Below are 57528 nucleotides of genomic sequence, written 5' to 3'. Positions count from 1 at the left end.
AAATCCACCTTCTGGTATTTCTTTGTTTTTACGCAGAAACAAAATACCAACTGACACAGCCATAAAGGCGAGGAGCGTTCCCATATTTACTAAAGCAGCTAATTCATCGAGCGGGATAAAACCAGCCACCAGTGATACGCAAACGGCGAAGATCCATGTTGCGCGAACCGGGATTTTTTTCTTGCCTGATAGTTTAGCTGCTGCCTTTGGAAGTAGTCCATCGCGGCTGATTGCATAAACTAAGCGAGTAGCTCCATAACTCATCACTAGTAGCACAGTGATCATTCCGGTAACTGCTCCTAATGAAATCAGTCCTGCTGCCCAGTCTTGGTGGATATAATGAATTGCAAATGCCACCGGATCGGTCACATCCAACTCTTTATACGACACGATTCCTGTCAATACAGCGGACACTGCGACATACAAGATCGTACAGATCGCCAAAGCGCCAATGATCCCGATCGGCATATTGCGCTGCGGGTTTTTGACTTCTTCTGCTGCAGAGGAAACAGCATCAAAACCGAGATAAGCAAAAATAACGATAGAGGCTCCGTTGAATACCCCGCTAAGTCCATAAGGTAGGAACGGATTCCAATTTTCAGGTCTCACATAAAAAATTCCTACGGCTAAAAACAGAAGAATCACCACGATCTTCACAACAACCATTATCGTATTGACACGTGTGGATTCCCGAATCCCCGCTGTAAGCAATGCTGCGATCACAAGTACTACGATAATTGCTGGAAGATTGACGATGGTTCCATTCTTGATACTGAATGCTGCTGTCATCGCGTGAGGGATCTGCAGATGGAACCCGCGAAGTAGTGAATTTAAATAGGCAGACCAGCCGCTTGCCACCGAGGCAACTGCTAGCCCATACTCCAAAACCAGTGCCCAACCAAGCATCCACCCGATCAATTCGCCAAAAACCATATATCCATAACTATATGCACTCCCAGCGATCGGGATGCGCGAGGAAAATTCCGAATAACAAAGTGCTGAAAAAGCACATACGATCGCGGCTAATACGAAAGAAAAAATGATTCCTGGCCCCGCACTTTTAGCAGCTACCGTTCCAGGAAGAATAAAGATCCCGGTTCCAACGACTGCCCCAACGCCTAGAAACATTAGATCTATGCTTCCTAAGCTCGGCGTGAGTTTATTCCGATTGCTTTCTTCTATATTCAATTCTTTTCTTCTAAATAAACTATTCCGCTTCATCATATACACGCCTCTTTTGTCGATTATTATGTCTCAATTAGTATAATAATACACTTTTGCAATTTAAAGGTCAACAACGTTAAAGCGCTTGTGAATTTCCTAAATATTTGCACCTGTATGGGGATTGGTTTAGAATTAGATAGATTAGTAATTTATATAAGAAGAAAGAGGAAAAAAATGTGATAGTTATCTATTTGTTGTTTATCGTTGCCAAAGTATTTATTTCCTATTTCCAGATCTTTAGTAAGCCTGATTTTTTGGCGATGGGAATTGATTTAGTATTTATCTTTTTTGTTTTGTTCTTGATCCATACCTTTGTTTCCAAACGTGCGCAAGTATACTGGTATGCAGGCGTTTCTTTATTTGTAGGTATCCTCATGTTAGTCTGTGTTTTATACGCTCGCTTCTATCATGAGATCCCCACGTATCACAGCTTTTCGCTGATCGGTGAAGTAGGCGTCGTAAAATCCAGCGCTACGAGCTTGCTGAAGCCGCTTGATTTCTTTTACTTTATTGATATACTGCTGTTGCCGTTTTTGCTTTTCCAAGCAATCGTTAAAAAACGGACCTTCCGCGGCTTTAAATTCCAAGGAAAAAAAGTGGGACTCACAGTCATTGCTTTCTTTGTGATCGTCAGCTCGTTTACCTTCTTCACAGTCAAACAAGATATTATCAGTGACTCGATCCGAGCAAAGAAAATGGGACTCTTTACCTTCAACATTGCTACTGCACTTGCAGGAACGGCGAATGTAAAGGCAGCCTATATCACAGCTCAGAATGTTCGCGATATCAAAGGCGAGAAACTACCGAAACATCCGAAAGATTTCGGCGTTGCTAAGGGAAAGAATCTCATCATCATCCAGTTGGAATCCTTCCAGCGAAACTTGAATGGCGTCAAAATAAATGGTCAATCGGTGACACCGACGTTGGATAAACTTCAAAACGAAACACTCTATTCCAATCAGTTTTTCCAAACTGTGTCCAAATCTAATACCGCCGATGCAGAATGGTCTGTCTATACATCGACCTTCCCAAGCAGCTATTATACCAATACCCAAACATATGCCGATCGAGTGATCCCCTCGATGCCGAGACTTCTAGGCAAAAACGGCTATTCAACGGCGACATTCCATACCAATGACGCAAGTTTCTATAATCGCGAAAATTTCTATCCAGCAGTTGGCTTTGACAAATTTTATGACCGGAAATTCTTCGGTGATGAAGATAAGATCGGTTTCTCAGCAAGTGATGAAGTTCTTTATAAGAAAACATTCCCGGTTTTAGAAAAACATTATAAAAACAAACAGAAATTTTATTCACAGCTGATCAGCGTCAGCAGCCACATGCCTTTCAAACTGCCCGAAGACAAGCAGACATTGCAGCTGCCTTCTGACCTTCAAGACACAGAACTCGGTGACTATTTCCAAGCAGAACATTATGCGGATAAACAGTTAGGAGCTTTCATTGCTAAATTGAAAAAAAGCGGTATTTGGGATGATTCCGTTGTCGTTATGTACGGCGATCATCATATCCTGGATACGAAAGATCTTTCTTCGGAAGAACAAAAATATGTACCAAAATCTAAAAACTGGAAAACACAGCCAGCAGATGATTATCGCGTTTCTTTCTTCCTACATTATCCGGGTATGAAAGCTACCGGTGAGATCAAAAATGTCGGCGGCGAGATTGATATTATGCCGACTGTCATGAATCTGCTCGGCGTTCCTACCAAAAATCAAATCATGTTCGGAAAAGATATCTTGAACAGCAAGACCAATTTTATTCCTGAACGCTATTCGATGCCGGAAGGAAGCTACTTTACAAATGATTATACCTATTTGCCAGATGAAAGTTTTGAAACAGGTAAAGCTGCTTACTATGATGGTCAGAGTAAAACACTCGGCAAAGATGTCCGCGCCAATTTTGAAGCCAGCCGTAAACTGCTACGCTATTCGGACAGCTACATCAACCAATTACCGCTTCGAGACGACAAATAAAAAGAAGGCTCTCCGATTTGGAGAGCCTTTTAATTTATTTTACATAAGCATTACGGTAAGAAACGGTTCTACCGAATGGGAAGATTTGAACACCTTTTACACGACTGTTCAACAAGTATGCGGTCGCGCCTTGGTAAACCGGAGCAAACACAGCATCTTTTTGAACCAATTGTTTTTCTAGTGCTAACATTTTTTGCCATCTTGCTTCTGGATCGGCTGCTAATTTAGTATCTAGTTCCGCGACACCTTTATCGTATTCCTTATTGGAATATTTAGGGAAGTTGATACCGCCATTTGTGATATAACCATCCAAGAAGTTGATTGGGTCCCCATAATCCGGTGTCCATGTACCAAAGAAGACATCATAATCACCAGCAGAGTTCAATTGAAGCCGATTTTTTAGCGGCACATTTTTCACTTTGACTGTCAGTCCTGGAAGATTTTTCTCCCATTCGCCTTGTAAGAATTCAACGGTTTGTTTGGAGGATTCCGTATCGGATGCCAATAATTCGATCGTCAGTTTGTTCTTTCCTAATTCTTTCTTCGCTTGTTTCCACTCAGCCTTTGCTTTTTTTACATCATAAGTAACTAAATCACCGTTTTCTTTACGGAAATCTTCGTTATTTTTAGGATCTTTGGCAAAGCCTTCTGGGATATACCCGTTTAGTGGTTTAGAACCGTCACTTAGGATCGTATCGGTATAGCCTTCTTTATCAAATCCCATTGATAATGCTTTACGCAAGTGAACATTACCGGTATTCGTACGTTTGAAATTGAAACCTAGATAGCCGATCAATGACTTCGGTGTTTCGTGATAATCTTTGTCTTTACGGTATTTCTTCGCATAATTTTCTGCTAAGCCTGTATAATCAGCCGCTTTTGTTTGGTAAAGGTTCACACCAGCACCGATATCTTTGATGACTTGAACAGATACTTTATTCAATTTTATGTCATCTTTTGCGTAATACGTTTTATTTTTGTCGAATTCCCATGAATTTCCTGTGCCGTTCCATTTTTTAATCACAAATGGTCCGTTAGCAAGTACCGTATCACTGGAAGTTCCGTATTTTCCCTTTTGCGCTTTCACAAATTTTTCGTTTTGCGGTAAAAATGGTGTTCCTGTTAATAATTTAGCTAAATATGGCGTTGGATGTTCGAGTGTCAACTGCAGGGTACTGTCATCGATCGCCTTGACACCTAAATCTTTCACCGGTTTTTTACCATTTCTTACATCTTCGCCATTTTTGAAGACGTCCGTTTCGTTAGAGCTTGGTGATGCTGTTTTTGGGTCAGCAACTTTGCGGAAAGCAAAAACGAAATCATTTGCCGTCACTTTATCACCATTTGCCCATTTTGCATCTTTTATCTTGTATGTGTATACTTTCTTATCTTTACTGATCTCTGGTGCTTTTTCTGCCAGACCAAGAACGGCATTATTGTTGTCGTCTACCAGATATAAGCCTTCCACGATCTGTCCAATCGCATCAGAACTGAAAACATCGCTGTAGAGCGCACTGTCTAATGTCGCTATCTGCCCTTGTGCGGTTACTTTTATTGCTTTGTTATCTGAGTTTGCACCCTTTGTATCATTTCCTTTTCCACAAGCTGCTAATACCATCCCAATAACCATGATTGCCATGATCAATCCTATTTTCTTTTTCAATAGAATCCCTCCCTAACTTATATTTATATAGCCAACTTCACAAATTTGAAACCCGTTTTTTCATTACAAATTCAGAAGTAGCATTTTTAATAAAAAAGTGAAATAATTGCTTCATTTTTTGATCTGTAAACTGCATCATTTCCGGATGCCATTGCACACCAATCACATTCGGGCGATCTGCAAGCTCAACTGCTTCGATCGTTCCATCTTCTGCATAAGCACTCGCCACTAATCCTGTTCCTAACCGGTCGATCGATTGGTGGTGGAAAGAATTGACATCGGCACGTTTGGATAGCAGTTTCGCTGTTTGCGTCCCTTCGATCGTATAAATAGGATGCGTAGCTTCATGGACAGGCATATTCTGCATGTGCGTAAATGTGTTTAACTCTGCGATATTTTGGACCAATGACCCTCCAAGCGCCACATTTAAAAGCTGCATGCCACGACAAATAGCGAAAATCGCTTTATTTTGTTTTAATGCTTCTTTGACCAAGGCAAGTTCAAACTGATCTCGTTCCAATAAACTAGCAGTACTTTCCTCTACCTCCGACTGCCCATAAAAAAGAGGAGAAACATCTTGTCCACCCGATAAGATCAATCCGTCGATTTTGTCAACAAAGTAAGGAACTAATCCTACCTCTGTAATCGGGATTACAAACGGAATACCATGATTCTCCGTTACTGCTTCTATATATGCATTGCCCACATATGCTTTTGTAGTAGAGATCGTCCCCGGTACAGCGTCCGTCAATAGATTCCCAGATATTCCAATAACAGGTGTCATGCGTATCCCCTCCTTATCCTTACAAAAAAGCTCGGAATTAAGTGTTTTTATTATACTGCTATCACTGGAAAAAGTAAAGGCAAAAAAACCAGCCCCTAAAGAGACTGGTTTCAAGTTATTTGTTAAATGAAATTAAGGTAGTTTATTTCCAGCTGCACGATAGATCTCATACCACTCTTGGCGAGATAATGTAATATCGCTTGCTTTCGCACTTGCCACGATCCGTTCGGTATTCATTGTACCGATAATTGCTTGCATTTTGGCTGGGTGACGCAGTATAAATGCAATCGCGATCGCTGTATTCGTTACTGCTTTTTCAGCCGCGATTCGGTTGATTACTTCATTTAATTCAGGGAATTTATCATTATCCAAGAATACACCTTCAAAAAAGCCATATTGGAACGGCGACCATGCTTGAATCGTCATGTTATGGATACGGCTGTATTCCAAGATACCGCCGTCTCGTACCAAACCTGGATCGATCTGCATGTTGACATTCAAGCCAGCATCGATCATCCCAGTGTGCATCACACCAAATTGCAATTGATTCGCTACTAACGGTTGTTCTACTGCCGTTTTCAGTAATTCGATCTGTAGTGGATTTTGGTTACTGACACCAAAGTGACGAACCTTACCGCTCTTTTCCAATTCCGAAAAAGCAGCCGCTACTTCTTCCGGCTCTACTAGAGTATCCGGACGATGTAGTAATAAGAAATCAATGTAGTCCGTTTTCAAACGTTTCAAACTACCTTCAACGGAAGCAATAATATGTTCTTTAGAAAAATCAAACGTTCCTTCCTGTTTCCGGATTCCGCATTTTGTTTGGATGATCATTTTTTCGCGAATGGTAGGGTTCATCTCGATCGCATTCGCAAAGATTTCTTCCGATTTGCCATCGCCATAAATATCCGCATGGTCAAAAAAGTTAATTCCATTATCCAGCGCTGTATGTACTACCTTCGCAGCTTCTTTTTCTTCCAAAGCAGCCATGCGCATACAACCTAGCGCAACATCAGATGCCTGAACACCACTCTTGCCAATTTCTATTTGTTTCAATTTCAAGACCACCTTTTTCTCAAGATAGCTATATTTTATCATTAATTGTAAGCGTTACCTAATTTTTCACCTCGAAAAAGGACTAGCAATTTTCTTCTTTTTATTATAAAATGTTTTATGTTGGTTGTTTTGATCATGGAGAAATACCCAAGTCCGGCTGAAGGGGACAGACTCGAAATCTGTTAGGCGGTGTATGCCGCGCCGGGGTTCGAATCCCCGTTTCTCCGTTTTATTTAGTAAATGAAATTCAACATATGTGAAGAGCCTTGGTGAGCAAGGCTTTTTTTATATAAAAAAGCACCCTTTTATGGGTGCTCGATTTTATTTTTCTTATCTATTTCATTTTTCAAAACATGTCTAGTTAGTGTATTAAACAAATCATTATAATAATCCTTTGTCATATGATATGGATGATTACCAAAAGGGTGATTAGGATCTGAAAAATACATTTTTTTAGTCATATCTATTATATCGATATCAGGATACTTCCTTTTTATCTCATCATAAATTTCAAAGTATTTAGAGTTATTGGCAGTAACTTGATTTTGTATATCTGCACTGAAACGCATAGGGAATTTTTCATCGCCAATATAACCATAGGCTTCTACAAAACCGTTTATGATCAATTTCGTATTGGGAAGCTGTACTTTAACAATGTTATAAAACTTGTCAAACCCCTTATAAAAAAACTCTAAAAATCTAGCATTTTCATGAATATTATATGTTTTACTGAAATTTTTAGACTCGTAGAACTTAGTCTTTCTAAAACCATTAGGATTATTAGTTAAAAAGTGCTCCTCTGAAGCCTTTCTTAATTTAACAAACCCATAATTCACATCAGCATAAATATCCATAATTATATAATCAGGTTCTCTTCTAATGATTTCTTTAAGCGGCTTTTTGTTTAAGTCTCTTAAGAGCGTTTTCCAGCGATGATCTCTTAACTTTCCACTTGTATCTAAGTCTTCTTCCGCTAGTTTTATAGGCTTCGCTACCAAACTAGCGAAAGAAGTTTGCCAAGCTGTAGACACTACTTCAAAAACTTCCTTATGATATGGTATGAAATTTTCATTAAACATGTCTCTCGTTACACAACTACCTATTACAGCAATTTTATGTGGCATGCTCCCTTTTCCTCCTACTTAATCTTCTTATGTATTAATTTTAAGATAATTCATTATATAAGCTAATTAATTCCCCACTGACCAATTAATAACTAGCGAAAGCATGTATAATTAGCTTTACAAAAAGCTTCTTTTATTGGGTCCGTATAAGATTTCCCCGACTCCTACCTTTATATTAAATTATATCAAATAGAATATATCTTTGTATATTTATTTTATCAAAAAATATAATTTTAAATATTTATGACAGAAATATTTTATTTGTCTGCAATTATTGATAAAAGCATATTTTTGTCTTTCTTTTCAATAAGATATAATTCTAGCAACTTTAAATAAAAATCTTTCATAGAATGTCGCTAACCATGAAAGATTGAAATACTATAAAATTTTAAAAACTTCTTACCCCCTTCAATCCCTACCTCTGATCAACTTAACTATCGAAATAATAATAAAAACAATCACACCTAGAACCAATATATTCCCAATCAATCCCGCTATAAGAAACATTTGCATCTCCCATTTCTTTATTTAAACTTTTTTCTTCTTTTCAGCACTTTCACAATCAGCGTTGCAATCCCTGTAATTAAAATCACCCCTATAAGTAAGACTAATACTACCCAGATAACATCAAATTTATTAAAAATATCACCAAGAATAAACTCCATTCTCTTACCTCCTAGAAATCGAATCTAATAATTTTAACATATAAAAATACGTTTTTTGCAGTAAATATCCTAAAACACTCTTATTTTGTCTTAAACGAAGACTTTCCTTCAAATTTGGGATGTTGTATAGTGGAATCAATTCTAATAAAAGGGGGATTCTTGATGGAAGAACAGCCATTGATCGCAGCGGAAGGTTTATATCATTTAAACGGCAAGAAAACCGGGAATTGGGGGGGCTTTTGTTTTTATGAAACCAAATTGATTATTTATAAAAGCAGTCAGCTGAAAAAGACTCGCGGTGCTTTTGGTGCGATTGGAGCACTTGTTGCACAAATCGTGGACGAGCATAAGCAGAAAAATAATTCCCCTGATTTCGTTATTCCCTATTTAGAGCTTGACGAATTTTTGATTGATAAATCGCTGCTCTTCGGTAATGGAATCAAAGTAGTGCTAGCGGACAACAGCTCGATCAAAATGGACATTCCTCCTAAGTATTATTATGAAAAAATCGCCGCGATCATTAAGACAGAAAATCCAAATGTCGTTTAGTAAAAAACACTATTTCCAGTCTGACCGAAATCGAAATGTAGCCCTTAACGACGAGGGGAATCGTTTTTCGAGCAAGCAAAAACAGCTCGTCTTTTTAGACGGGCTGTTTTTACTTTGCTTTGATCAGCCATATAAAAAAACTAATAACAGCCACGGTACATAATAAAGCAATACTTGCTGCGGTCACACCAAAACTCAATTTGTTTCCCTCATTTCTTTCCTTCTTCCCAATAAAACGCTCCTTGTTTTTGCAGCGCAAACACTGCATCCAGCATTACATAGGGAATCATCTCGCCAGCCTCTACCATTGCCGTTGCTTCTTGATGATCCACCCACTTTACAGCTGCTACTTCGCTTTCCTGTAGCGTTAATGTTTCGATATCCACAGAGCGTGTTACGATGTAGTAATCATCAAATCCTTCTTTAAAATGCATTGTAAACACCGGTCGCTCATTTTTCAAATTCAAATCCAGACCCAACTCTTCTCTTGTTTCCCGCTCCGCAGCCACAAGACTTGTTTCTCCTTCACATGCAGATCCTCCCACGGAAAAATCCCACATGCCCGGCCAGCCTTCCTTAAATCGCTGCCGCTGTTGGATCAATAATTGATTTTCGGAATTAAAAATACAAATATGAACAACTAAGTGGTATTCTCCTTCACTTAATGGTTCGCCGCGGAAATGCTGTTTTCCCGTCAAATTTCGGTTTTCATCATATAGATCCCATATTTCACGCATCGCCTTCCCCCATTCTTTTTCTAACACTATTATACCCTAAAGCGATTTCATGTTATACTCCTAATATAAAATAGAAAAAGGAGCTAAGATCATGGCTACAGCGATTCAGGAATATTGGGAGCGCTATCAAGAAAAAGCACAGGTGCGATTGAAAATGCCTTCTGCTTGGAAATTCGGAGACGGCACGAAAGAGATGGGCGATACGCTCGCCAATTTAGTGATAAAGGGGATAAAAACAGCAACTACTGCCTCAGCAATTGTTCATGAAATAGAGGAAGAGCCTTTCCCGCAAGTTGGAGAATATGCGATTATTTTAAATGGAGATGATGAGCCCGCAGCAATCATCCAATATACACAAATTGATTTAGTCCGCATGAATGAAGTTTCACCTGCCTACGCGGCTGCTGAGGGAGAAGGAGATCTGAGTTATGATTATTGGTATCAAGCCCACGTAAATTTCTTTACATGGGAGTTGGGATTATATGATATGACTTTTACTCCTGACTTATTATTAGTTTGCCAGTCATTTCGGGTAGTGGATATCAATCAAGATTAAAAAAGCTCTCCCGGATAGGAGAGCTTTTTCTTAATTTCCTTTGACAAAGTCAGCAGATTTATTCCCTGCCTGACGCCCAAAGATAATAATTTCTGCTACCGAATTTCCCCCGATTCGGTTTTGGCCATGCAATCCGCCAACTACTTCTCCAGCTGCGAAAAGTCCAGTGATCGGTTTTCCGGCTTTGTTCAATACTTCTGTGTTGGTGTTGATTTTCACACCGCCCATTGTATAGTGGATTCCCGGTCCGATCTTGATCGCATAGTATGGTTTTTTGGATAAATCATTATCCATTGCAGTCGTACGGTCAAATGCTTGATCTTTTTTATTTTTTACGGCTTCGTTCCATGTTTGCATAGTCTTTTCTAATTCTTTTGCAGGGACGTTGATTTTTGCTGCCAACCCCTCGATGGTATCACTTTTTTCAACAAATCCCATTTCTTCATATTGAGCGATCGCTTTGACACGGTCTTTCACGCCGCTGTCGAAAATCAAATAAGCGGTACGTTTCGGTAATTTATTGATAGATGCTGTTACATTGTCGCGTGTATCCATTTCATTGCCGAATCGGGCACCTTTTTGATTGACTAAAATAGCACCTTCTCCGCGAACGGCTTCACCGATCAGATATGACTTTTCTTGCTGAACAGTTGGGTGGACTTGGATCTGGTCCATGTCAACGGTTGTTCCGCCCAGTTTTTCGATCATTTTGATGCCGTCGCCAGTGCTGCCTTCTTGGTTAGTTGTTACATAATCTTTAAGTTCTGGTCTTTCTTTGGCGATCAGTTTCATATTTGCACCGTAGCCGCCTGTTGTTACTACGACTGCGTTAGATTTTACTGTTTTCTCTTGTTTGCCATCAAACAAGACTTTTACACCTGTAACTTTTCCGTCTTTTTCTGTTATTTCTTTAACGTCTGCATTAACAAAGACTGGAATCTCTTTTTCTTGGACATTTTTAAGTAATCCGTCCACTAAATATTTTCCTACTGCCGAGCCATCTTTTGGCCGGTGTGTACGTTTTTCGTTCATTCCACCTGTGATCGTGATGTTGTTGAGGGTAATGTCCATGGAATCAAGCCAATCGATCGCACTTGCGGAATGATCCACAAAATAGCGTAGCATCGCTTTATTATTTGTTCCATGTCCGCCTGCTAGAGTTTCCTTATAAAAAGCATCGTTGCTGTCTTTGATACCTTCTTCTTTTTGGAATTTTGTTTCCGAAGCGTTCATTCCAGATGATGCTTTCATCGTATTCCCGCCTGCAATCGGCATTTTTTCAAAGATAACGGGGTTCATGCCTTTTTCTTTTGCTTCTAGCGCTGCAGACATTCCTGCTCCGCCGGCACCGACGATAATGATGTCATAGTTGTCTTTCAGTTTATCAAGCTTCGTATAACTTGTTTTAGAAGCTCCTGACGTAACTGCCACTTTCTCTTTTTTACCGCTCTCTTTTCCGTTTTGCTTGTTTCCACATCCAGCAACAACAAGCACCAATGCTGCTACTGAGATCAGTAAAGCAAAGAAACCTTTTTTCATAGTAAAACCTCCATTTTTTAATTCCCTATCTAAATTCCCTTGTTTAGATAGTTTGTGTTTTCACAAACTATTCTATCATTTTTCGCATTCCTGTACTAGGGCAAATCCTAAATCAATCGAAAAAGCTGCTTCTCTTTAACAGAGAAAACAGCTCAGTTGCGATCTAAAAATGCAAATAATTCATCGATATTCGCGCGGTCTGTCAAGTGTTCGTTGCAAGCTACGCTATCGGTACAGATGTAATGTCCCATTGCTTTGTACCCGTACGTCTTAGCATTGACTTTGCCTTTGATCGTAAACAATCCTACTTCCGTTTCTTGCCGACATAGGTGACAGATACTTTTCTTATGATTGGTGATAAAGGTTCCCGCTAAACCTGCTAATTTACCGTCGCGTTCCGTGATCATAAATTTCCGGTTGTTGGCATTATCGAACCAGCTGATATAAGTTGCTCTGGTTGGAAATGAAGCTTTTGGAAAATGAAGTTTTTTTATCTTCTTAAAAAGTTGCTTCGCTTTCTGCTCTTCTATGTTCGGAAACGGGCGGACAAATGCTTTTAACTTGTCATCGAATTGAAGGAATTCTTCTTCTTTTTTCAAATCCAAAATATCCTGCAGTAATTCTGCTTGTTCCTTTTCGGATACTAATGCGGTTGCTTTTTCCAAGATATAATAGGCAAACTCTTTTTGGAGTTTTTTATCGTTGGTCGTTCGATTAGCAGATAGGACCTGCTTAGCTTGCTTTTTGATCGTATTATAAGTATGATTTTCGATCTGCATGGATCTCCCCCCTCTTTTTGAGTATAGCAGTGTAGTAAGATCGCCAAAAGCTGAAAAATGATTATAGTCATACTCAGCATAGAAAAACGGTGCGTGTTCTGCACCGTTTTTATTTTCTATATAAAATATTTTTGATCGTACTTTCAGCGAGGTAATAATCGCTTGCCAGTTCTGCAATGCTTGTACCGTCTGCATGAGCGGCGCGGATCGACTGATTTCGCGAAGCTAGCTCTTTTTTGGTTCCGGAACTCTCGCCCCATGCTTTTTTCTCGATCGCTGGGATGTATAATAAACTTCCGCTAACGTATTTTTGCAGTTCTGCTATTAATTCATGCGGCAATAATTGATCCGCTGATTGGTATTTCATATCGGCTGTACTCCTTTTCTCGATTTTGCTAAGAAAAGTGAAGCCTATTGGGCGATAAACGATTATTTAGATACTGTATGAAGTATCGCCCTTTGAAAAAGGCTCCACACAGCTCACTCGGTTAATAGCTTTCTGCAAGCTAATCACCTCCTTTGGTTTTTTTCATCTATTGCTTGTAGCCGTTTCAATGAAGCTGTCAACCAGCCATCTTTGGCGAACTTTTCAAGTGAACCTTCTACAAAGCGCTCGGAACGGATCACATAAGTAAGCAAGCCAATGACTTCCTCTGCGGTCAATGTTTGAAAAAGGTTTGGCTCTATTAGATTTTCTAAGGAAAGCTCAATCGGTGAGCGAGCTATCGTCTCTTGATAATTGTGATCCATAAAGGGCTCAAATGTATGACAAAAATCATGTATTTGCTGCTCATAAATAACATAGGGCAGCTGCCGAGCACCATCGATTTCTTTCCCAAGTGTCCATTTCCCTATTTTTTCCGGATCCATTGTCTTTAAATAAGCAGTTAGGCTTTCATAACGCATGGCTTTCCCTTCTTTACTTCCATTTTATCTTCCTTTATTATATAGGGAAGATGATATAAAAGAAAGTTAGGGGGTCTTGACCATATTAGCATACACACTCGCATTTATTAGACGAAAAAACGACATTTTGCTTTTAAACCGGGAAAAGGATCCTTGGATGGGGCGTTGGAATGGGGTCGGCGGGAAGATCGAACCTGGCGAAACGATCACAGAATCCGTCAAGCGTGAGATCCTTGAAGAGACTGGAATCGAAGCGAAGGGATATGCGCTGCGCTTTGCGGGTCAGATGGTATGGGAAGATGATGGAAAAGCAGTAGGCGGTATGTATTTATTTGTGGCAGAACTCGCTGAAACGATTGCGATCCCAGATGCTGCTGCCACACGGGAAGGGGTTCTTGCTTTCAAAGCATTGGATTGGATCTTGGATGCTGCCAATACCGGTGTCGTGGATAATGTGCCTTACACGCTACGCCATATTTTACCGACTGATACACCAATCGAGATAAAATCTGTTTATAAGAAAAATGAATTGACATCGATCACTCACCAGCCGTTAGAAACAACCGATATTTTATTATAAAAGAAGCCCTGCTTATGTGCAGGGCTTCTTTTTTATTATTTTGCTTCTTCCAATTCTTCCTCTTCTACTTTGTCGCGTTCGATCAAGACGACATCTTCCCCTTGATCGCGTAAGTAGTCGACATGTGCTTCGCCCCATAGGCATAATTTATTTAAAATAAACGATAATGTATCTCCATATTCTGTCAAAGAATATTCCACTTTCGGCGGAACTTCGCGGTATACTTTCCGCTTGATAACACTTGATTTTTCTAATTCTCGTAATTGACTAGTCAGCATTTTTTGAGAAATTCCGGGGATCAGCCGTTTCAATTCGCCAGTTCGCTTCGATCCGGTACGCAAGTGACATAAAATAACCGGTTTCCATTTCCCACCGATCACTTCTAAAGTTGCTTCTACACCAATATTATAAACTTTTTTCATCTTCATATCTCCTTTTGTTACACAATTGTTACCAAAAGGTGCTTACATGATTTTAAAGTACCTACTTGTTTCTTTATACCCTATATATGATACTATACATTGTCAATAAAATCAAAGGAGAAATGAAAATGAATACGGAAACGAAAATCAATCCATCCCTAACTTTGCTTGCTCTCGCAATCAGTGCTTTCGGAATCGGTTCTACCGAGTTTATCAGTGTTGGTCTGTTGCCAATGATCGTGAATGATATGGGGGTATCCCTCAGCAATGCTAGTTTAACTGTTTCCCTGTATGCAGTCGGGGTGATGATCGGAGCACCGGTCTTAACAGTCCTTACCTCCAAATTAAGCCGCAAAAATGTACTTTTAATCGTCATGCTGCTTTTTATTGTTGGGAACCTAATTGCGGCAGCCGCTCCAGCATTTACGTTGCTACTGACTGGAAGAATCATTTCCGCATTAGCACATGGTGTTTTCATGTCGATCGCTTCTGTGATCGCAGCTGATGTGGTCGCTCCAAACAAACGAGCAAGCGCGATCGCAATTATGTTTACAGGTTTAACCGTAGCGACAGTAACAGGTGTACCGCTAGGAACTTTTATCGGTCAAATCACTAATTGGCGCATGTCATTTGTATTTATTGCGGCAATCGGGATCATTGCACTTATCAGTAATTTATTCTTAGTCCCAGGTAATCTATCTAAAGGCGCAGCGATCTCGCTTCGTGATGTTGGTAAAGTACTGGCTAACTTCCGGCTCTTGCTTGTTTTGATCATTACTGCTTTGGGATATGGCGGAACATTTGTTGTCTACACATATGTATCGCCGATTCTAAGCGAGTTTATGCATTATTCGGCAAGTACGATCGTCATTTTACTTGTCTTATATGGGATCGCCGTAGCCATTGGAAATACTTTAGGCGGAAATTTAGCTAACAACAACCCGCTTCGTGCCTTGCTCTACATGTTTGCCGCACTGGCATTAAGTATTTTAGGCATCTATATTTTCCTACATTCCCAAGTAATGGGGCTGATCATGGTATTGATCATGGGGTTATTTGCCTTCATGAATGTCCCGGGTCTCCAATTGTATGCCGTCCAATTAGCAGAAAAATATGTCCCAAGTACAACAGCAATGGCTTCAGCGTTGAATATCTCGGCATTCAACATCGGGATCGCGATCGGCTCTTATCTTGGTGGACAAGTGACCTCCCACCTCGGACTTGAGTATACACCGATTTTCGGCTTTTTCATGGTATTATCGGCTGTAGTGATCACTGGAATTTGGTTGGTGGTGGGAAAAAATAAAGCTCGTAAGTCTTTTGCTGTCAGCAACTAAAACTTTGCGGTGCCTATATTACGTTAAAGTAGGTACTTTTCATTCCGCACTTCACGGTGCATACTTTAAATATACTTTCAAATGAAGGAGACGAAATAACAATGATTACAAACTTGCAAGATCGTGTTCAATTAAATAATGGTGTTAAAATGCCCGGTTTCGGACTTGGTGTTTTTCAAGTAGAAGATGGTAATGTAGCCGGTCCGGTTGCCGAAGCAATCAAGCAAGGCTACCGTAATATCGATACAGCTGCGATTTATGGCAATGAAGCTGGTGTCGGCGAAGGGATCAAAGCTGGTTTAGAGGCAGCTGGAATTTCTCGCGAAGAATTATTTGTTACATCTAAAGTTTGGAATGGCGGTTTGAGTTATGACGAAACGATCCAAGCATACGAAGACAGTCTAACAAAATTAGGATTGGATTATTTAGATCTTTATTTGATCCATTGGCCTGGCGACAATGATTATCAAGAATCTTGGCGTGCTATGGAAGACCTTTATCAAGCTGGTAAGATCAAAGCAATTGGTGTATGTAATTTCACAACTGCTCAATTAGAAAACTTATTGAAGGATGCTCGCGTTACTCCGGTACTAAATCAAGTAGAACTTCACCCGCGTCTAGATCAGCACGAAGTACGTGCTTTTGCAGCAAAACACAACATTCTGATCGAGGCATGGGCGCCACTTATGCAAGGTGGATTGCTACAAGATGAAACATTGACTGCTATTGCTAATAACCACGGCAAATCTGTGGCTCAAGTTATCTTGCGTTGGGATATCCAAAACGGGATCATCACGATTCCAAAATCCGTCAAAGCAGAACGCATTGCCGCAAATGCTGACGTTTTTGATTTTGAATTGACTGCAGAAGAAATGGCAACGATCAATGCGATGAATACAGATACACGTGTAGGTCCGGATCCTGATACTTTCCGATTCTAAGTGTAAAAAAGACATGCTGCCAACAGCATGTCTTTTTTTATTAGAAGAGCAGATCCAATAATTCTGCTTCGGATATTTTACCAAAGTAATGAGAAACTGAAATCGCGTCTAGTTTCTCCTGTACCGCCTCGCGAGTATACTTTGTTCCCTCTAGCAATGCTTGGATCTCCGTGATCTCGCCGACAGCGAAAAAGTCGCCATAGATCGTGATCGTTTCCAAATATCCTTTTTTGATTTCCAAATGAAATTCAACCGTTCCAGCCGGAAAACGTTTTTTCTTGATAACACTGCCTTTAGGCGATTTCCCAAAATTCCAGTCCCAATTCTGATAGCGTTCTTTTTGGATCGCAGCGATTTTTGTATTGTCTTCCTCTGTAAACTGATAAGTAGGAATATCTTTCGTTTTAAAAATCGATTCCAGTAATAGTTGTTTGAACTGTAGTATATTCATGTTTTCTTGCAAATGTTCTTTAATCGTTGTTACTCTAGCTCTAACCGACTGGACACCCTTCGATAGATATTTTTCAGGATCGACATGCAGTGCCTTCGTCAGGTTTTCCAAATTCACATCGAACATAAGCGTTCCGTGCGTGTATAACCGACCTTTCGTTACGAACTGGGCATTCCCACTGATTTTTTTGCCGCCTACTTCAATATCGTTGCGTCCGCTGAGTTTAGCGTCTACCCCTAACGAACGCAATGCTTCGATGACCGGCTCGGTAAAGCGAGCGAAGTTTTGAAAACTGTCGCCATCATCTTTAGTGATCATGCTGAAGCTGATATTGCCCTCATCGTTATAGACAGCGCCGCCACCTGATAATCGACGTAGTACCGGCAGATTATTTTCATGGACATAGGCTTGATTGATCTCTTGCAGTGTATTTTGATTTTTGCCGACAATAACTGTTGGGTGCATGCGGTAAAACATAAAATACGTTTCATTTTCGTCTAAATAACGCAATGCGTATTCTTCCATTGCAAAATTATACGTTTGATCCAAGTTATCTTGGTTATCTAAATAAATCATTTTTTTCTTCCCCTCTATTCCGACAATAAATGAATGACCACCATTTCTGGATCATTCCACACCCGCGGAATCCAGGTTTTGTTCCCGAGACCTCGGCTGACGATCAGCGTTTTTCCCGCTGCTTGGTGCCGGCCGGCTGTTAATGTTGGAAACAATCCCTGCCCCGGTGCAAAAAGCCCCTCCGTTCCAGGAAAGCGAACTTGCCCCCCATGGGCATGTCCGGACAGCGCTAAATCAATCGGCAGCTTTTGATAATAGTTCCAATATTCCGGACGATGCGCTAATAAAAAGGTAAATGTATCTGGCGGAATCAAACTACTGATCCGTTCTAATTCCTTCTCCAAGACCGGTAATTCCCGCTCCTCCTTCGACAGATCCGGATGACGAAACGAATAAAATGACGGATCTTCAATGCCCGCGATCGCTAATTGATCGCCATCGATAGTCACTGTTTGTACATCGTTCGCAAGCACTTCCACTCCTGCAGTTTTCATTGCCGCAAGCAACTCCGGATAGAAAGCGCTTTTCGCCTCATGATTTCCATTCACAAAGAACAACGGGTAATGTCGGGCTAGTTTGCGAATAAACGCGATCGCCACATGCGGGGATTCATCGCCATCTAAAATATCCCCCGTCAAAAATATCATCGCCGGCTCTATTTCATGGATCTTTTTAAATAGTTTACTGTTATATCTTCCAAAACTCGCACTATGCAGGTCAGATAATTGTAAGATTTTTTGATGATGCCACGCCTTGCCGATCTTTTCAGAATGGATATAATAATTGAAAACCTCGAGCTGTTTCGTCGACCAGTACGCATAGCCAGCCAAACCAGCAGCGATTCCGAGTGCTGTAGATGTGATTTTTTTCATAATAAGTCCTCGCTACTTCATTTTTCTTTATTATACCAAACTCTCCCTCATTCTTCCTAAAAAAAATCTCTCCGGTTAGGGAGAGATCTCTATATTTATACGTGATAAGCTTTTAACTGCTCGATTACTTTCGGTGCGACTTCTGCTGTGATTTTCGTTCCGTCTTCTAGGTATTCTGTAGCAGCGACATCGCCAACTTCATTCAGATAAGCGACCCACTTACTTTCCTCAAACGGGATCAAAAACGTCGCTTTTTCGTAATCAGCAAAAAGTTCTTTTTTGATGCGGTTTACTAATAGCTGCAAACCAGCCTCTTCGCGGGCAGAGAAAATGATCGTATCTCCGCGCTCGATTGGATAGTCTGTATCTTCACGTTTATCCGCCTTATTAAACGCATAAATGATCGGTATATCTTTAACATCCAGTTCCGCCAATGTTTTTTCTGTTGTTTCCATCATCAACTTATAATGTGGATCGGAATAATCAACCACGTGGATCAGCAGATCTGCGTCGCGCGCTTCTTCTAGCGTCGAACGAAATGCCTGTACAAGGTGATGTGGCAGTTTGCTGACAAAGCCAACTGTATCTGTTAGTAAAAATTGCTTGTTATCCGTCAGGTGGATGTCGCGGATACTCGTTTCGAGCGTTGCAAACAACATGTCCTTCTCAAAAACTTGTTTATTTTCTTTTCCTTGGAAAAGTTTGACCAAACCGTTCATCGTAGTCGATTTTCCAGCGTTGGTATAGCCTACCAGTGAAACGACCGGCAAATTGTTTTTCTTACGCTTACGCCGCATCACTTCTCTATTTGCCACGATATCTTGCAATTCCTTGCGCAGATTCTTGATTTGATAACGGATCGTCCGTCTATTCAGTTCCAGCTTGGTTTCCCCAGATCCACGGTTTGTAACTCCTGAGCCGCCGCCTTGCTGATCTAGGTCTTCGCCTTGACCAAAGATCCGCGGCAATTCATATTGAAGCCTCGCGATCTCTACTTGGATCTGTGCCTCTCGTGTTTTGGCACGTTCCGCAAAAATCGCTAAGATCAGGCCAGTTCGATCCATGATCTGAAGCTCTAATCCTTCTTCCAGATTACGAATCTGCGAAGGAGACAATTCATCATTGAAAATAACCAGTTTTGCCCCTTCGATTTCTGCTTCCAGTTTTATTTCCTCCACCTTGCCCTTACCCACATAAGTTGCCCGGTTCTCACGCTCCATATTCTGAACCATGACCGAACATACTTCATATTGATTGGCAAGAGCTAAGTTTTCTAGTTCCTCCATTGAGTAATCAAAAAATGCTTGTTTGTGGCTTACGCCGACTAATATTACTTTTCTCTGCATAAAAAAGACCTCCTGAAATTATCTTTTCCAGTGCGGTCTGGCAAAGGCAAACGAGTGCCAATATACAAACTGACACCGCTGCACGATATTTGATTGGATTTCGGGTCGTTACTAGATATTCCCTATTCTCACAAGCCGCACTATTCAATTAGTTACATGCACGCGAATAACGCAATCTAGTATATCCCACCGCAAAATCCCTCCGTTCCTATTAAGTGGCTCTAGTTTAACACGGAATTTTTTATTTCGCAACCTATCCTACAAATCGCAGCCGAAGCTCTCCATCTGCGCTATCTACCAAGATTTTCCGGTCACTCGTCACCTTCACTCGTCCATGTTCTAGTGTTTCATACTCCCCGGGAAGCGGTAAGACATAATCTTCTTCATCAGCGATCACGCCGTCCTTCACGACGCCGTTTACATACCAGGCATGACCAAGCAGACGCTCTGCCTCTTTGAAGGCACCTCGTCGCAGTAAAGAGCGTATATAAGTAGAACTGATTTTTTCGTTATTCATCGGCACGACAGGAACAGCAACCACTTTGATTCCAAAAGGTTCTGCAAGATCCCGCAACAGCTCCACATCTGAATGGCGTCCCTTCCCGAAATTAAACTCTTCGCCCACACAAATATGCGATAAATTCAAATTCGCCAAGTGCTCGCAGACAAATTCTTCCGGTGATGTTTCCGCATAGGCTGCTGTAAATGCAGTCTCAAATAGGCGATCCACCCCATAATGTCCTAGCCAATAAGCTTTTTCCCGCGGCGGGGTGATCATTTCCCGATAGTCTTCCATTCGTTTCAGTGCCCAGAGCGGATGTGGACTGAAACTGATAGTAGCCAAAATCTCAGACGGCTGTTTCAACTTTAATGCCTGTTTCAAAATATATTGATGTCCGAGATGCACCCCGTCAAATTTCCCGATCGTGAGCACAGCCGGCCTTTTATCGATAGTCGGTGCAAAATCCACATGCGTTATTTCCATCATCCTGCCCCCTTTTCTTTCCACTTTAGCGGATAGCTCAGGAAAGTACAACTAACTTGTTTATGGGGCTATATATCCAATACTTTCAGCATGACCGCTATCAGGATATAACCAACAAAGAAGCTACCGACTGTTATGGCGTGCCGTTTTTTGTGCATACTAAGAATCGCGATCCATTCGCGCAGAAAAGCATTCGGCAGAAAATAAAAAGCCGTTTTTGCCCCGATCCCGTTGATTGCCAGACCAGCCTTTCGCGCAAACATCCCCGCCCGCAAGACATGGTAATTATTCGTAAAGAAGATCGCTTCGTAGTTTGTCTTTCTATTTGCCATTATCTCCGCAGAAAACCGCATGTTTTCATACGTAGTACGTGAATTTTTTTCTACCAGTGTGTCCTGCTCGGGAATACCCTTCGCAATCGCATACTGTTGCATAGCCTCTGCCTCCGAAATCGTTTCGTCAGCGCCTTTTCCACCTGAGAAAACAATCTGCGGCCGTGCCCCCACGCTCGCTTTATAAAAAGCAATTGCCTTATCGATCCGAGCTGCCAATAAAGGCGGCACCCGATTCCCACCAATCAGCCCACTACCGAGAACTATTAGAAAATCCGGTTGTCGCGGCTTTTTCGCATACCGATAAATCACACTTAGACTCGTAAAATTCAATGCCACACAGAAAAAATAATAGGCCGTAGTCGGAACCACTAATAATAGAACTTGGAGCGAACTGGGGATTTTTAAAAAGGACGGGATATTGATCCACTGAATAATCACCCAAATAATCAGCAAAAGTCCTGCAAATAACGTCAATAGGTTGGAAAGCGCCAACCTTTCTCTCCGCATGACGATACCAGCATTCCAAATCAGAAAAATAATAAGCAGATAAATGCCAAACAGCAATAGAAATACCGCTAAAATAGCTACTCCGACTAGCAAAATATAAATTGGTCGAAAATTCTCGAACTGTAGAATAAAAACAAGCAACGTCAACAACACAGCCATTGCTGTAAGATTGAAAAGTAGCCCATTGCGTAAATGTGTCGGATTTTTGCGAAAAGATAAAGCTAGCAAGCCCCCGATCATGATGCAGACGCAAACGCCTATTAGTAAGATCATGACAATTCCCCTTTTAAGTCTTTTTTCTATTATAGCAAAAAAAGAGCTTAGCTTGGCAACAGATCAAAAATCTGCCCGCCAAGCTAAGCTCTTCTCTAATTCTTCCCTACTCCACTGTCACACTCTTCGCCAAATTCCGTGGTTTATCCACATCACATCCGCGATGCAGCGCTGCATAATAAGCCAGCAGTTGCGTTGGTACAACGCTCACTAACGGGGTCAGCAATTCATGTACTTCCGGAATCACGAATTGGTCGCCCGGCTCTGCAACGCTCGCCATTGCAAATACACAGCTGTAAGCACCGCGGGCATTGACTTCATTGATGTTCCCGCGAATATTCCAATTGATTTCCTTTTGTGTGATGATCGCCAGCACAGGAGTTCCTTCTTCGATCAGAGCGATCGTACCATGTTTCAACTCACCACTGGCAAAACCTTCCGCTTGGATGTAAGAGATCTCTTTTAATTTCAGTGCTGCTTCCATTGCGACGAAATAGTCGATATGGCGACCTAGGAAAAAGGCGTTGCGGGTTGTTTCTAGATAGTCGCCGGCAAGATGTTCGATCTCTTCTTTATTTGAAATGATCGCTTCCATTGCCGTCGCAACAATACCAAGTTCTGCTGCTAGATTTATTTTACTTGCTGCCTCTAGGCCTTTTTTTCTGCCCAGTGCTACAGCCAAGATCGACAGCACCGCTATCTGCGCAGTATAGGCTTTTGTGGAAGCTACTGCTATTTCCGGACCGGCATGCAGATAAAGCACGTCAGCGGCTTCTCTCGCCAATGTGGAGCCAGGCACATTTGTCAGTGTCAATGTATCATAGCCTTGTTCTTTCATTTTTACTAATACTTGACGGCTATCTGCTGTCTCACCACTTTGGGTAATAAAAATGAAGAGTGGTTTTGGCGTCAAGATCGGTGTATTATAACCGAATTCGCTGGAAACATGTACTTCCACGGGAATCTCGGCAAATTTTTCGATCAAGTTTTTTCCGACCAGACCAGCATGATAACTCGTTCCGCAAGCGATGATATGCACGCGGTCAGCGGCAAGCAATCTGTTCAGTGTTTCTTCCTTCACTTGCACCTCGCCAGCTTCATCTTGGTAAGCTTGGATGATCTTGCGCATAACGGCAGGCTGTTCGTCTACTTCTTTCAGCATATAATGTGGATATGTTCCTTTTTCAATATCAGCAGCATCCAACTCTGCAGTGTAGCTAGCGCGTTCTACTTCTTCGCCTGCTAAGTCTTCGATCTTCATGCTATCTTTTGTAAGTGTGATCACTTCTCCATCCATGATTTCGATGAATTCTGTTGTTTCTCTCAATCCAGCCATCGCATCACTAACGATCATATTAAAGTTTTTCCCTTTACCGATCAGTAGTGGGCTTTTATTTTTAGCCGCATAAAGTGTATCTTTGTCCGTATTGTCGATCAAGCAGATCGCATAAGAACCATGAAGCAATTTTAGTGTTTCCACAAATGCGGCTTTCACAGCCAAGCCCTCTGCTACTTTTTTCTCGATCAACTGGATAATCACTTCTGTATCGGTTTCACTGACAAACTTCACGTCTGCTAAGTAATCTTGTTTCAATGCCAAGTAATTTTCGATAACACCATTGTGCACGATCGTGAAACGGCCGCTTGTACTTTGGTGCGGATGCGCATTTTGATGGCTTGGTTTGCCGTGTGTTGCCCAGCGCGTATGTCCGATCCCAACCTCGCCGTATTCTTTTTCGCCGACTGCTGCAGCTAGATCCGCTATTCTGCCTTGTACTTTTACTACTTTGACTTGCTTTTTATCTTCTAAAAGCGCGATTCCTGCTGAATCATAACCACGATACTCTAATTTTTCCAAGCCGTGCAGCAAAACATCTTTCGCATTTTTTCTACCAATAAATCCTACTATTCCACACATATAAAATCCTCCAATGATTTAAAAGCCGCATTTAAGAAGCCTTGTATAATTCGCGTTTCCTTGGAGAATCAAACTCATGCGTCTAAGCTTTCTGTCCAAACAGTCGCCTGCTTGTTTTGTAACTCAGACATAACGGCTACATGAATAACCGGGAGACTCCCGCCGAAAAAACTCGATTAATCTCCTCCTCGTCAACTGATACCCCGTTCGATCAGTTCTGGCGCTTCTATTAAATTGTCGCTATCCTCCTCTATCTTTTTTCAAGGAAACAAATTCATTTTAAACGAAATTGTATAGTACGTCAAGCATTAATATAAAGGGGTTCCAATAAAATTGGTATATACATTTGTTTTTTGGAAAAATTTTATTTTCTCCACAAAAAATGCCTTTTTCAAGGCATTTCCTAGCTATTCTCAGCTTGGCGAAAAATGATTAGATTCTAGGCAAAGTCGAGTACCGAAGCGGAGCGTACTTAAGTACGTGAGCATCGAAACGCAGACTTTAACGACGAAGATGAGCGTTTTTCGCCAAGCTGAAATGCCTTTTTCAAGGCATTTACTCTTTTTTCCCACCAATCGCATAACATACAGAACCTAATAAAGCAGTCGATCCTGTTAACAGTTGCATACCTAAGATTCGTAGCTCGCCGCCCCAAACCTGCAGTGGAGTATCGCTTGTTTGGCTAATGACATGTGTGAATTGAGAGGACCAGATATAGTTATTGATCGTGATAAATCCAACTGCGAACAATATAGCAAGTACTGCATAAAAATATGTATTCCGCAGAAAAAGAACTAAACAGCCGATCAACATGAGACAAGCAATCAAATTCCAGATGCCATCTGTCCAACCAAGTGATAAAACGTTGGCGGAACTTTTTTTATTTCCTAAAGTCGTAAATAGCGCATAACTGGAAATCGCCGCCAGAATAATGGCGAAACTATTCCAAACATTTCCTAGAATCCGCCATTTTTTTTGCCAGCTTTGTTCGATTGCAGCAATTGGTTGTACTTTGAAAAATACTAATACGCCTATAAATAACAACAATGCCACAATTCCTTGGACAAGTGCGTTTATCTGTCCCGGACTGAAAACGTGGTTTGCTAAGATTTTTCTGACGGCCGACAATCGCAGAAACTGAATCAGATAAAATAATATGGTCAATCCTAAGAATAACAGCGTCCCAATTGCCGCCTGGCGATTCCGGTCGGCTTTATTTCCGAATACAATCAGCAACACCCCGATCGGCAACAACAGCAGGTCCAACCAATCAAAGGTATGATTGATAAAATAACCGCTGACAGAGGTTATAAAATAATAACATTGTACAAGCCCTAGCGCGATTGCAAAGCTTAAAAATATTTTTTTTGACGCATACATAGGATAATTCCTTTCTTTCTATATTTATAGCGTTTATACTTATAGGAGGAGGTGATTTCATGGAATACGCAGAACTATTTCCCAGCGATGAACTACCCTTGCAGCTGCTTTTAGAAGCCGATCCTGATCTCAACCAAATCACCAGTTACATCAATGATTGTATGATCTATGTACTTAAAAAAAGCAGCGAGCCGATCGGTATCATCTGTGTGCAGCCGCTCGCTTCCCATACAGCGGAAATCAAAAATATCTCCATTGCCGCTACCTACCAAAACTCAGGACTGGGTAAGCAATTGCTTCACCATGCCCTGTTGAAACTAGATCAGAAAGCGTTCCGGAAAGTTATCGTAAAAACGGGAAACTCCAGTATCGGTCCATTGGCTTTTTATCAAAAACTTGGATTTCGGATAACCGGCATGGAACCTGACTTTTTTACAAAGCATTATCCCCATCAGGAGATCATCGAAAACGGCATTCCTTGCAAGGATCAAATTGAATTGACGTTATACTTGAATGGAAAAGGAGGCTGATAGCAGCCTCCTTTTTATTAAAACTATTCGTTCAATCCCATTTCGGCAACAACGACATCAGCAATCTTGCTGCAATATCGCTCGGTATCTTCTTCTGTCAACGCTTCGACCATTACCCGAACTAGTGGCTCTGTTCCCGAAGGCCTTACCAGAACGCGGCCATTTCCAGCCATTTCTGCTTCGACTTCTTCGATTGCTTTGCTCACTTTAGGGTTTTCTGTCACGTGATGTTTATCTTGAACACGGATATTTACCAGTTTTTGTGGGAAAGTTTTCATTTCCGCTGCTAATTCCGACAATTTTTTTCCTGTTGCTTTCATGATATTGACTAATTGGATTCCTGTCAGCAGTCCGTCACCAGTTGTATTATGATCTAGGAAAATGATATGACCGGATTGTTCGCCGCCAAGATTAAAGTCGCCTTCACGCATAGCTTCTACCACATAGCGATCACCAACGGCTGTCTGTACATCTTCAATGCCTAATTCTTGGAGACCTTTGTAAAAACCAAGGTTGCTCATGACCGTGGACACGATCGTGTTTTTATTTAGTAACCCTTGTTCGTTCAAATATTTTCCGCAGATAAACATGATCTTATCGCCATCGACGATATTCCCTTGTTCATCGATCGCAATCACGCGGTCGCCATCGCCATCGAATGCTAAGCCGACATTTGCTTCTTTTTCCTGTACAAATGCTGCCAATGCTTCCGGATGAGTTGATCCAACACCGTCGTTAATATTTAATCCATTTGGGGAAGTTCCCATTGAACTGATGTCTGCTTCTAAATCAGCAAATAGATGATTGGCTAAACTGGAAGTAGCACCATGCGCGCAGTCTACTGCTACATGAATGCCGTCAAAATTATTATCGACTGTCTGTTTCAAATATTGGATATATTTTTGTTTTCCTTCAAAGTAATCACTGATCGTACCAAGTCCTTCACTGCTTGGACGAGGTAATTCATCTTTTTCTAGATCCAGCAAATCTTCAATTTCTGCTTCTTGATCATCGGATAATTTGAAACCGTCCGACCCAAAGAATTTGATACCATTATCTTGGACAGGATTGTGTGATGCGGAAATCATTACGCTTGCCGATGCACCTTGTGCTCTTGTCAAATAAGCGACTCCTGGAGTGGATATTACACCAACGCGCATGACTTCAATTCCCACAGATACTAAGCCGGCAATTAGAGCAGATTCTAACATTTCCCCTGAAATACGAGTATCTCTAGCAACTAATACTCTCGGGTGTTCCCCGACGTGTTTCGTTAGTACATAGCCGCCAAATCGTCCCAGTTTAAATGCGAGTTCCGGTGATAGTTCTTGATTGGCGATCCCTCTAACTCCATCTGTTCCAAAGTATTTTCCCATTTTACTTTCTCTCCTTTTGTATAAATCAGTATACAAATTACATTATCTCTATTCTTGGCGCTGAAAAAGTGTCTTTCTCATGCATATGATTTAGATTTTGTTTCTACGTTAGAAACCCTTTGTGAATTACATTTCTATCTAGGGCTAAAATTATTATACCCTTTTTGAATAAATATTTCATCCTCTAACAGAATAAATCCCGGAAGTCCATGGTTCCCTGCACATTCCGAGATTTTTATTGGCTATTTATTCAACTGCTGCTTTCATCGCTTTCCGCTTTGTCTGCCTCGTCTTCTTTACTGGCGATCACGAATTGCGCCTTTCCCGGTGAAGTTGTATAGCTTATATTACTAGGAATGCCTGTTACTGTCAAACCAGTACTATATATCGAGTCGGCCTTGGCGCCACTTAGATCCGCATTCACCTGCAGACCGCCGGCACTTACTTTGTTCAAGGCATCTTTAGGTCCTTTTAGTGTAATACTTATTTTCCCGTTTGAAGGAGAACGTAATTCAGCTTTCAAATCATCATCCAGGTTCATTGTTCGGATCGCGATGTTATTGATTGTTTTTGTCGTTGCTGCATTTTGGTCTTCGTTGTCAGATCCGCTATTTTCCTGACCGTTATTGTTTTTCTTCTCATCATTACCGCTCGTCGAATTGTCATTGTCTTCCGTTGCATTGTTATCTTTCTTGGCTGTCTTTATACGTACCTCGATCGTTTTCGTTTCGACCTCGGTCGCTCCTTTTGGAACAGGTACGTTTATTTCTTTTACTGTATCTGCTGTGATATCTGAAACATCGACAGGTACTTCGATCTTGTTGATACTGCTGAGTGCTTTATCACTGCCGAGCACCACAACCTCCACTGTATTCGTCGTCATATCGGTCACAGTCAAGTCATCACTTACTTTGCCAGTCTGCTTCAATTCAAGCGGAACCGTCTTCCCGACTTTTGTTACTTTCCCACTGATCATCACTCTTTGTGGGCTAACAGATACATCTAATTTATTCAGCTTGTTATCAAACGCCGTGACCGTTGCTTCTTCTTTGAAATCCGCTTTGTACTTTTTCTTATTATCTAACGTCGCCTTGACATAAGCGATTTTGTCAACGGTATCTTTAGCGCCTGTGACCGTGATTTGTTGGGGATCCGTCGTGACTTTCGAAACAGAGTAGCCTTCCGCTAAGTTAGCTTTACCGATCTCCGTCCCGACTGAAAACTTCTTTGTTACCCGCTCCTGAATATTGACCTTCGCCGTTTTCGGATGAATGGATGCTTTTAGCCGATTGGAGAGATTCCGCGTATGGAGTGTTACTGTGCTATTGCCGATGTCAGCGTTACGCAAGTCTGCGTATACAGTGAAATCCTGCTGTGCTTTCGCTGATTTTACTAAACTGCGTGGACCTGAGATCGTCACATCGACAGTGTCGGGAATCCCGGTAACAGATAAGTTTGTTTTATCATAGTAAACTTGGACAGGCACACTTGTTACCACTTCAGAATCATTTGCCGTCCGTGTTTGGAAAATTCGCTTGCTTCGCGTTGTATCGTTCGTGCTGACAGATACAAATAGAATGGCTGCTAGCAGCAAGGCAACGATCCGAATGGACCATTTATTATTTAAGATTCGATCCATCATTCTTTATTGCCCCCCTTCAGCATCGCAAATAGAGGACTTTTCTTTTGAATAACGGTTACTAATTCTCGTTCTAAAATGCGGTGCAGTTCTTCTTCAGTGACATCTCGGAATAATTCGCTGCCTTTTGCAACCGAAATTCCGCCTGTTTCTTCTGAGACCACGATGGTGATACTATCAGTAACCTCACTGATCCCAAGTGCTGCCCGATGTCTTGTCCCTAATTCTTTTGATAGAAACGGGCTGTCAGAGAGCGGCAGATAACTTGCAGCAGAAGCGATTTTTCCATTTTTGATAATAACTGCTCCATCGTGGAGCGGCGTATTTGGAATAAAAATATTGATCAGAAGTTCGGATGAGATTGCGGAATTCAAAGCAATACCAGTCTCGATATACTCATCCATCCCCGTATCGCGGGCGATAGAGATCAAAGCACCGATCCGCCGTTTTGCCATATATTGCGTGGATTTTTCGATAGAATCAATTAAGTTCTTTTGTTGCGCTTCGATTTTAGAACCATATTTGGTAAATATATTACCTCGACCAAGTGTTTCCAAAGCTCTACGTAATTCGGGCTGAAAAATAATAATAATTGCTAAAAATCCCCACGTAATCATTTGGTCAGTAATCCACTCAACCGTTTGCAATCCTAAAAAGCTGCTGATCAATTTTACAATAATGATCACAAAAGTACCCTTCAAGAGTTGAACTGCTTTTGTACCTCTTATCAACATAATCACTTTATAAATCACGAACCATACTACTAAGATATCCACAATGTTAGCAAGGTAGTGGAGTATGGTTTGATAGGATAAATCGCCCATTACTTCGCCTCCGTTTAAAGGCAATATATTTCAAAGTTGCCATTTTATTTTTTAAGCTAGCGTATGCTCTCTCTTTGCCCTATATTATAGCATAACAAACCGCCTTGAAAAAGAAATGTAAACGCCTCAACAAGAAAGATTTCTTAAAGAAAAACCAAAGTAATGAAAAAGAAGGACTGAAAACCGTCCTTCTTTTCTTCGAGCTTATTTTTTTGTCTTTACATTTGAACTTGTTCTGCTGCTTTTTTCTTTTTTCCGAACCAAGAAAGATTTTTCCATAAATAAAGAAACAATTGATGTGCGCCGCCGATAAGAATGCCCATTCCGATAGCGACACCCATGATGATAAAGAAATGAAGCGCAAGGTAGTCAGCAATATTTTTCGCGGCTATTCCTAGTATAAAAACAATAACCATTGGTAATAAGTAATACCTAATATCCGTTTCTGACATACAATTCTTCGCCCTTTCTCATTTTTTTAAAAAATATCTTTCATCCAAGATAAGTATACTGTAAAAACGCTTATATTTCAACGGCTTATCGCGCATATTTACAATAAATTTTCAAAAAAACTGAAAAGTTAACAAATTGTTATTTATTTGACGCTGTTTTGTAACTTTTTATTCTTTTAGGTGGTATGGATAAGTGGCTACGACGACATCTTTTTTCATCAATAATCTTGTTCGGATCAGTAAACTCGTTTGATTATGCAACACATTTTGCCAACCTTTTTTAGGAATGAATTGCGGGATAAGGACAGTTAGCGAATAATTATCCTGCTTCGCTTTTTGCTGGGCCGCATCAATGAATTTCATCAATGGATCAGAAATGGAACGATACGGCGAGTAAAGATGCGCGATCCGTACTTCTGGATGGATCCTATTCCAACGCTCTACAAAATTCTTTTCCTGTTTCTTGTCGAGAGAAACATGGACAGCGATAACGGTATCGCCGATCGATTTCGCATATTTCAATGCGCCTTCGACCACTTTTGTCGCATCAGATACACAAACTACGACCGCATTCCCCGTAAAATCAGGAACATCGATATGTTCGTCGATCCGAAGCTGTGGTGCGATACGTTTATAATGACGTCGTGTCCGATGAAAAACAAAGATCATGATCGGTAAGAAAATAAATACCGGCCAAACGGATTCGATTCGTGTGAAAAATAATACCATAAGAACGGTGAAAGAGATCAGTGCGCCAAGTAAATTAGCACTTAGCTTCAATCCCCATTTCGCTGGTTTTTCTTTCAGCCATTTCAGTATCATGCCGGTTTGTGATAGTGTAAATGGAATAAATACACCGACGGAATAAAGCGGGATCAGTGCTTCGGTTTTCCCTTTGAAGATGATCGTGAGCAAGATCGAACCGACAGCCAAGGTGATGATCCCATTGGAGTAGCCGAGTCTGTCCCCTTTCGCTAGATACATTCGCGGCATAAACTTATCTTTTGCCAAGTTGAAGGCAAGTAGTGGAAACGCAGAAAACCCTGTATTAGCTGCTAATACCAAAATAAGCGCGGTGGCAATCTGAATAAAATAAAAAAGAAAATTGCGGCCAAACACATTTTGCGCGATTTGGGATAAAACCGTTGCTTTCATTTCCGGTACTGTTCCATAGAAATAAGCTAAAAAAGTGATACCTAAGAAAAAGAACGCCAATAACGAAGCCATGATCGTCAACGTTTTCGCAGCGTTTTTCGCTCGAGGTTCTTTAAAGAATGTAACTGCATTGGAAATTGCTTCGATCCCTGTTAGCGATGCCGAACCTGATGCAAACGCTCGAAGTAACAAGAAGATCGTGACGCCAGACACATGTGTGCCGATAGCACTTGTTTCATGATCCACGTCCATTCCCATTACAACTTTGAATAACCCGACAACGATCAACAGCACGATCGAAAGTACGAATAAATACACTGGTGCTGCAAGCAAACTTGCTGATTCTGTGATTCCGCGTAGATTGATGATCGTCACTACGATGATCAGAATAATAGCGATCGGTACTTCAAATGGAAAAAGATCCGGTACCGCAGATACGATCGCATCTGTTCCCGATGAGACACTTACGGCGACCGTAAGCATATAATCCACTAGTAAAGATCCGCCAGCGATCAGCCCTGCATTGTTGCCTAAATTTTCTCTTGAAACCACATATGCTCCCCCGCCATCGGGATAAGAGTGAATGATTTGTCGATAAGATAAATTCAAGGCAAATAGCAAAATCAATACACAGAAGGCAATCGGAATAGAATACCAGATAGCCGCTACCCCTACTGTGACAAGCACAAGTAAGATTTGCTCCGTCCCGTATGCAATAGAAGAAAGTGCATCCGAGGACAATACAGCAAGTGCTTTTAATTTCCCTAATTTTTGTTCACCGGCTTCTGAAGATTTCAGAGGCCTTCCAATTAATAAACGTTTGAGTGGTGAAGCCATTTTGCTCCCTGCCTTTTTATGAAATTTTAGTGTTTGTTCTATATAGAACAAAGTCGCGTTAAGTGGACCTACAATACGTTCTGATTTTAGTAAAGATACCTGTCGGAACAGAAGCTTTACCCCTAGAGCGAAACATTGTCGTCACGCTGAACAAAAGAATTATAGCACAGCTATACTTTTAAGCAAGCTTTTTTCAAATTATTTTCATGATACAATTAGATTGCAATTGTAATCCGGAAGTTCTAGCCCGTTTTGGGTGGTTCCATGCATAGTTTTCTAGTCATTTTCTTTAAACAATTGGCGATGAATCGTTGATATAACGCCATTTAAATTGTCAGAATAAAAAGAAATTAATTTTTCTATTTACAAATACCCTGTTTTCTATATATAATAAGTTTCGTTGGTGATTTTTATTTCACTCTGGCCCGTTGGTCAAGCGGTTAAGACACCGCCCTTTCACGGCGGTAACACGGGTTCGATTCCCGTACGGGTCATTAGTTTTATACTTATAAATTGCTGGTACATAATTGTAAAATAGTATATGATAAAAGTAGCTTTTTTACTAGGGTTGCCGTCAGTTTGATAAGTAGGCCGACTTAGCTCAATCTGGTAGAGCAACTGAATCGTAATCAGTAGGTTGCGGGTTCAATTCCTGCAGTCGGCATTTCTTCCGGGGGGATAGCGAAGTGGCTAAACGCGGCGGACTGTAAATCCGCTCCTTCGGGTTCAGTGGTTCGAATCCACTTCCCCCCACCATTTTATTATTGGGCCATAGCCAAGCGGTAAGGCAACGGATTTTGATTCCGTCATGCGTTGGTTCGAATCCAGCTGGCCCAGCCATTATAGAGAGCCGTTAGCTCAGTTGGTAGAGCATCTGACTTTTAATCAGAGGGTCGATGGTTCGAGCCCATCACGGCTCATAACAAAAAAGAAACTGGTTTTTGACCAGTTTCTTTTTTTGCGTTCAAATGAGTTTTCCAGCCGCTTTGTCGACGATCACCGTTATATTTGGATGCATTTTTAAGATAGACGCTGGGAAGGCCTCTGTCACCTCGCCGTGATAAAAACGTTGCATTGCTTCACTTTTTTTAACTCCGCTGGCTAGTAAAATGATATGTTTGGCGGCCATAACCGAGCGTGGTCCCAGTGTGACATAACTATCTGGGTTTTCAGCAGGGTCTTCAAAATGTCCCACAATGATTTTTTTCAAACGTTCATCGCAAGGTACTTCCGTTGTAAAATCCGTAAAGCGTGTCGTTCCTGGCAAATTCCCGCAATAATGTCCGTCTGTTCCAATTCCAAGCACGATCGCATCCAGACCTCCATCACTAGCGATTTTCGCATCATGTTGCTGATAGTTTTTTTCATTTAAGATCTCGATTTGTTCTTCTGCGATCGCTGCCGGTGAAAAATATAGGCGGCGCAGATCGCTGAGCGTGATCCCCTCCTGCTTTCCTGATTTATAGGGAATCTCATCAAAATTATAATAATGGACATGATCGAGATAATTTTTCCCCTTTACCTTTGTCGTTAATCGTTCATACATTCCAATCGGAGTGGTACCTGCTGTAATAGCTAAATTCACGCGTTTTTGCTTCGTAAGCATCTCTCCGACGACCATTTCTGCTGCAAGTTCACTTAATTCTCCATAGTTTTCTGCTACGATCCATTTCATTTTCCTCTACCTCCATTACTATTAGATTGGTTTTATTTTCAGTTGGATAATCGTCTCCATTGCAGTCAACGCTTTTCGCTTGGCATAAGCAGCAATTTCTTCAAAGTGATCGGTATTCGCAATCACCATGATCACACTATCGTCATAACCAGCTTCAACAAGTGCTGCTCGGTCAAAACGAACAAGCGGTGTACCAACTTCGACCTTCTGCTGCTCATGGCACAATACTTCGAAATTTTCTCCTTCCAATTCTACGGTATTGAGCCCCACATGTATCAAGATCTCCGCTCCATTATCAGCGAGCAGTCCAATCGCATGTTTCGTCTTAAAGACAAGCTGTACTTTCCCAGCTACCGGTGAAACGATTAGATCTTCCTCCGGCTTGATCGCCACTCCTTTGCCAAGCAAGCCCTTTGAAAAGGTATCATCGTCCACTTCCTCGATGGGATACATTTGGCCGCTTACCGGGCTCTTTATTTTTGTTTCGCTATGCGGATTCAACGGTGCAGTTTCTTTTTTATCCATCCCTTTACTCAGCAAGAAGGTGAGAATGAATGTACTCACGATCGTGATCACAAAAGCAAGTAAAAAGCCGAAAGCTGCTTCGCCTAAATAAACGGGAAAAGAGAGCACACTTGGCATTACAGGAGCTAAAGCACGGGCACCTAGACTTGCACCAATGCCTCCGCCGATCCCTCCACCGACTGCGGCACCAATGAAAGCCGATCGATATTTAACCAACACCCCATAAAGCGCCGGCTCCGTGACTCCCAAATAGCCGGAAAAAGCCGATGAAAGTGCCACTTGCTTCATGGTCTTGTTGTTGATTGCCAGTGAGATCGCCAAGGCAGCTGTTGCTTGTGCCATAGTACTCATGAAGTTCATTGCCCCCATCGTCGAAAAGCCGAATGTTGCGATCTGCTGTTGCGTCAGCGGCCGGACAGCATGATGCATACCCGTCAGCACTAAGAGCGGCCGTGTACCACCAATAACAAACCCCGCAAGTAATGGCGAAAAGTCGATCAGAACTTCGATCCCCTTCGCAATATACTCGCCTAAGTAAAAGCCAAGCGGTGCGATCCCAAAAAGCATGATCGGCACAATGATCATCAGCGACAATAACGGAGTAAAAATGACCGTTATCATACTGGGAATGACTTTCTCTAAATAACGATATAGATAGCTGAACAAATATACGGCTAAAATGATCGGCAAAATCGAACTGCTGTAGTTTACGACTGGGATCGGAATAACCGATAAAAAGGAAATGTTTGCTACTTTCCCTTGCAGCGCCGCATCCAATAATGTAGGATACATCAGTACTCCTGCCAGCGAAAGCGCCATATATTCATTGGTTCGGAAGCGTTTCGCACTACTGACTGCTAATAAGAATGGAAAGAAATAAAACATCGCATCTCCCGCAAGATTCAAGATAAAATAAGTCCCTCCAACCGGATCGATCAGCTTAAGCGATGTTAATAGGAAGATCAAACCCTTCAGCATCCCACCTCCGATGACGGGTGGCAGACTGGGGATCAAAATAGCTGACAACGTTCCAATAAGTCGGCTCCAAATGGATTCTTTTGCATCTGTTGGTTCCGGTCTGTTGCTTTCCATGCCAAAATGCGGATATTGGTCCACCATGATCCGGTAGATTTTACTAACTTTCGTGCCGACGATCACTTGATACTGTCCATTTTTCACTTGCGCGCCCAATACTCCCGTCAATGCTTCTAATTGTTCTTTTAAAAACAGTGTTCCGTCCTCTAACTGAAATCTCAGCCGTGTGACACAATGCGTCAGTGATTTTACATTGCTATCTCCTCCTATAGAAGTAATGATTTGTGAGGCTAATTCTTCGTTGGTCATGATAGCTACTCCTCTCTTTTTGTTATAAATAAAGACCTGACCAAACAAAGAGAAAAGTATTTTCCTCCTTGTTTGATCAGGTCTTGCCGGCTATTCCCGTAACAAATCCTGTTTACTCGGTCGTTTGGATAAGTCTTGCTAAATGAAGCGTCAGGTAAACTTGCTCATCACTGGAAGGTGCTACTCCATATTTTTCGGTTAAATAGCAATCGATCTTCCGCGCACACTTGAATTCCCGCTGATAATCTTCTTTTATGAGGCGCGCCAAGGGTTGACGGATAAAGCGTTTTTGCTCCTCCCCCTTACGAATTAGCAAGTAGCATTTTAAATGGTGCAAAAAGCGCTGAAAATATACGGAATCCTCATCGATTTCCATTTGAAATTCGAATTTGATCATTTGGGTGATATCGCGTATCGTTTCCAAATATGTCATCATTTCCGGCATTGTCGCTGAACTGTCGATCTGATAATGAACGAAGTGCAATGCAATAAAAATCTGCTCGCTTTCTGGCAATTTTACTCCTTTTATTCGATTGATCAATTCTACCGCTTGCTCGCCGATCTTCATTTCCTGCGGATAAAAATGTTTTACTTCCCACTCAATCGGACTTTTCATCGCTATTTTTTCCTTTGATCGTTCTAATGCAAAAATGATATGGTCAAGTAAACTTAGCATGCTTGTTCGCTGGATTTTTTGCTGTAGCAGTTTTTCTCCAATAAGTATGATCGCCTCAGCCAATTGGATATCTGCAATATCCGTATCCTTCAATAATGCAGCAATCTGCATCGTGTCCCATTTTCCAGTCGGCAGGAATAACTGTTCTACTTTTGTCTGATCAACCTCGTCCTTTGGATAAGCCCGAAACCCGATCCCTTTCCCGGTCACAATCATTTCCTTGGCATTTTCCTCTGCTAAAATAACATTATTATTGATCCGCTTTTTCACAATCATGTTTTGCCACCTCTTCATGCTGAAATAAAAAAACCATAGAATAGGCAGAAATGATGTGTTCACCATTCTTCCTTATTCTATGGTTATGCCCGACTAGCGGTAACGATCCCATATCTTATTTCCAAGATAACACATTTATGTAAACGCTGTCAAATCGCATATTTAATTGCGAAATAAAGCGCTTATTGATAAACTTGCAGTATCATGAAACGGAGGGAGCGAGGCAATTGCTGAAATTGATTCAAGCAACGAAGCATTTTGGCGACAAAGTGGCTGTTGACCATTTATCGCTAACAGCCGAACCTGGAAAGATCCTCGGCCTGATCGGTCAGAACGGCGCCGGCAAGACCACGACATTTCGACTGATCCTGCAGTTCTTAAATGCAACAGAAGGCGAAGTTCGTTGGGAAGGCAAACCGATCACACAAATGGATGTCAATAAAATCGGCTATCTACCAGAAGAACGCGGCCTTTACCCAACGAGTACGATCGAAGAACAGCTGCTCTTTTTTGCAGAATTGAAAGGGTATCCACGTAAGCAATTAAAGCAAGAATTGGATAGTTGGCTAGAAAAAACACAAGTAGTCGGCAAAAAAACAGATCTAGTCAAAAGCTTATCAAAAGGGAATCAGCAGAAGATCCAATTACTAAGCACGATCATCCATCGTCCGAAACTGCTCATCCTGGACGAACCTTTCAGTGGTTTGGACCCTGTTAATGCGGAGATCCTCAAAGCGCTCATCTTTGATATGAAGAAACAAGGAAGTACGATTATTTTTTCTAGTCACCGGATGGAAAATGTGGAAGAGCTTTGTGACGCCGTGCTGATGCTCAAAAATGGCAAAACGGTGCTTTACGGAGCGACAGAGGAAATCAAAAATAGTTTCCCGCGTACAAAAATCAAACTCGAATCTACTCATTCCTTAGAAGAATTGTCCGCTCTCCAGGCTGTTGTCAGTGCCGAGAAAAGCAAAGGTTATACGATTCTCACTTTAAACAGTCAAAACGATGCCCCTGCTGTTTTCGATTATGTAACAAAAGATGGTTTTATTCCCACCTTTACACTAGAAGCTCCCACACTAGAAGAAATTTTTCGCTGGAAAGTGGGTGAGAAAGATGGCTAAATTCTGGATAATTGTCAAACAGGTTTATAAAAGACGTGTAAAAACAAAATCTTTTTTACTCTTTTTTCTATTTCCATTACTCATTTTTCTACTGATCAACTTTATTCCACAGATCTTTAGTTCTTTTGATTCTGGGGATAAGCCGACAAAGATTGCTCTTCTCACAGATGATCCGGATTATCGAAATGCTTTCCAACAAGATAAAAAGCATTTTCGCTTCAACGAAAAGATCACCACTGCCCAAGCTGCAAAACAAGCGCTAAAACAAGATCGAATCGATGGCTTTATTACATTCCAAGATCCGCAAAAGCCTGTTTATTACTCCAACGAAACAGCGGGAAAAAGTGTCTTGCAGCAGATCAATCAGCACCTTACTTCTACTAAAATCGCAATAGAAGCAAAACAATATAAGCTATCCCAACAAGATCTGCAAAAAATACTCGCTCCTGTTTCTGTCGATAATAAACTACAGGGCAACAATCAATTGACAAGTAGCCAGAAAGAAAAAATGAGTGGTGCAGTACTTCTGTTGACGCTCATCATTTTCCTATTCGTCATCAGTTATACCAATATCGTTTCTTCCGAGATCGCTACCGAAAAAGGAACGCGGATCATGGAAGTCATCTTATCCAGTGTTTCTGCAACCACACATTTACTCGCAAAATTAACAGCGATTATTTTGATGATTCTCACCCAGTTAGGTTTTTATCTACTTTGTATTGCTTTATTTATCGTATTTGGCAAAGATATTCCTATGCTTGCCGGTTTCCTAGATCAATTTAATGGTTTTCCCAGTCATTACTTATTTCTGAATATTGCTTTTATTATTTTTGGACTGCTTCTCTACATTATATTGGCTGCCTTGATCGGCTCCTTAGTTCCTAATGTAGAAACAGTTGCGCAATTCATCTACCCGATCACTATCCTATGTATGGTTGGCTATTGGGGGTCGATTGCAGCTGCTGAGATCCCGGATAATCTGCTCGTTGTGATTGGTTCTTACATTCCTGTTTTTTCACCAATGATGATGCTTGCTCGTATGGATCTGCTCGCAGCCAGCAACCTCGATATTTGGCTATCACTTGGGATCTTAATCGTAACGATCGCGCTCGCTCTATGGCTAACGATCAAATTATACCGCCATAACCTGTTGCTTTATTCTCAAGACGGACTCTGGAAAACATGGCGGAATTCATGGAAATACGCAAAAATGAATACTCGAAAGGAACGGTGAACAGCTTGGAGATCAGAGAATCGCGCAAAACAGATGCAGCTGCAATGATGGAGATTGAAAACTTAGTATGGACTGCATCAACAACGCCCGGTGAGATCCATTTTGCTTCAGAAGCAGCATTTTTATTAAAAAACCCTCCCGGCACCAAGAAAGTTGCAGTTATAGAAGGGACAGCAGTTGGCATCCTTGGCTATCATTCCCCTACCTCATTGACTAGTAACAAACATGTCTGGACATTCGATATCGCTGTACATCCTGACTATCAGAAAAGAGGAATCGGTTCAGCGCTATTGGCGGAACTTAAACGACTCGCCACAGCAGAGCATATTCATAAGCTTTCTTTGCGTGTCTTGTCTAATAATGAAAAAGCGATCTTGCTTTATAAAAGAGCTGGCTTCGAAGTAGAAGGCATTCTCAAACAAGAATTTTATCTGAATGGTCAATTCGTAGACGATGTTTTGATGGCTTATTTTCTATAGTAAGTGAAAAGGCTCAGCAATTGGGATATTCCTCCAAATGCTGAGTCTTTTTTATCATTTTTCCTTAAAATGGTTTGGCTTTCTTTAAAACGGCTATAGATAAATGAAAGCGAAATAAGTGAACAAACTGGACTTCCAGTTTTGTTATAAAGGCAGGATCATTGTCTGATAAAGAATTTTGAAAAAGCCGAAACTTGAGGAAGGCGATGGAATTTAGCCCCATCCATGAATCGGTGAAGTAGAAAGTAGTCGTTACTGTCGCTGAAAAAAGCGAAGTTAATCTTGTAAGAAAATGGCTGATCAATGCTAATTCATCTACTTTCTACGCAGTATGTTTAATCAGAAACATCAGGCAGGATTCCGCTATCAGATGAGAGGCTTCTTAGTCTCATCAGCAAAAAGCCCCTTCCAAATAGGAAGGGGTCTTTTCATGCTGCCTTTTTATCAATATAAAGCTGAATGTACGCCCCCATCATTTGGCGAATAATGGAGTGCCCTTCGCTGAAATACCTTGCCTGCAAGGCTTTTGTCAGATTACCCAGTAAATCATGCCACTTGGCGACCTGTTCTTGATTGAACCGTTCGGATAAAAACAACTCTAGAATATTATCCTTCCCCTTATGCAATAATTCGATTTCTGTATAACGGATCAAACAAGAATAGAAGTCCTGGATCGCTCTTTCAAAGGTGTGCTGCTCTTGCCGTTTATAAGCTTGTTCCATCAGCTCTAACGTCTCTTTCAAGCAGCTGCTGCAGCTGTTTTTTTCCGAGTCTTCCAATTTCTGTAAGGCAAAGTGAAGATGTGTGAATGTCAATTTGATTTTCCGAATTTTTAAGTACAGCCATGTATCCATTTTTTTATAACAACGTGGATCATTTGCCTTACTCATCAGTACACCATCTTCTAGCAGCTTTCCAAGCAACATTTCTGCTTTATCTTTAGATAGGTGGTATTTTTTTTGAAAAGCTTCTTGATCTATGAATGTTACTTCCTTATCCACAAGGAGCGCTTGTTTGATTTCGACATATTCACTATCTGTTAATCGTAAAAAAGTATCCATGACAGCCTCTAATCTTATGAAGGATTTGTCTGTATTATCACATAGAATATCTTTTTTACTTTATAGTTTTGTTCAAGTTCAGAATGCAAATTTGTCTAAAATGTTACATTTATTCTAATTCAATTCGCAAATCTCCTGGCTTTAATAATTTTCCTTTTACCACAAACGGTTTGACAAGAAGTGTAATTACACATGGCAAGACAACCGAAACAAAAATAAAAGCAGCAAAAGTGCTGAAACTGGAATGCGCGGCTACATATAGCGGAGCAACAAAGGCACACAGCCCTAAACCGGCAACTTCATTGGATGTTTGGATGTGGAATATAAGCACGCCGATCGGTCCAGATATCACAGCTGTTAATAGTGGGACCAACATAACACTTGGCTTACGGATAATGTTTGGTGTCTGTAGCTTTGGCGTACAGATCAATTGCCCGAAAAACGCCCCCCAATTATTGTCTCGAAATCCCAAGATAGCAAAAGCAACATATTGTGCTGAACAGCCGATCAATGCTGCAGCGCTCGCTGTCGGATCCAGTTGTAAAGCGATCGCTAATGCCGCTGATGAAGCTGGGCTAAGGATCAATAATGCAAATACTAATGAAATGACCATAGATGAAATAAGTGGTGAACCTGCTACCATAGAGGTGATCTGACCGCTGATCGTCGTCAAGATCGGTGTCATGATTTTCGCAAACAATAAACCACTGATGCCACCTGTTAAAAGTGAAGCTGCTGGAATCAAGATCATATCAAAGTTGGTTTTCCCACTGACACGCTTGCCGATCCAAATGGCGATTACTGCTGCCAATATCGCGCCAACAGGTTCGCCGCCGCCGATCGTGTAAATTCCTGCATCTGAAATCGTGTATGCTCCTCCACCAATAATCGCCGCAGCACCTGCACTGATGGCAACTAATGTATTGGCGCGCAAGCACATTGCGATTCCGATCCCAAGTCCTGGTATCAACATGGTTTTGCCGATCGCTCCAATCTTCACAAGGAAATCGAAACCAGCGAGCTGACCAATAGTCTGCAGCAACAGTCCCATTCCTAGCGTTACCAGAACTGCATTTGCAATTCCCATTGACGCTTTGTACGAACGGTCGATAAAATAAGCTTTCATACGTCATACCCTTTCTTTATTCAATTTTTACTTTTATATTGTACCTATTTCCTTTCCAAAAAGCGAGCCTTTTTCTGCAAATTTAATCGAACAGTAATACATCGAGATCCTTATTTTATGGTACAATGACTAAAGTTGAGGTGAAAATCGTGTTATCAAAATTCATGTGGGCATGCCGCCTATTTTTAATTACTTATTTTGTTATTATTTACTACTTTGCAGATACATTTTTCTTCGTCTTTTTGAATTTGACACTTGCATATATCCCATTTGAGATCGCTGTGTTTTTAACTGCGAAAAAAAGAGCTGCTTGGCTTTTCTGGCCATTAGCTATCATTTGGCTGGTTTTCTATCCAAATGCGCCTTATATCCTGACAGATATTTTTCACCTGCAACGTTTAGGTGCTTACACAGCTGAAGGGAATCTTTCTCCGGATATGTATATTTGGAAAAATTTCACTTTTCTCGTCATCGGGATCTTTTACGGTCTGTTTGTCGGATTTACCTCCCTATCTTTAATGATCAAAGAATTTATGCGTCGATTGGAATGGCAACGCGTATTTAAGTATCAGATCGTACTGATCTTACTGACACTGCTTTCAAGTTATGGGATTTATATTGGTCGCTTCTTGAGACTCCACACCATTCATTTACTAACAAGACCGCTAGAGTCTTTCTTAGATTTGATTTTCGTTGTTTCTCCTAACTTTATTGCTTTTGTCATTTGTCTGAGCGTCCTTCAATATATCTTATTTTATAGTTTTTCTACCTTTACCCCCTTACTTCAAAAAATCCATGAACCAAAAAATCAAAAACAGCGATGAATGTCATCGCTGTTTTTGATTTTACTTATTTTTTTCTAAAACTTTTATTTCCCCATCCTTTGTTCGTAAATTTATGACAGGTTGCTTTGCATTTTTTGACCATAAAAGATCCGAAGCAATATGGCCATGTGGCGCATGGATCTTTAATCTCGCTTGTTGATACACAGGATTTAGCGTCAACTTTATCAAACCAGACTCACTAGCGATATCCAACATTTTCCCTTTTTGGGACTGAGCGATAATCACATCTCCATTTTTGCTCCTGACAATTTGGCTACCTAAATTATCACGTAAAACACTCTTGCCATTATCTGAAAATGTAGAGTGGTATGTGATGCAACATCCTGTTTCTATTTCTAGTGCTCAAATCAAAGCATTTGAGAAGCATTATAAGGCTAATAACCGAAAAACGCAGCCGCTTCATGGTCGCAAAATCTTGGAACACCATGAATAAAAAAGCCGTGTGCCCTTGTTCTTTTCAGAACGAAGGCACACGGTTTTCTTGTGATCAGATCAATCGATTTTTAATTTACTTCTATCTTGCACAAACCCATTCGGGTAACGACGCTTTAGCTTTTCGATATTTTCGCTTGCGACTTGCTCCATCGGGATATCCGCCCACTTCGCGATCTGTGAGATATACCACAATACATCGCCTAATTCTTTGGTTAAATTTGCTTTGTCTAATGTGTGGCCATGAAAAGCATACTTTTTGATCAATTCGGCTACTTCCCCTGCTTCGCCACTGATTCCTAATCCATAATTCGTAAGGGCCTGCTCATGGATTTGAGCTGTTCGACTTGCTAACATTTGATATTCTTCAAAATTCACTATCATTGCCTCCCTTTTCCACTTTCCACTATAACAAACAAAGGATTCACAAAAAAGCCTTGTTTTTTCTCTTTTTTTCTGCTTGAAATCCTTAATATTTTTCCGGATTTGCTTTATAATAGAGAGGAGCTTAGTGGAAAGGAGCTATCATATGAAATTATTTGGTTGGATCCTCGGCCTGATTGGGATCATTGCTTTCTTTGTTTCCTTCAGCATTACCGGGATCAGCGGATTTATCGTTTGCATCGTTTCCATTATTATATTTATCTTTGGAATCCTGTTTGCTATTCGTTCTAAAAAAAGACGTAGAAGAAGCTATTACTAAAAAAGAAACCACTTGGGAGCATCATGTCTACCAAGCGGTTTTTTATTTTAAGCGTTTTGCTCTAATGCTTCTTCGATTTTAGTTGGCGGAATAAAACCGTTCAAACGAGTTACTTCTTTTCCGCCTCTGTATAATACAAGTGTCGGTGTTTGACGAACATCTTGATCAAAGAAAAAGTTTTCACCGACTTCTTCTAATTTCACTTTCAATACTTTGACTTTCTCAGCCATACTTGAATTTTTGAATTCATTGAAAGACAAGTCCAACATTTTGCAATTTGGGCAATCGTCTTTCCAAAAATCTACATATACAAGTTCTTCACTATTCATATGTGTTTCAAATTCTTCTAATGATTTGATTTCAATACTTGTCATTTGCTTGCACCCCTTAATCTTAAAATATCATCCACCCATGCTTGGATCGTTGCCTCATCCTCGGCTGTGTGTGGCATCTGCTCAATTTTCAGCGTTGGATATTGGCTGTTAAAATATTTCGCCAACCGATCCACAGCTCCGCAATAATAATCCATTCCCCATTGGGTTTCGCCTGTTCCAAAAATAGCAACATGCTCCGGCTTCGTGCCTAGCTCGGCGATGAAATCCTTCATGTCAGCTGGCGTCCTGCCATAATCGACCGTCCATGCCCCCAATACATAGAGATCATACGTTTCCTGGAGCGGATATACCTGCCCCGGTGAAACACGAAATGCGGTCACTTCATGTTGCTTTGCTAACGCTTCTTTGACCCGATCGGCTACCATTTTTGTATTCCCACTCAAAGAATCATACGCTAACAATATTCTCATAGATCGTCAAATCCATTATCCATGTTTGTCTTTTTATAACTTGAATTGCGCATTTCAAAGAAATCAGTTTTTGTTTCGGTAAAGTTATCTGCATAAGCTTTGATCCAAGTCATGGTGTTTTCGCTATGCCCTGGATATAATTCTGGGATTCCCAGCATGCCAAGCATCTTATTGGCACGATATTTGACGTAATCGACCATTTCTTCTACATCGATACCCTCGATACCTTCCATTACTTCTTCCGACCAGATCGTTTCCAATTCGACCGCGTGTCTGAAAGCATCATGTGTATAAGCCACTAATTCATCTGTTTGCAGTTCAGGGTTTTCGCCTAAGATCGCCCGGATCACTTCAGAAATGAATTTCGAATGCGCCAATTCATCACGGTTGATAAAGCTGATGATTTTACCTGTTCCCGTCATTTTATTTTGGCGAACTAAGTTATAGAAATAAGCAAAACCGCTGTAGAAGTTGATTCCTTCCAAAATAGAAGACTGGATCAATGATTTAACTAACGTTTCGCCAGTTTTATGTTCTAAAAAGTCATCATAGGCGTCCATGATCGGCTGATTTCGTTTGATGATCGTTGGATGAGTCCGCGCCAATTCAAAGATCCGATTTTGATTTTGCAAGTTGGTGATCGAAGCTAAAACATAAGAATAGCTTTCATTGTGGATCACTTCTTGTTGCGCGATGATCGCTGCATTCGCATGTACCGCCGGATCCGTCACATATTCCGCAACATTATAGATAAAACGCGTTTGCGGGGAATCAAGTGTCGCAAGTAAACCAATGATCGCATCATACGCATAGCGTTCTTCTTCCGATAACTCCGGATATTGTTTCGCATCGCCCTTCATATCTACTTCATCTGGAATCCAGTAATTGGTAGAAAGTTCTTTATACGCACGATAGAAACTTGGATATGGAATATCGTTCCAATTCAAAATGCCGCTTGTTACGCCATTGATGATTGCTGTGGAACGATTTGGGTTAAGCGGTTCTAAAATCTTGATACGGTGTAGTTCTTCCTTTTGGTCAGCCATTTGGGCACAACCTCCTTCTTTAAATATGTAAGGGAACTGCTACAATCTCTTGCAGCAGTTCGCTTGATGTTTATTTGTGATTGCAGCGGATCAGCTAGAACACCATTCACATTCTTCTACGTCAATATCATTGGAACGGACATAGTAAGTTGTTTTAAGGCCTTCGCGCCATGCTGTCATGTGCAGTTCAAGAAGTTTGCTTGCTTTGATACCACTTGGCACGTACAAGTTAAAGCTCAAAGATTGGTCAACGTGACGTTGACGGCGCGCATTTTGACGAACACTTGCAAACTGATCGACTTTATAAGCACCTTTTTCATAGTACGGATAGGTATTCAAAGATAAATCTGGCGCAATAACTGGACGGCGATAGTCTTTTTTCTCTTCATAGTAAAAAGCGTTATAGATCGGATCGATCGAAGCCGTTGAACCCGCGATCTGTGCCGTACTCATATTTGGTGCAACTGCCATCAAGTAAGCATTACGCATACCGGATGCTGCAACTTTGTCTGCCAATTCTTTCCAAGCTTCTGTGCTGTAGTCGCGGCGTTCAAAGTATTCTCCTGTTTCCCAGTCGCTGCCTTTGAACACTTTATAAGCACCTTTTTCTTGTGCTAATTTATTACTTGCTTGAATCGCAAGATAGTTGATTTTTTCATATAATTCGTCTGCATATTTTTCTGCTTCTTCTGAATCCCAAGCAATGTTTTTCAGGGCAAGTAGATGATGCCAGCCGAATGTGCCAAGACCAATCGAACGATATTTTTTATTTGTGATCGTGGCTTGTGGAACAGGAAGTTCATTCAAGTCGATAACGTTGTCGAGCATTCTTACTTCTACATCGATCAAACGACTAAGTGTGCTTTCATCCTCAGCTAATACCGCACGTCCTAAGTTAATAGAAGAAAGATTACATACGACAAAATCGCCTGCTTTTTTCGTGATGACGATTTGATCGCCGGAAATGATCTCGTGGATAACACGTGTTGCACTCATGTTTTGCATGATTTCCGTACATAGGTTACTGGAATAGATGCGTCCTTCATGCTTATTCGGATTCATGCGGTTGACCTCATCGCGGTAGAACATGAATGGATTACCTGTTTCCAGTTGGCTAAGCATGATGCGTTTTGCGATATCGATCGCTTTGACGATCTTTTTGCTGATCGTTTCGTCGGCAACTAATTCGTCATATTTTTCACGGAAAGTACCTTCGCCTTTTTTCTCATCGTAAAAGTCTTGCAGATACCAGCCTTTTTTATCGTGTACTTCATGTGGATCGAATAGATACCATTCGCCACGGCGTTCTACGGCTTCCATGAATACGTCCGGGATACATACAGCAGTAAATACATCATGTGCACGCAGACGTTGGTCCCCGTTGTTCAAACGAAGATCTAAGAAAGCTTCGATGTCTTTATGGAAAACATCCAAATAAACAGAGATCGCGCCTTTCCGTTGACCAAGCTGATCTACACTAACAGCCGTATTGTTAAGTTGTTTGATCCACGGGATCACGCCGCCGCTCGCACCTTTTACGCCGCGGATCGCTGCACCAGTGGAACGAACGTACCCAAGGTAAGCGCCCACACCGCCACCATGTTTGGAAACACGAGCAACATCCGTATTACTGTCATAGATCCCTTGCAAGCTGTCATCTACAGTATCGATAAAGCAGCTAGAAAGTTGTCCTCCGACTTTCCCCGCATTAGCAAGTGTTGGTGTCGCTACTGTCATATAAAGATTGCTAAGCGCCCAATATGCTTCTTTAACAAGCTCCATTCGTTTTTCTTTTCCTTCATTTTGCATCAAGTACAAGGCGATCGTCAGCCAACGTTCTTGCGGCAATTCGTAAACATTGCGTTCGGAGTCGGTCGCTAAATAACGCGTTGCTAATAGATAAAGACCATTATAAGTAAATAATTTATCTTTTTCAGGATCGATCAGTTTTCCTGCTTCGATCAGTTCTTCTTTGGAATAATTTTTTAGGATGTTGCCGGAATAGATTCCGCGTTCTCCTAAGCTTTCTTGTAGGCCGATGTAAGAACCATATTTATCGTCATCATTATAAAAGCGGTTTTTGCTTGCCTTTTTATATAATTTATTTAAATATAAACGCGCTGCAAAGTGTTCCCATTCAGGAATATGGATATCTGTACGTGCTTCCGCTTCACGGATAAGATAATCTACTAAATCATCTGCTGCATAATCTTCTTTCTTCTCAATAAAGTTGAAGATTTTACGTTTATAGTCCTCAATCTCTAATTTAGGAAATTCCTCATGCACTTTGTTTAAATAACGATCCAGTCTTGCATGATCGAATTCCAATTTTCTGTTACCACCGTCTTTTACAATATACGTTGCCATCTATGCTTCCCATCTCCTTTGCATTTCTGATTGCCGCTGACCACTGGTTGCGGTCGTCAGCCCTGAAATAAAAATTTAATAAAAAATCGTCATTTTCCCCTTGACAAATCTTTATTTATATTCTAGCGTTTTCGCTATTCCATACTATATATAGTATAACTTTTTAATTGTGAAATCAAGATGTTGTGCTTGTGAAGTAATAGAGAATCCTCTTTAAAAGTAGTATTCACAACGTTTTAAGCCTTAGAAAAAAATTTTCGCACTTAAATGTGCGACTTTTAACACGTAGAAGCGAAGATTATTACCTACAACTTATAGTGGCCTTTTCGTGTTCCCTTCCTATATTTAGATTTAAAAAACTATCAAATAATTTCTAATCGTTTATTTTCACAAGCGATTTGGAACTATATTTTTAAGCGATTATTTGGTAAATTAATAGAAGGGAGGGATTTTATGGATTTTACATTATGGCAAAAAATCACTTTTGCGCTTTCTTATAATGAGAGCATTGGGCACAATATTATGCTAACACTTATTTATGCAATTGCAGCTGCGGCTATTTTCATCTTCTTTTTATTATTGATAAAATCACTAACGCATCGTTCTGAGCGACCCAAAACAGCAAGAAAAGGGATAGGTATAGGTTCCGTCATAGGAATGGCGGCGATTTTATTCTGGGGTGTTATTTTTCCAGTCGGCTTATTTTTGATTTTGACTGTGACATTACAATCCGTCAGCAGCGCCAAGGTGATCGGCGACGGTGTATATTTCACCTATAATAAAGAACCGGCTGTAGCCGTACTAACGGATGAATATAAAGCAAATGGGACTGACAGAGGCATCACTTATGGCTCTTCTAAAATTTACGCCACAGCGATACTCCCGAAATCTGGAAAGACGATCTGGAAAGTCAAACTAGACCGTACCACATCGCAAAGCCCTAAAATCTTCCATTCCAAAGATACATATATTTGGTTATTTGATGGTTCTAAATTAACAGCGATCGACAAAAAGACCGGCGCGATCAAACTAACACAGAAAGCGCTGGAGAAAAAAGCGCCTGAATTGGCCGGGAAGTTCCCAACATCATCGGACAACTACACGAGCCGTGGTAACAAGATCATCTTTAAGGGACTCGACGGCGATATCTATCAATTCGATACTGTGACCAAGCGCGGCAAGCACTTAGCTGGGAAAGTAGCAAGTGATTACTTTTCAGATAAGTCCTCACCAATAGAAACAGATCTAACACTTACCAGCCCAATCATCACCATGTCGCCAGCAAAACCAGACTATGCGGTCTTCTTATCGGCCTCCGACATCAAAAAGATCGAATCTGGAGCTACAGATATGAGAATTGCACAAAACACAGAAGAGCGGCGTGATCTATACCTTACGACGTTACACCAAAAAGATAAAATCTCTGTCGCAGATCGACAAAAACTTGATACACCGGGATTCATTAACGGCCACTTTCTGCTACAGCGGGGAAATGAGAAAAATGCCTATCAATTCCAATTACCGCCGGCTTTTCAAAAATACCGCAAAAAGCCTTCGCTACCAGATACCAGCCACTATACAGACGCAGCTGCTTATAACCGCGACTATACAACCGCCTACGACAAGCAATCTGAATATTTAACACAAAAGAGCAACTACGATTCATTTTTCAATCAATTTCGACCAAATAACAAACCACCGAAAGCGCCATTACTCGCAGATGATCAATTATTTATTATCCATGCCAAAACGATCGAAGGAAATAGCGGCTTGCTGATCAGTTCTTTTGATACCAAAAAAAGAACCGTCCACTGGACGGTCCCGCTCGGCAACGTTACGATCAGCGACTATAAGCAGATCGATGACTCTCTGATTTTATTCATAGGTGCAGGAAATCCCGAAAACACCGTTACTATCAATATCCATACTGGCAAAGCAATCGGTTATAATTTCCACTACAACCGCAGCTACGACGTCAAAAAAAATGATGACACTAATTAAGTGCCATCATTTTTTTATTTATCTTTATCAGAAAGATCTTTTTTAGCGTCGCCGACTTTATCTTCTACAGAACCTTTTGCTTTTTGAGCTTTACCTTCTGCTTGCTTGCTTTTATCATTGCTCACCTTACCAAAAGAATCTTTAGCTTCACCAGCGACTTTGTCTTTGAGGCCTTTTGCCTTATCTTTAAATCCTTTATCTTCACTCATCATGTATCTCCTCCTACTATTATTGTTAGATAGTATGAAGATTTCTATCTCCATAGTAGTGTTTTCCACTTGTAGAGAAAATAAAACATTTATTTTGCATAGGCATTTTCAAAGCTTTTTCTAATCGCTTCTGGCGAATTCGGAAAAACAATAATCAGTTTCGCTGGATTGCTAGGCAGATACATCACATTGATGACGTTTCCCGGTTGGACATAGCTCCATGCCTCTTGAGGTACCTCTTTACGGACCGTCACCGTCTCTTCTCGCCCAGCTGTTGTAGTCAACGTCAATTCTATTTCCACAGGGATACGATCCTGCTGCATGCTTCCCAGTGGCACTAAATTATTTACCGTCGCATAACTCTCACTGCCATTCTTCTTGATCTCGACCGATTCAGCAGTAAACAAACCATGCTTGATGCCCCATTCTTCATAAAGGCTCTGCAGCTTCTCAGGATCAATCACTTCACTTGTCAATGCTACACGATCACGATCATCGATTTTGATTGGCAGTGGTGAATTGATACTCAAACTTCCCATATCAGTAAGCGGTATGATCGGCTTGATCGTTGTTTCGAATTCCGTACCATCTTGCTTAATGACAGCAAGTTTGATAGCAACTTGAGGATTATTATTGATATAGGTCCCGGTTTGACGGATTTCCCGCGTAATGCCAAGTCCAAGCTCCCCATTTTTCATCTTCTCTCCCCGCAAGCCGCTCAAGCTGGCAAACACACCTAAGATCGAGCTGATCACTGTAACAGCGATCCCACCATAAAGCAGAATGTTACTAAGACTGTCATTCGTGATCCCTCCATTAATCGTTTCATTCACTTGGATGAATTTCATTATGGATCCACCGATAATCATTAATACCCCGATTACTCTTGCTACTCGTAAAAATATACGCATTGTTTTTCCTCCTTTGCTTTTACTTCAACAGCTGAATCGTTTTTTTATACATTTCTGCTGCTTTTTTATATTGCCGTAGCTCCTCATAACAGATCCCCATCTGTTCGTAAAGTACCAATAACCGTTCTTTTTGAAACTGTTTCTCAAAATATTCGGTGACTTTTAAAAGCAATGGCAGCACTTCTTCGATTTTCTTTTGTTCAAACAACAGCTGACTTTCATAAAAAGACAGCGCTTGAACTTGATCTTCATTTTTCTCCATTTCTTCCAAATGCTTGACTTCTTTTGCTAATGTGGCAAAATCCTGCTGCAAAAGAAATAGATCGCATCTATAGATAGCAAGCAAGGCATAAAGCTGAGCAGGTGTATCGCTGTTTTGCTCCAACCACTCCCGCAAACGCTCCACTTCCTCCAATGCTTTTTTATACTGCTGGATGCGAATGTGCATCACGATCCGGTTATTATAGATCATCATCAAATAATCTTCTTTTCCTGATGAAAGGTATGTTAAATTGCTCTCCGCTTTTGCCAAATAATAAAAGGCTTCTGCTGTTAGACCAATTTGGAACGTGAAGCCGCTATATAAGAGATAAAGTCCAGCTAAATGATGCAACACATTCTCTTGCATCACCCGCTGTTCCGTCGTTTGAAAAACTTTTTTCAGCCTGTCATAAGCCTTGATATGTAACAATACTTCCATTTCGATTTTTTGCAGCGTAAGCCAGATCTCTAGTTCGTCTTCTTGAAGCAGTGACAAAATTTTCATAACGTATTTGTCCGCTTCTTCAAACTGGTGGAGCGAACGGTACGTTTGGACTTTATAATAATAAAAAGCTTTCTGCAGCGGCACCGGCAAGCTCTCGATCCTACCATCTTCAAAATAACGAATATAAAAGTTCAAATAATCCTCGTGCAACTTTTGATAGCCTGCTTGATCATTTTGCGATTGATAATAACAAGCATTTGCTAATTGGATCGTGAGTTCGAGTACTAGCGCGTTCGCTTTTCCCTCCCGCGGTAGATAATCGCCGGTAATCACTTGATTGATATACTGATTGGCTGTCTGTAAGATTTGATGAGAGCTGTCCGATGTCTGCAAAAGGTACTCTGCTGCCACGTCCAATCTCTTTCCAAACTCACCAGCAAGATCATCCGCCAATAAATAACGTTCAGCCAGGAGGTTAGATAAATGTGGCAATGTCAAAAGACCGTCCGCCAATTGCTTGCGATTGATCCCTTTCTTTTCCATCAAATACTGAAACCGTGCTTTTAACATGTTTCCGCCTCCTTTCCTTTAGTGTTTGGCTTACCACTTAATTTTAGCATATCCTTTGCACAAAAAAAGAGATTTCAGCAGATGCAATAGTTTTTCTATCAACTATAGCTCGTTTGAAATCCCCACCATAAATTTTGTTTATTTTGCTAATCCCGGCAAAACTTTAACTGGTTTTCTAGTTTCCATTTGCTTGAAAATATGGATTAGTTTCCTTCTCATAACCAATCGTCGTACTGTCACGATGTCCAGGATACACCTCAAATGAATCCGGCAATGTAAATAAATGTTTTTTGATTCCAGCAATCAGCGTTTCATGATCCCCTGTATAAAGATCACTTCTACCCACACTGCCTTTAAAAAGCGCATCTCCAGAAATGACAAAATCAGCAAAAATATAGCTGACACTCCCAATCGAATGACCCGGTGTCGGCACAACTCTGAAACGGAAACCCTCTATATCATATTCCTTCATTTCTAATTCGTATTCAGCCGGTTCACAGATCACAGGATGATTCGCATAGGCCGAAAAAGCAGCGGATCCGTTAAATTCAGGATTAGACAACCATTCTTGTTCTAATGGACTGACATATACGGGAATCTCGTATGTATTTCTTACTTCCTCTAGCGCTCCGATGTGATCAAAATGACAATGCGTAAGTAAAATTGCCACTGGTTCTACAGCAAGCTCCTTGATTTTCGCAATGATCAATTCTGCCTCCGCGCCCGGATCTACAATGAGCGCTTTCTTATCTTGATGGATGATATAGCAATTCTCCTCAATCAATCCAGTCACGATTCTATCTACAATCATATTTACACGCACCTTTCTGCTTCTTATTATAGCGAATTTCCAAATGATTAAACAATTAGTTTGTTTTCACTCTCCAATTATATTAAAATATGAAAAGGAATAAGGAGGAATGAAAAATGACTGCAAAAATGCTACATACGTGTATTCGCGTAAAAGACTTAGACAAATCGATGGATTTTTACGAAAATGCATTAGGACTGAAAGAAACGAGACGAAAAGACTTCCCAGACGCAAAATTCACACTCGTTTACCTTGCTTTTGAAGAAGGCGGCTTTGAATTAGAGCTGACCTACAACTACGACCAAGAAGAAGCATATGAAATTGGAAACGGATATGGTCACATGGCGATCGGCGTCCCAGATCTAAAAGCGATCCATAAAGAACACGAAGAAGCCGGCTATACCGTTACCCCGCTAAAAGGCTTGCCAGGCAACGAACCAAACTACTATTTTATTACCGATCCAGACGGCTATAAAACAGAAGTTATCCAAAATAAATAAAAAAACATTGAAAAAAGCTGCATCCATAAGGATACAGCTTTTTTCAGCGCAATCAAAAGGAGAAATTTCACAAACAAATAAAGGGGGTATTTGAATGTGATTCATTTCACGCTAATAATATACCATATTTATTTGTGTAATTCAACACTTCACAAAGATTTTTTTGATTTCTTTTTTTGAGGTGTACTCGTTAAGTAATATCCGTTGGCAATACAACTGTTTTATGAAAAAATATAATTTGTGATACAATTCTCTAACTGCTTCTCCCCGCCCATAGTTCTGTAATATTCTAACATTATATTTGGCGAATACAGAAATATGTTCCCAAAAAAGAGAGCCCCTAAAGCAGGTGCTCTCTTTTTATTATTTTTTTGAAATCATTATTTATTCACAAGCGTTTCTAATTCCGTTAATCGTTTCTCAAAAACTACTAGCGCATCATCGACTGGTTTTGAAGTCGTCATATCTACACCCGCTTTTTTAAGCACATCGATTGGAAAATCAGAATTACCAGCCTTCAGATAAGCAATATAATCATCCACAGCTGATTGTCCTTCGTCTAAGATTTTTTGACTTAAAGCAGAAGCTGCCGAAAAACCTGTCGCATATTGGAAAACGTAATAATTCATATAGAAATGAGGAATTCTTGACCATTCATAGCCAATTTCCTTATCATAATGCATTACTTCTGTTCCGTAAAATTTCTTATTGATGTCCGCATATGTTTCTGTAAGGTAATCGGCAGTGAGCGCTTCCCCGCCTTGATCAGCTTGATGGATCTTATGCTCGAATTCAGCAAATTGTGATTGGCGGAAAACAGTTCCTTTAAAACCATCTAGATAATGATTCAACAAATACGCACGAATCTTCGGATCATCGTATTTCTTCAATAGATAATCTGTTAGCAAGTTTTCATTTGTTGTAGAGGCTACTTCTGCTAAGAAAATCGAATAATCTCCGTAGATAAACGGCTGATTATTACGTGTATAGTAGCTATGCACACTATGCCCTAATTCGTGAGCCAACGTAAAGACATTGTCAATATTGTCTTGCCAGTTCAGCAAAATGTAAGGACTTGTGCTGTATGCACCAGAAGAGTAGGCACCGCTTCGTTTCCCTTTATTTTCTGTGACATCGATCCATCTGCTGTCGAATGCTTCTTTTAAGATTGCTTGATATTCCTCGCCAAGCGGTTTTAATCCTTCCAGCACAACCTCTTTCGCTTCTTCATACGTAAAGTTCAAATCGACATCATTCGATAATGGTGTATAAAGATCATACATCCGCAGGTCTTCAATTCCTAACAACTGTTGACGCAGTTTTACGTAGCGATGAAGCAGTGGCAAATTATTATTGACAGATTCTAATAACGAGTCATATACTTCTTCAGGAATATGGTTCCCAGACAAAGCTGCTTCCCGGGCAGATTTATATCCGCGGACACGAGCGTAGAAATTCGATTTCTTTACTTGTCCGGATAATGTAGACGCTAGGGTATTTTTCAAGCCTTCATAAACTTGATAAACGCCTTTAAATGCGGCTTCACGAACAGAACGATCTTTGCTTTCCAATAATTTACCATAACGACCATGTGTGATCTCCACTGATTCGCCATCTTCATTTTTGATTGTTGGGAACTTGATGTCAGCATTGTTGAGTGTATTAAAGGTATCCGAAGAACTCCCAAGAACTTCCCCTGCACTTGCTAAAAGTGCTTCTTCTTTTTCACTCAAAATATAGGGACGGCTGATTGAAAGTTCGTCCAATAAATGTTCGTATAAGCGCAAATCAGCATTTTCTTCCAAAAAGCCTGCTAATTTTGCTTCATCAATCGAGAGAATCTCCGGATCAAAATAAGATACCGCAGCCATCAGTTGAGAAATCAGACTCCCAGCTCTGCTATGTAGACTTTGGTATGTCGGATTTGCTGTATCTTGGTCCATTTTCAAATGGGCATATACATATAGATTACTAGCCTTATCAAACAACGTATCGCGGAAACGAAGCGCCGCTAGTAAGGTTTCGCTACTCTCCCCCAGTTTACCCTGATATTGGCCACTTTCTGTCACTAACTGCTGGATCTCTTTAAAAGCAGATTCCCACTCTTCATCTGACTTATAAATGGTAGTCAGATCCCACGTCAAATGCTCTGGGACCTCTTGTCTTAATGGTAATGTCTGTTCACTCATGAAAAAACCTCCAAACGCGTTATAGTAGTAGTCCAACGACTCTTATTTTATTATGAAGTAAAAATGCGAATAATGCAAAAATGCAGACCTTCACTTAATAAGAAAATGAACGCAAGACATGGTAGCTTTCTTTCTCAGCGTTTTGGATATATTTTTTACGTGTCAAATAGTTCAGATAAGCAGTGCCGAGATCGAGGTAAGCATCTTCTTGGATCATTGGCAAGCGAATCGGATGCACGATCTGTTTGAATGCGTGCAAGTATGCTTTCATAGTAAATGTGTCACCTTCCCGCAGAGATTGAAAAAAAGTATGCCAGAGAAAAAACTGCCATTCTAATGCCGGTTCCTGAACCAATGCTTGGCAATGCGTGATAATGCCGATATAGGAGGGAAGATTTTGAAGACAGTAGCCGTTTTGATAGAGAAACTGCATGAACGGACGGCGATTATCAAAGCGTGTATACATATAGATACGTTTTTGGCGAACAGCTTCTATTTCTTCATCAGCATAAAAAGCCGGTTGCCGAATCCTGCGCAGACAGCTGAAAATATCTGTCAAAGCTATTCCCTTTGAAAAGATGAGCTGCCGGTAGCGAAACTTTGTTTGCTTAAATGTACTTGCCAGATGATAAAAAATCTGCCACTCCTCGCTATGCGGGTCAAAACGAAATAAAAACAGACCGAGCCGCGGATGGTATCGTAAAAAGTTTTTTCCGAACGCAGTCAAATAAAGGTATGTCTTATTCCGTTCTAATGGTTTGCCGTACAGCCAATAAACCTTTAGCTTCTGGCTCTGATAATCTGTTGTTCGTTGTAGAAAGTCTCTTGTCGAAATGGAGGAACATTGATATTCAAAAACGATATTCTTATTTATAAGCAAATCGGCTTGGCGATTGATATTGGGAAGATAAACTTCCAGCTCAGTAGAGCACCCTTGCAGACGAAAGTATGTCGCAAGTCTGTATTTACCTTCTCGATGCAGCAGAGATTCGCCAGAAAGGATGCATGAATTCGCATGGGCAGGATGTGCAAAGTGAGGCAGTTTCGTTTTACCAACTTTGATAAGTAACTTGCTTTGACAACTTGGACAGTAAAGAATTTTCTTTTCCTGTTTTAAACGAGCCGCATTCCCTGTGGTGATCCAAGTAACTGTACCGGATTCGTCTAAAGCTGAAAACATATCTCCTCCTCCTTTTACTTTCTTATTCGCCAGCTGCACGTCAATTCCTTAAGGAAAGGCAAAAAAATAAAAATAGCCCGAAATGATCTTATTCGATCACTTCGAGCTACTTTTTAGAAATATTTTCTTACTTCAGCGAGTGCATTTTTGGTAAAAATCGGTTTTGCATACTCTTCCAAGAAATAGCCGGTTAAATCAGACTCATTCCCATATTCAAGCAAGATGCTTACCGTATTATCGATATTGCTTTCATTGAATTTATTTTCTGGGAATTCAGCATGCAGATAGTACTTGTCGTTATGATGATAGAGTTTAGCTTGTAGTTCCTTTAAGCCTGTCGCATGCGACATCGTGATCACATCTTCAAAGTCGCGAAACTCAAGTACCAATTCTAACGTATCGGCATCATCTGCTGCTTCTT

The 57528-nt window shown here is 40.8% G+C and carries 57 protein-coding genes and 6 tRNA genes (2 of these 63 running past the window's edge); 21 read left to right on the top strand and 42 right to left on the bottom strand.

Translation table 11 applies throughout. The annotated features are described in order from the left end of the window. Positions 1 to 1224 carry the 5' portion of an APC family permease gene (locus tag HMPREF0556_RS00930; protein ID WP_003754598.1) on the bottom strand. Its footprint begins 168 nt before the window's first position, so only the first 1224 of its 1392 coding nucleotides appear in the window; it begins with the start codon at positions 1222 to 1224; its stop codon lies off the left edge, out of view. A gap of 176 nt (positions 1225 to 1400) precedes the next feature. On the opposite strand from HMPREF0556_RS00930, the gene HMPREF0556_RS00925 reads away from it, so the two are divergent. Then, entirely contained in the window at positions 1401 to 3218 is a 1818-nt protein-coding gene (locus HMPREF0556_RS00925; RefSeq protein WP_003754597.1) for an LTA synthase family protein, read from the top strand. Between the two features lie 34 nt (positions 3219 to 3252). On the opposite strand, the gene HMPREF0556_RS00920 is transcribed toward HMPREF0556_RS00925, so the two are convergent. The 3 genes from HMPREF0556_RS00920 to HMPREF0556_RS00910 all read right to left on the bottom strand — a co-directional run bounded on the left by HMPREF0556_RS00920 (position 3253) and on the right by HMPREF0556_RS00910 (position 6721). Next, complete coding sequence (locus HMPREF0556_RS00920; protein ID WP_003754595.1) at positions 3253 to 4881, bottom strand: peptide ABC transporter substrate-binding protein; 1629 nt, start codon at positions 4879 to 4881, stop codon at positions 3253 to 3255. 37 nt (positions 4882 to 4918) lie between these two features. Beyond that, positions 4919 to 5665, bottom strand: coding sequence for a gamma-glutamyl-gamma-aminobutyrate hydrolase family protein (locus HMPREF0556_RS00915; protein WP_050776971.1), 747 nt, complete (start codon positions 5663 to 5665; stop codon positions 4919 to 4921). Positions 5666 to 5797: 132 nt separating this feature from the next. After that, positions 5798 to 6721, bottom strand: a complete 924-nt coding sequence (locus HMPREF0556_RS00910) for an aldo/keto reductase (protein WP_036104977.1) — start codon at positions 6719 to 6721, stop codon at positions 5798 to 5800. A 137-nt stretch (positions 6722 to 6858) separates the two neighbouring features. On the opposite strand from HMPREF0556_RS00910, the gene HMPREF0556_RS00905 reads away from it, so the two are divergent. After that, positions 6859 to 6948: transfer RNA gene (locus HMPREF0556_RS00905), tRNA-Ser, on the top strand. A 78-nt stretch (positions 6949 to 7026) separates the two neighbouring features. Here the strand turns inward: HMPREF0556_RS00905 and HMPREF0556_RS00900 are convergent. Then, on the bottom strand, positions 7027 to 7845 hold the full coding sequence (locus HMPREF0556_RS00900) for a DUF6270 domain-containing protein (RefSeq protein ID WP_003754592.1): 819 nt from the start codon (positions 7843 to 7845) through the stop codon (positions 7027 to 7029). A 524-nt stretch (positions 7846 to 8369) separates the two neighbouring features. Continuing rightward, complete coding sequence (locus HMPREF0556_RS13355; protein WP_003754591.1) at positions 8370 to 8510, bottom strand: hypothetical protein; 141 nt, start codon at positions 8508 to 8510, stop codon at positions 8370 to 8372. Positions 8511 to 8672: 162 nt separating this feature from the next. On the opposite strand from HMPREF0556_RS13355, the gene HMPREF0556_RS00895 reads away from it, so the two are divergent. Beyond that, positions 8673 to 9059, top strand: coding sequence for a hypothetical protein (locus tag HMPREF0556_RS00895; RefSeq protein ID WP_040486365.1), 387 nt, complete (start codon positions 8673 to 8675; stop codon positions 9057 to 9059). Between the two features lie 209 nt (positions 9060 to 9268). Here the strand turns inward: HMPREF0556_RS00895 and HMPREF0556_RS00890 are convergent, their stop codons facing one another. After that, a complete protein-coding gene (locus tag HMPREF0556_RS00890; RefSeq protein ID WP_040486566.1) occupies positions 9269 to 9796 on the bottom strand; it encodes an NUDIX hydrolase in 528 nt (175 codons plus the stop codon). Between the two features lie 91 nt (positions 9797 to 9887). Between HMPREF0556_RS00890 and HMPREF0556_RS00885 the strand changes: the two genes are divergently transcribed. Continuing rightward, entirely contained in the window at positions 9888 to 10352 is a 465-nt protein-coding gene (locus HMPREF0556_RS00885) for an ASCH domain-containing protein (RefSeq protein ID WP_003754586.1), read from the top strand. 30 nt (positions 10353 to 10382) lie between these two features. Here the strand turns inward: HMPREF0556_RS00885 and HMPREF0556_RS00880 are convergent, their stop codons facing one another. From HMPREF0556_RS00880 to HMPREF0556_RS00865, 4 genes are all read right to left on the bottom strand, one after another. Next, positions 10383 to 11891 carry a flavocytochrome c gene (locus HMPREF0556_RS00880; protein ID WP_003754584.1) on the bottom strand — a complete coding sequence of 503 codons (1509 nt, stop codon included), beginning with the start codon at positions 11889 to 11891 and terminating at the stop codon, positions 10383 to 10385. Positions 11892 to 12043: 152 nt separating this feature from the next. Next, complete coding sequence (locus tag HMPREF0556_RS00875; protein ID WP_040486364.1) at positions 12044 to 12670, bottom strand: FusB/FusC family EF-G-binding protein; 627 nt, start codon at positions 12668 to 12670, stop codon at positions 12044 to 12046. Between the two features lie 109 nt (positions 12671 to 12779). Then, entirely contained in the window at positions 12780 to 13037 is a 258-nt protein-coding gene (locus HMPREF0556_RS00870; protein ID WP_040486363.1) for a CD3324 family protein, read from the bottom strand. A gap of 143 nt (positions 13038 to 13180) precedes the next feature. Continuing rightward, positions 13181 to 13576: a DUF6508 domain-containing protein gene (locus HMPREF0556_RS00865; protein ID WP_003754581.1), complete on the bottom strand. Its 396-nt coding sequence runs from the start codon at positions 13574 to 13576 to the stop codon at positions 13181 to 13183. An 82-nt stretch (positions 13577 to 13658) separates the two neighbouring features. Between HMPREF0556_RS00865 and HMPREF0556_RS00860 the strand changes: the two genes are divergently transcribed. Next, positions 13659 to 14156 (top strand): NUDIX hydrolase, encoded by a 498-nt coding sequence (locus HMPREF0556_RS00860; RefSeq protein ID WP_036105080.1) that lies wholly within the window; start codon positions 13659 to 13661, stop codon positions 14154 to 14156. Between the two features lie 35 nt (positions 14157 to 14191). Here the strand turns inward: HMPREF0556_RS00860 and HMPREF0556_RS00855 are convergent, their stop codons facing one another. Further along, the gene (locus HMPREF0556_RS00855) at positions 14192 to 14578 is read right to left on the bottom strand and encodes a winged helix-turn-helix transcriptional regulator (RefSeq protein WP_036104963.1); all 387 of its coding nucleotides are present in this window, start codon (positions 14576 to 14578) and stop codon (positions 14192 to 14194) included. Between the two features lie 128 nt (positions 14579 to 14706). Here HMPREF0556_RS00855 and HMPREF0556_RS00850 point away from each other — a divergent pair, with 128 nt between their 5' ends. Both HMPREF0556_RS00850 and HMPREF0556_RS00845 read left to right on the top strand, forming a co-directional pair. Further along, complete coding sequence (locus HMPREF0556_RS00850; protein WP_040486362.1) at positions 14707 to 15915, top strand: MFS transporter; 1209 nt, start codon at positions 14707 to 14709, stop codon at positions 15913 to 15915. Positions 15916 to 16016: 101 nt separating this feature from the next. Beyond that, on the top strand, positions 16017 to 16856 hold the full coding sequence (locus HMPREF0556_RS00845; protein WP_036104957.1) for an aldo/keto reductase: 840 nt from the start codon (positions 16017 to 16019) through the stop codon (positions 16854 to 16856). 40 nt (positions 16857 to 16896) lie between these two features. On the opposite strand, the gene HMPREF0556_RS00840 is transcribed toward HMPREF0556_RS00845, so the two are convergent. The 7 genes from HMPREF0556_RS00840 to HMPREF0556_RS00810 form a co-directional block, all read right to left on the bottom strand. Further along, positions 16897 to 17883 (bottom strand): lipoate--protein ligase, encoded by a 987-nt coding sequence (locus HMPREF0556_RS00840; RefSeq protein WP_003754571.1) that lies wholly within the window; start codon positions 17881 to 17883, stop codon positions 16897 to 16899. Positions 17884 to 17897: 14 nt separating this feature from the next. Continuing rightward, positions 17898 to 18755: a metallophosphoesterase gene (locus tag HMPREF0556_RS00835; protein ID WP_003754568.1), complete on the bottom strand. Its 858-nt coding sequence runs from the start codon at positions 18753 to 18755 to the stop codon at positions 17898 to 17900. 95 nt (positions 18756 to 18850) lie between these two features. Then, positions 18851 to 20101: a GTPase HflX gene (gene hflX, locus HMPREF0556_RS00830; RefSeq protein WP_003754566.1), complete on the bottom strand. Its 1251-nt coding sequence runs from the start codon at positions 20099 to 20101 to the stop codon at positions 18851 to 18853. A 253-nt stretch (positions 20102 to 20354) separates the two neighbouring features. Then, positions 20355 to 21086: an FAD synthetase family protein gene (locus tag HMPREF0556_RS00825; protein ID WP_036104948.1), complete on the bottom strand. Its 732-nt coding sequence runs from the start codon at positions 21084 to 21086 to the stop codon at positions 20355 to 20357. A 68-nt stretch (positions 21087 to 21154) separates the two neighbouring features. Beyond that, complete coding sequence (locus HMPREF0556_RS00820) at positions 21155 to 22201, bottom strand: YdcF family protein (protein ID WP_003754562.1); 1047 nt, start codon at positions 22199 to 22201, stop codon at positions 21155 to 21157. Positions 22202 to 22307: 106 nt separating this feature from the next. Next, positions 22308 to 24119 (bottom strand): glutamine--fructose-6-phosphate transaminase (isomerizing), encoded by a 1812-nt coding sequence (gene glmS / locus HMPREF0556_RS00815; protein WP_003754561.1) that lies wholly within the window; start codon positions 24117 to 24119, stop codon positions 22308 to 22310. Positions 24120 to 24674: 555 nt separating this feature from the next. Continuing rightward, the gene (locus HMPREF0556_RS00810) at positions 24675 to 25499 is read right to left on the bottom strand and encodes a hypothetical protein (RefSeq protein WP_003754559.1); all 825 of its coding nucleotides are present in this window, start codon (positions 25497 to 25499) and stop codon (positions 24675 to 24677) included. A 59-nt stretch (positions 25500 to 25558) separates the two neighbouring features. On the opposite strand from HMPREF0556_RS00810, the gene HMPREF0556_RS00805 reads away from it, so the two are divergent. Continuing rightward, a complete protein-coding gene (locus HMPREF0556_RS00805; protein WP_003754557.1) occupies positions 25559 to 26029 on the top strand; it encodes a GNAT family N-acetyltransferase in 471 nt (156 codons plus the stop codon). A gap of 23 nt (positions 26030 to 26052) precedes the next feature. Here the strand turns inward: HMPREF0556_RS00805 and glmM are convergent, their stop codons facing one another. From glmM to HMPREF0556_RS00780, 5 genes are all read right to left on the bottom strand, one after another. Then, a complete protein-coding gene (glmM, locus tag HMPREF0556_RS00800) occupies positions 26053 to 27405 on the bottom strand; it encodes a phosphoglucosamine mutase (protein ID WP_003754555.1) in 1353 nt (450 codons plus the stop codon). A gap of 250 nt (positions 27406 to 27655) precedes the next feature. Then, the gene (locus HMPREF0556_RS00795; RefSeq protein ID WP_003754553.1) at positions 27656 to 29047 is read right to left on the bottom strand and encodes a CdaR family protein; all 1392 of its coding nucleotides are present in this window, start codon (positions 29045 to 29047) and stop codon (positions 27656 to 27658) included. Next, entirely contained in the window at positions 29044 to 29868 is an 825-nt protein-coding gene (gene cdaA / locus HMPREF0556_RS00790) for a diadenylate cyclase CdaA (protein ID WP_003754550.1), read from the bottom strand. The genes HMPREF0556_RS00795 and cdaA overlap by 4 nt, the downstream gene beginning before the upstream one ends. Positions 29869 to 30086: 218 nt before the next feature. Next, the gene (locus tag HMPREF0556_RS00785; RefSeq protein ID WP_003754548.1) at positions 30087 to 30320 is read right to left on the bottom strand and encodes a hypothetical protein; all 234 of its coding nucleotides are present in this window, start codon (positions 30318 to 30320) and stop codon (positions 30087 to 30089) included. A 168-nt stretch (positions 30321 to 30488) separates the two neighbouring features. Further along, complete coding sequence (locus HMPREF0556_RS00780) at positions 30489 to 32312, bottom strand: APC family permease (RefSeq protein WP_040486361.1); 1824 nt, start codon at positions 32310 to 32312, stop codon at positions 30489 to 30491. A gap of 422 nt (positions 32313 to 32734) precedes the next feature. Between HMPREF0556_RS00780 and HMPREF0556_RS00775 the strand changes: the two genes are divergently transcribed. The 5 genes from HMPREF0556_RS00775 to HMPREF0556_RS00755 all read left to right on the top strand — a co-directional run bounded on the left by HMPREF0556_RS00775 (position 32735) and on the right by HMPREF0556_RS00755 (position 33232). Continuing rightward, positions 32735 to 32806: transfer RNA gene (locus tag HMPREF0556_RS00775), tRNA-Glu, on the top strand. Positions 32807 to 32902: 96 nt separating this feature from the next. Continuing rightward, positions 32903 to 32976, top strand: a tRNA-Thr gene (locus HMPREF0556_RS00770). Between the two features lie 8 nt (positions 32977 to 32984). After that, positions 32985 to 33068 (top strand) — tRNA-Tyr (locus HMPREF0556_RS00765). 9 nt (positions 33069 to 33077) lie between these two features. Further along, positions 33078 to 33152, top strand: a tRNA-Gln gene (locus HMPREF0556_RS00760). Between the two features lie 7 nt (positions 33153 to 33159). Then, positions 33160 to 33232 (top strand) — tRNA-Lys (locus tag HMPREF0556_RS00755). 44 nt (positions 33233 to 33276) lie between these two features. On the opposite strand, the gene HMPREF0556_RS00750 is transcribed toward HMPREF0556_RS00755, so the two are convergent. From HMPREF0556_RS00750 to HMPREF0556_RS00740, 3 genes are all read right to left on the bottom strand, one after another. Next, entirely contained in the window at positions 33277 to 33987 is a 711-nt protein-coding gene (locus tag HMPREF0556_RS00750) for a glucosamine-6-phosphate deaminase (RefSeq protein ID WP_003754543.1), read from the bottom strand. Positions 33988 to 34008: 21 nt separating this feature from the next. Further along, positions 34009 to 35856, bottom strand: a complete 1848-nt coding sequence (locus tag HMPREF0556_RS00745) for a glucose PTS transporter subunit IIA (protein ID WP_040486360.1) — start codon at positions 35854 to 35856, stop codon at positions 34009 to 34011. Between the two features lie 112 nt (positions 35857 to 35968). Continuing rightward, on the bottom strand, positions 35969 to 36808 hold the full coding sequence (locus tag HMPREF0556_RS00740) for a PRD domain-containing protein (RefSeq protein WP_036104929.1): 840 nt from the start codon (positions 36806 to 36808) through the stop codon (positions 35969 to 35971). A 227-nt stretch (positions 36809 to 37035) separates the two neighbouring features. Between HMPREF0556_RS00740 and HMPREF0556_RS00735 the strand changes: the two genes are divergently transcribed. From HMPREF0556_RS00735 to HMPREF0556_RS00725, 3 genes are read left to right on the top strand one after another with little or no spacing between them, the layout of a single operon-like run. Continuing rightward, positions 37036 to 37932: an ABC transporter ATP-binding protein gene (locus tag HMPREF0556_RS00735; protein ID WP_040486359.1), complete on the top strand. Its 897-nt coding sequence runs from the start codon at positions 37036 to 37038 to the stop codon at positions 37930 to 37932. After that, positions 37925 to 39166, top strand: a complete 1242-nt coding sequence (locus HMPREF0556_RS00730) for an ABC transporter permease (protein ID WP_003754536.1) — start codon at positions 37925 to 37927, stop codon at positions 39164 to 39166. Before HMPREF0556_RS00735 ends, HMPREF0556_RS00730 begins: the two co-directional genes overlap by 8 nt. Positions 39167 to 39171: 5 nt before the next feature. Beyond that, entirely contained in the window at positions 39172 to 39645 is a 474-nt protein-coding gene (locus HMPREF0556_RS00725) for a GNAT family N-acetyltransferase (protein ID WP_040486358.1), read from the top strand. 428 nt (positions 39646 to 40073) lie between these two features. Here the strand turns inward: HMPREF0556_RS00725 and HMPREF0556_RS00720 are convergent, their stop codons facing one another. Beyond that, positions 40074 to 40706, bottom strand: coding sequence for a hypothetical protein (locus HMPREF0556_RS00720; RefSeq protein ID WP_003754533.1), 633 nt, complete (start codon positions 40704 to 40706; stop codon positions 40074 to 40076). A 109-nt stretch (positions 40707 to 40815) separates the two neighbouring features. Further along, a complete protein-coding gene (locus HMPREF0556_RS00715) occupies positions 40816 to 41832 on the bottom strand; it encodes a PTS sugar transporter subunit IIC (protein ID WP_003754532.1) in 1017 nt (338 codons plus the stop codon). A 125-nt stretch (positions 41833 to 41957) separates the two neighbouring features. On the opposite strand from HMPREF0556_RS00715, the gene HMPREF0556_RS00710 reads away from it, so the two are divergent. Continuing rightward, on the top strand, positions 41958 to 42656 hold the full coding sequence (locus HMPREF0556_RS00710; protein ID WP_003754529.1) for a DUF1361 domain-containing protein: 699 nt from the start codon (positions 41958 to 41960) through the stop codon (positions 42654 to 42656). Positions 42657 to 42677: 21 nt separating this feature from the next. Here HMPREF0556_RS00710 and HMPREF0556_RS00705 read toward each other — a convergent pair whose 3' ends face one another. After that, positions 42678 to 42902, bottom strand: a complete 225-nt coding sequence (locus HMPREF0556_RS00705) for a hypothetical protein (protein WP_003754527.1) — start codon at positions 42900 to 42902, stop codon at positions 42678 to 42680. Between the two features lie 10 nt (positions 42903 to 42912). On the opposite strand from HMPREF0556_RS00705, the gene HMPREF0556_RS13100 reads away from it, so the two are divergent. Beyond that, positions 42913 to 43110 carry a carbonic anhydrase family protein gene (locus HMPREF0556_RS13100; protein ID WP_315969246.1) on the top strand — a complete coding sequence of 66 codons (198 nt, stop codon included), beginning with the start codon at positions 42913 to 42915 and terminating at the stop codon, positions 43108 to 43110. Positions 43111 to 43169: 59 nt separating this feature from the next. On the opposite strand, the gene HMPREF0556_RS00700 is transcribed toward HMPREF0556_RS13100, so the two are convergent. Beyond that, the gene (locus tag HMPREF0556_RS00700) at positions 43170 to 43487 is read right to left on the bottom strand and encodes a nucleoside triphosphate pyrophosphohydrolase family protein (protein WP_040486357.1); all 318 of its coding nucleotides are present in this window, start codon (positions 43485 to 43487) and stop codon (positions 43170 to 43172) included. Positions 43488 to 43638: 151 nt separating this feature from the next. Between HMPREF0556_RS00700 and HMPREF0556_RS13350 the strand changes: the two genes are divergently transcribed. Continuing rightward, positions 43639 to 43812 carry a hypothetical protein gene (locus tag HMPREF0556_RS13350; protein WP_003754518.1) on the top strand — a complete coding sequence of 58 codons (174 nt, stop codon included), beginning with the start codon at positions 43639 to 43641 and terminating at the stop codon, positions 43810 to 43812. Between the two features lie 47 nt (positions 43813 to 43859). Here the strand turns inward: HMPREF0556_RS13350 and HMPREF0556_RS00695 are convergent, their stop codons facing one another. The 4 genes from HMPREF0556_RS00695 to HMPREF0556_RS00680 all read right to left on the bottom strand — a co-directional run bounded on the left by HMPREF0556_RS00695 (position 43860) and on the right by HMPREF0556_RS00680 (position 48030). Beyond that, positions 43860 to 44186, bottom strand: a complete 327-nt coding sequence (locus tag HMPREF0556_RS00695) for a thioredoxin family protein (protein WP_003754517.1) — start codon at positions 44184 to 44186, stop codon at positions 43860 to 43862. Next, on the bottom strand, positions 44183 to 44617 hold the full coding sequence (locus HMPREF0556_RS00690) for a flavodoxin (RefSeq protein WP_003754515.1): 435 nt from the start codon (positions 44615 to 44617) through the stop codon (positions 44183 to 44185). The genes HMPREF0556_RS00695 and HMPREF0556_RS00690 overlap by 4 nt, the downstream gene beginning before the upstream one ends. After that, complete coding sequence (locus tag HMPREF0556_RS00685; RefSeq protein WP_003754513.1) at positions 44614 to 45663, bottom strand: ribonucleotide-diphosphate reductase subunit beta; 1050 nt, start codon at positions 45661 to 45663, stop codon at positions 44614 to 44616. Before HMPREF0556_RS00685 ends, HMPREF0556_RS00690 begins: the two co-directional genes overlap by 4 nt. 90 nt (positions 45664 to 45753) lie before the next feature. Further along, positions 45754 to 48030: a ribonucleoside-diphosphate reductase subunit alpha gene (locus HMPREF0556_RS00680; RefSeq protein ID WP_003754511.1), complete on the bottom strand. Its 2277-nt coding sequence runs from the start codon at positions 48028 to 48030 to the stop codon at positions 45754 to 45756. A gap of 453 nt (positions 48031 to 48483) precedes the next feature. On the opposite strand from HMPREF0556_RS00680, the gene HMPREF0556_RS00675 reads away from it, so the two are divergent. After that, on the top strand, positions 48484 to 50031 hold the full coding sequence (locus HMPREF0556_RS00675; protein WP_003754509.1) for a PA2928 family protein: 1548 nt from the start codon (positions 48484 to 48486) through the stop codon (positions 50029 to 50031). 14 nt (positions 50032 to 50045) lie between these two features. Here the strand turns inward: HMPREF0556_RS00675 and HMPREF0556_RS00670 are convergent, their stop codons facing one another. From HMPREF0556_RS00670 to HMPREF0556_RS00655, 4 genes are all read right to left on the bottom strand, one after another. After that, positions 50046 to 50240: a CsbD family protein gene (locus HMPREF0556_RS00670; protein WP_036104890.1), complete on the bottom strand. Its 195-nt coding sequence runs from the start codon at positions 50238 to 50240 to the stop codon at positions 50046 to 50048. An 89-nt stretch (positions 50241 to 50329) separates the two neighbouring features. After that, complete coding sequence (locus HMPREF0556_RS00665; RefSeq protein WP_003754506.1) at positions 50330 to 51151, bottom strand: hypothetical protein; 822 nt, start codon at positions 51149 to 51151, stop codon at positions 50330 to 50332. A 19-nt stretch (positions 51152 to 51170) separates the two neighbouring features. Further along, positions 51171 to 52427 carry a hypothetical protein gene (locus HMPREF0556_RS00660; RefSeq protein WP_003754505.1) on the bottom strand — a complete coding sequence of 419 codons (1257 nt, stop codon included), beginning with the start codon at positions 52425 to 52427 and terminating at the stop codon, positions 51171 to 51173. A 175-nt stretch (positions 52428 to 52602) separates the two neighbouring features. Further along, the gene (locus HMPREF0556_RS00655) at positions 52603 to 53238 is read right to left on the bottom strand and encodes an MBL fold metallo-hydrolase (RefSeq protein ID WP_003754504.1); all 636 of its coding nucleotides are present in this window, start codon (positions 53236 to 53238) and stop codon (positions 52603 to 52605) included. Positions 53239 to 53354: 116 nt separating this feature from the next. Between HMPREF0556_RS00655 and gloA the strand changes: the two genes are divergently transcribed. Beyond that, positions 53355 to 53738, top strand: a complete 384-nt coding sequence (gene gloA / locus HMPREF0556_RS00650; RefSeq protein WP_003754503.1) for a lactoylglutathione lyase — start codon at positions 53355 to 53357, stop codon at positions 53736 to 53738. Between the two features lie 380 nt (positions 53739 to 54118). Here the strand turns inward: gloA and pepF are convergent, their stop codons facing one another. The 3 genes from pepF to mecA all read right to left on the bottom strand — a co-directional run. Beyond that, positions 54119 to 55927, bottom strand: coding sequence for an oligoendopeptidase F (gene pepF / locus HMPREF0556_RS00645; RefSeq protein WP_003754502.1), 1809 nt, complete (start codon positions 55925 to 55927; stop codon positions 54119 to 54121). A 94-nt stretch (positions 55928 to 56021) separates the two neighbouring features. Next, positions 56022 to 57107: a competence protein CoiA family protein gene (locus tag HMPREF0556_RS00640; protein ID WP_040486356.1), complete on the bottom strand. Its 1086-nt coding sequence runs from the start codon at positions 57105 to 57107 to the stop codon at positions 56022 to 56024. Between the two features lie 113 nt (positions 57108 to 57220). Further along, positions 57221 to 57528, bottom strand: partial view of an adaptor protein MecA gene (mecA, locus tag HMPREF0556_RS00635; RefSeq protein WP_003754499.1) — the 3' end only. It continues 343 nt past the right edge of the window; the window shows 308 of its 651 coding nt (coding positions 344-651); the start codon falls outside the window, past its right edge; it ends in the stop codon at positions 57221 to 57223.

Origin of the sequence: Listeria grayi DSM 20601 (assembly GCF_000148995.1) — a bacterium.
Lineage (GTDB): Bacteria > Bacillota > Bacilli > Lactobacillales > Listeriaceae > Listeria > Listeria grayi.
This window is presented reverse-complemented; position numbering and strand designations above follow the sequence as displayed.

Coding starts and splice junctions, on each gene's coding strand:
- HMPREF0556_RS00915 (WP_050776971.1), bottom strand. CDS start 5,665: ATGACACCTGTTATTGGAATATCTGGGAATCTATTGACGGACGCTGTA.
- HMPREF0556_RS00900 (WP_003754592.1), bottom strand. CDS start 7,845: ATGCCACATAAAATTGCTGTAATAGGTAGTTGTGTAACGAGAGACATG.
- HMPREF0556_RS13355 (WP_003754591.1), bottom strand. CDS start 8,510: ATGGAGTTTATTCTTGGTGATATTTTTAATAAATTTGATGTTATCTGG.
- HMPREF0556_RS00895 (WP_040486365.1), top strand. CDS start 8,673: ATGGAAGAACAGCCATTGATCGCAGCGGAAGGTTTATATCATTTAAAC.
- HMPREF0556_RS00890 (WP_040486566.1), bottom strand. CDS start 9,796: ATGCGTGAAATATGGGATCTATATGATGAAAACCGAAATTTGACGGGA.
- HMPREF0556_RS00885 (WP_003754586.1), top strand. CDS start 9,888: ATGGCTACAGCGATTCAGGAATATTGGGAGCGCTATCAAGAAAAAGCA.
- HMPREF0556_RS00880 (WP_003754584.1), bottom strand. CDS start 11,891: ATGAAAAAAGGTTTCTTTGCTTTACTGATCTCAGTAGCAGCATTGGTG.
- HMPREF0556_RS00875 (WP_040486364.1), bottom strand. CDS start 12,670: ATGCAGATCGAAAATCATACTTATAATACGATCAAAAAGCAAGCTAAG.
- HMPREF0556_RS00870 (WP_040486363.1), bottom strand. CDS start 13,037: ATGAAATACCAATCAGCGGATCAATTATTGCCGCATGAATTAATAGCA.
- HMPREF0556_RS00865 (WP_003754581.1), bottom strand. CDS start 13,576: ATGCGTTATGAAAGCCTAACTGCTTATTTAAAGACAATGGATCCGGAA.
- HMPREF0556_RS00855 (WP_036104963.1), bottom strand. CDS start 14,578: ATGAAAAAAGTTTATAATATTGGTGTAGAAGCAACTTTAGAAGTGATC.
- HMPREF0556_RS00850 (WP_040486362.1), top strand. CDS start 14,707: ATGAATACGGAAACGAAAATCAATCCATCCCTAACTTTGCTTGCTCTC.
- HMPREF0556_RS00845 (WP_036104957.1), top strand. CDS start 16,017: ATGATTACAAACTTGCAAGATCGTGTTCAATTAAATAATGGTGTTAAA.
- HMPREF0556_RS00840 (WP_003754571.1), bottom strand. CDS start 17,883: ATGATTTATTTAGATAACCAAGATAACTTGGATCAAACGTATAATTTT.
- HMPREF0556_RS00835 (WP_003754568.1), bottom strand. CDS start 18,755: ATGAAAAAAATCACATCTACAGCACTCGGAATCGCTGCTGGTTTGGCT.
- hflX (WP_003754566.1), bottom strand. CDS start 20,101: ATGCAGAGAAAAGTAATATTAGTCGGCGTAAGCCACAAACAAGCATTT.
- HMPREF0556_RS00825 (WP_036104948.1), bottom strand. CDS start 21,086: ATGGAAATAACGCATGTGGATTTTGCACCGACTATCGATAAAAGGCCG.
- HMPREF0556_RS00820 (WP_003754562.1), bottom strand. CDS start 22,201: ATGATCTTACTAATAGGCGTTTGCGTCTGCATCATGATCGGGGGCTTG.
- glmS (WP_003754561.1), bottom strand. CDS start 24,119: ATGTGTGGAATAGTAGGATTTATTGGTAGAAAAAATGCGAAAGATGTT.
- HMPREF0556_RS00810 (WP_003754559.1), bottom strand. CDS start 25,499: ATGTATGCGTCAAAAAAAATATTTTTAAGCTTTGCAATCGCGCTAGGG.
- HMPREF0556_RS00805 (WP_003754557.1), top strand. CDS start 25,559: ATGGAATACGCAGAACTATTTCCCAGCGATGAACTACCCTTGCAGCTG.
- glmM (WP_003754555.1), bottom strand. CDS start 27,405: ATGGGAAAATACTTTGGAACAGATGGAGTTAGAGGGATCGCCAATCAA.
- HMPREF0556_RS00795 (WP_003754553.1), bottom strand. CDS start 29,047: ATGATGGATCGAATCTTAAATAATAAATGGTCCATTCGGATCGTTGCC.
- cdaA (WP_003754550.1), bottom strand. CDS start 29,868: ATGGGCGATTTATCCTATCAAACCATACTCCACTACCTTGCTAACATT.
- HMPREF0556_RS00785 (WP_003754548.1), bottom strand. CDS start 30,320: ATGTCAGAAACGGATATTAGGTATTACTTATTACCAATGGTTATTGTT.
- HMPREF0556_RS00780 (WP_040486361.1), bottom strand. CDS start 32,312: ATGGCTTCACCACTCAAACGTTTATTAATTGGAAGGCCTCTGAAATCT.
- HMPREF0556_RS00750 (WP_003754543.1), bottom strand. CDS start 33,987: ATGAAATGGATCGTAGCAGAAAACTATGGAGAATTAAGTGAACTTGCA.
- HMPREF0556_RS00745 (WP_040486360.1), bottom strand. CDS start 35,856: ATGACCAACGAAGAATTAGCCTCACAAATCATTACTTCTATAGGAGGA.
- HMPREF0556_RS00740 (WP_036104929.1), bottom strand. CDS start 36,808: ATGATTGTGAAAAAGCGGATCAATAATAATGTTATTTTAGCAGAGGAA.
- HMPREF0556_RS00730 (WP_003754536.1), top strand. CDS start 37,925: ATGGCTAAATTCTGGATAATTGTCAAACAGGTTTATAAAAGACGTGTA.
- HMPREF0556_RS00720 (WP_003754533.1), bottom strand. CDS start 40,706: ATGGATACTTTTTTACGATTAACAGATAGTGAATATGTCGAAATCAAA.
- HMPREF0556_RS00715 (WP_003754532.1), bottom strand. CDS start 41,832: ATGAAAGCTTATTTTATCGACCGTTCGTACAAAGCGTCAATGGGAATT.
- HMPREF0556_RS00710 (WP_003754529.1), top strand. CDS start 41,958: ATGACTAAAGTTGAGGTGAAAATCGTGTTATCAAAATTCATGTGGGCA.
- HMPREF0556_RS13350 (WP_003754518.1), top strand. CDS start 43,639: ATGAAATTATTTGGTTGGATCCTCGGCCTGATTGGGATCATTGCTTTC.
- HMPREF0556_RS00695 (WP_003754517.1), bottom strand. CDS start 44,186: ATGACAAGTATTGAAATCAAATCATTAGAAGAATTTGAAACACATATG.
- HMPREF0556_RS00690 (WP_003754515.1), bottom strand. CDS start 44,617: ATGAGAATATTGTTAGCGTATGATTCTTTGAGTGGGAATACAAAAATG.
- HMPREF0556_RS00685 (WP_003754513.1), bottom strand. CDS start 45,663: ATGGCTGACCAAAAGGAAGAACTACACCGTATCAAGATTTTAGAACCG.
- HMPREF0556_RS00680 (WP_003754511.1), bottom strand. CDS start 48,030: ATGGCAACGTATATTGTAAAAGACGGTGGTAACAGAAAATTGGAATTC.
- HMPREF0556_RS00675 (WP_003754509.1), top strand. CDS start 48,484: ATGGATTTTACATTATGGCAAAAAATCACTTTTGCGCTTTCTTATAAT.
- HMPREF0556_RS00670 (WP_036104890.1), bottom strand. CDS start 50,240: ATGAGTGAAGATAAAGGATTTAAAGATAAGGCAAAAGGCCTCAAAGAC.
- HMPREF0556_RS00665 (WP_003754506.1), bottom strand. CDS start 51,151: ATGCGTATATTTTTACGAGTAGCAAGAGTAATCGGGGTATTAATGATT.
- HMPREF0556_RS00660 (WP_003754505.1), bottom strand. CDS start 52,427: ATGTTAAAAGCACGGTTTCAGTATTTGATGGAAAAGAAAGGGATCAAT.
- HMPREF0556_RS00655 (WP_003754504.1), bottom strand. CDS start 53,238: ATGATTGTAGATAGAATCGTGACTGGATTGATTGAGGAGAATTGCTAT.
- gloA (WP_003754503.1), top strand. CDS start 53,355: ATGACTGCAAAAATGCTACATACGTGTATTCGCGTAAAAGACTTAGAC.
- pepF (WP_003754502.1), bottom strand. CDS start 55,927: ATGAGTGAACAGACATTACCATTAAGACAAGAGGTCCCAGAGCATTTG.
- HMPREF0556_RS00640 (WP_040486356.1), bottom strand. CDS start 57,107: ATGTTTTCAGCTTTAGACGAATCCGGTACAGTTACTTGGATCACCACA.